47 protein-coding genes, 1 tRNA gene, 2 pseudogenes and 1 riboswitch (1 of these 51 running past the window's edge) are annotated in these 57,671 nt (G+C 61.1%); of the genes and pseudogenes, 19 read left to right on the forward strand and 31 right to left on the reverse strand.

Annotated elements, in window-relative coordinates; all coding sequences use genetic code 11:
• Positions 1–108, forward strand: a 108-nt coding sequence (locus GX444_21155; GenBank protein NLH51093.1) for a transposase, incomplete at its 5' end; no start/stop codon positions are given.
• A 306-nt stretch (positions 109–414) separates the two neighbouring features.
• Here GX444_21155 and GX444_21160 read toward each other — a convergent pair.
• From GX444_21160 to GX444_21185, 6 genes and pseudogenes are all read right to left on the reverse strand, one after another.
• Positions 415–519: pseudogene (locus GX444_21160) on the reverse strand (AAA family ATPase).
• Between the two features lie 404 nt (positions 520–923).
• The gene (locus tag GX444_21165) at positions 924–1,388 is read right to left on the reverse strand and encodes an ASCH domain-containing protein (GenBank protein ID NLH51094.1); all 465 of its coding nucleotides are present in this window, start codon (positions 1,386–1,388) and stop codon (positions 924–926) included.
• Positions 1,385–3,139 (reverse strand): hypothetical protein, encoded by a 1,755-nt coding sequence (locus tag GX444_21170; protein NLH51095.1) that lies wholly within the window; start codon positions 3,137–3,139, stop codon positions 1,385–1,387. The genes GX444_21165 and GX444_21170 overlap by 4 nt, the downstream gene beginning before the upstream one ends.
• Complete coding sequence (locus GX444_21175) at positions 3,136–4,155, reverse strand: hypothetical protein (protein ID NLH51096.1); 1,020 nt, start codon at positions 4,153–4,155, stop codon at positions 3,136–3,138. Before GX444_21175 ends, GX444_21170 begins: the two co-directional genes overlap by 4 nt.
• Positions 4,156–4,157: 2 nt before the next feature.
• Positions 4,158–7,616, reverse strand: coding sequence for a class I SAM-dependent DNA methyltransferase (locus GX444_21180; GenBank protein ID NLH51097.1), 3,459 nt, complete (start codon positions 7,614–7,616; stop codon positions 4,158–4,160).
• A gap of 1 nt (position 7,617) precedes the next feature.
• The gene (locus GX444_21185; protein NLH51098.1) at positions 7,618–9,312 is read right to left on the reverse strand and encodes a hypothetical protein; all 1,695 of its coding nucleotides are present in this window, start codon (positions 9,310–9,312) and stop codon (positions 7,618–7,620) included.
• A 352-nt stretch (positions 9,313–9,664) separates the two neighbouring features.
• On the opposite strand from GX444_21185, the gene GX444_21190 reads away from it, so the two are divergent.
• Complete coding sequence (locus GX444_21190) at positions 9,665–9,907, forward strand: helix-turn-helix domain-containing protein (GenBank protein NLH51099.1); 243 nt, start codon at positions 9,665–9,667, stop codon at positions 9,905–9,907.
• Positions 9,908–10,370: 463 nt separating this feature from the next.
• Positions 10,371–11,618: a site-specific integrase gene (locus tag GX444_21195; protein NLH51100.1), complete on the forward strand. Its 1,248-nt coding sequence runs from the start codon at positions 10,371–10,373 to the stop codon at positions 11,616–11,618.
• A gap of 44 nt (positions 11,619–11,662) precedes the next feature.
• On the opposite strand, the gene GX444_21200 is transcribed toward GX444_21195, so the two are convergent.
• The 9 genes from GX444_21200 to GX444_21240 form a co-directional block, all read right to left on the reverse strand.
• Positions 11,663–11,736, reverse strand: a tRNA-Pro gene (locus GX444_21200).
• Positions 11,737–11,775: 39 nt separating this feature from the next.
• Positions 11,776–13,209, reverse strand: a complete 1,434-nt coding sequence (locus GX444_21205) for a hypothetical protein (protein ID NLH51101.1) — start codon at positions 13,207–13,209, stop codon at positions 11,776–11,778.
• Between the two features lie 114 nt (positions 13,210–13,323).
• Positions 13,324–13,403: riboswitch (cyclic di-GMP riboswitch) on the reverse strand.
• A 251-nt stretch (positions 13,404–13,654) separates the two neighbouring features.
• The gene (locus GX444_21210) at positions 13,655–14,317 is read right to left on the reverse strand and encodes a ribulose-phosphate 3-epimerase (protein ID NLH51102.1); all 663 of its coding nucleotides are present in this window, start codon (positions 14,315–14,317) and stop codon (positions 13,655–13,657) included.
• Position 14,318: 1 nt separating this feature from the next.
• The gene (rsmB, locus tag GX444_21215) at positions 14,319–15,650 is read right to left on the reverse strand and encodes a 16S rRNA (cytosine(967)-C(5))-methyltransferase RsmB (protein ID NLH51103.1); all 1,332 of its coding nucleotides are present in this window, start codon (positions 15,648–15,650) and stop codon (positions 14,319–14,321) included.
• A complete protein-coding gene (locus tag GX444_21220) occupies positions 15,651–16,574 on the reverse strand; it encodes a methionyl-tRNA formyltransferase (protein ID NLH51104.1) in 924 nt (307 codons plus the stop codon).
• A 3-nt stretch (positions 16,575–16,577) separates the two neighbouring features.
• On the reverse strand, positions 16,578–17,102 hold the full coding sequence (gene def, locus GX444_21225; protein ID NLH51105.1) for a peptide deformylase: 525 nt from the start codon (positions 17,100–17,102) through the stop codon (positions 16,578–16,580).
• Positions 17,102–18,736, reverse strand: coding sequence for a PAS domain S-box protein (locus GX444_21230; GenBank protein ID NLH51106.1), 1,635 nt, complete (start codon positions 18,734–18,736; stop codon positions 17,102–17,104). Before GX444_21230 ends, def begins: the two co-directional genes overlap by 1 nt.
• Positions 18,737–18,748: 12 nt before the next feature.
• A complete protein-coding gene (locus GX444_21235; GenBank protein NLH51107.1) occupies positions 18,749–19,918 on the reverse strand; it encodes a diguanylate cyclase in 1,170 nt (389 codons plus the stop codon).
• A 440-nt stretch (positions 19,919–20,358) separates the two neighbouring features.
• Positions 20,359–21,042, reverse strand: coding sequence for a porin family protein (locus GX444_21240; GenBank protein NLH51108.1), 684 nt, complete (start codon positions 21,040–21,042; stop codon positions 20,359–20,361).
• Between the two features lie 224 nt (positions 21,043–21,266).
• Between GX444_21240 and GX444_21245 the strand changes: the two genes are divergently transcribed.
• Complete coding sequence (locus tag GX444_21245; protein ID NLH51109.1) at positions 21,267–21,893, forward strand: hypothetical protein; 627 nt, start codon at positions 21,267–21,269, stop codon at positions 21,891–21,893.
• A 3-nt stretch (positions 21,894–21,896) separates the two neighbouring features.
• Positions 21,897–22,295 carry a YjbQ family protein gene (locus GX444_21250; protein NLH51110.1) on the forward strand — a complete coding sequence of 133 codons (399 nt, stop codon included), beginning with the start codon at positions 21,897–21,899 and terminating at the stop codon, positions 22,293–22,295.
• 11 nt (positions 22,296–22,306) lie between these two features.
• Here GX444_21250 and GX444_21255 read toward each other — a convergent pair whose 3' ends face one another.
• From GX444_21255 to GX444_21270, 4 genes are read right to left on the reverse strand one after another with little or no spacing between them, the layout of a single operon-like run.
• Entirely contained in the window at positions 22,307–24,040 is a 1,734-nt protein-coding gene (locus GX444_21255) for a radical SAM protein (GenBank protein ID NLH51111.1), read from the reverse strand.
• Positions 24,037–25,761 carry a radical SAM protein gene (locus GX444_21260; GenBank protein NLH51112.1) on the reverse strand — a complete coding sequence of 575 codons (1,725 nt, stop codon included), beginning with the start codon at positions 25,759–25,761 and terminating at the stop codon, positions 24,037–24,039. The genes GX444_21255 and GX444_21260 overlap by 4 nt, the downstream gene beginning before the upstream one ends.
• Positions 25,762–25,783: 22 nt before the next feature.
• A complete protein-coding gene (locus GX444_21265; GenBank protein ID NLH51113.1) occupies positions 25,784–27,289 on the reverse strand; it encodes a carboxypeptidase M32 in 1,506 nt (501 codons plus the stop codon).
• Between the two features lie 30 nt (positions 27,290–27,319).
• The gene (locus GX444_21270; protein NLH51114.1) at positions 27,320–28,222 is read right to left on the reverse strand and encodes a glycosyl hydrolase family 43; all 903 of its coding nucleotides are present in this window, start codon (positions 28,220–28,222) and stop codon (positions 27,320–27,322) included.
• 154 nt (positions 28,223–28,376) lie between these two features.
• On the opposite strand from GX444_21270, the gene GX444_21275 reads away from it, so the two are divergent.
• The 5 genes from GX444_21275 (at position 28,377) to GX444_21295 (ending at position 33,479) form a co-directional block, all read left to right on the forward strand.
• A complete protein-coding gene (locus GX444_21275) occupies positions 28,377–29,375 on the forward strand; it encodes a radical SAM protein (protein ID NLH51115.1) in 999 nt (332 codons plus the stop codon).
• Positions 29,368–29,982, forward strand: coding sequence for a hypothetical protein (locus GX444_21280; GenBank protein NLH51116.1), 615 nt, complete (start codon positions 29,368–29,370; stop codon positions 29,980–29,982). The genes GX444_21275 and GX444_21280 overlap by 8 nt, the downstream gene beginning before the upstream one ends.
• A gap of 89 nt (positions 29,983–30,071) precedes the next feature.
• The gene (locus GX444_21285) at positions 30,072–30,446 is read left to right on the forward strand and encodes a hypothetical protein (protein NLH51117.1); all 375 of its coding nucleotides are present in this window, start codon (positions 30,072–30,074) and stop codon (positions 30,444–30,446) included.
• Positions 30,440–32,044: a hypothetical protein gene (locus GX444_21290; GenBank protein NLH51118.1), complete on the forward strand. Its 1,605-nt coding sequence runs from the start codon at positions 30,440–30,442 to the stop codon at positions 32,042–32,044. The genes GX444_21285 and GX444_21290 overlap by 7 nt, the downstream gene beginning before the upstream one ends.
• A 43-nt stretch (positions 32,045–32,087) precedes the next feature.
• Entirely contained in the window at positions 32,088–33,479 is a 1,392-nt protein-coding gene (locus GX444_21295) for a hypothetical protein (GenBank protein NLH51119.1), read from the forward strand.
• 1 nt (position 33,480) lies between these two features.
• Here the strand turns inward: GX444_21295 and GX444_21300 are convergent, their stop codons facing one another.
• Complete coding sequence (locus GX444_21300; GenBank protein ID NLH51120.1) at positions 33,481–35,214, reverse strand: CocE/NonD family hydrolase; 1,734 nt, start codon at positions 35,212–35,214, stop codon at positions 33,481–33,483.
• 233 nt (positions 35,215–35,447) lie between these two features.
• Positions 35,448–35,657, reverse strand: a pseudogene (locus GX444_21305) (hypothetical protein).
• Between the two features lie 1,432 nt (positions 35,658–37,089).
• On the opposite strand from GX444_21305, the gene GX444_21310 reads away from it, so the two are divergent.
• From GX444_21310 to GX444_21325, 4 genes are all read left to right on the forward strand, one after another.
• Positions 37,090–38,439 (forward strand): MATE family efflux transporter, encoded by a 1,350-nt coding sequence (locus GX444_21310; GenBank protein ID NLH51121.1) that lies wholly within the window; start codon positions 37,090–37,092, stop codon positions 38,437–38,439.
• Positions 38,440–38,500: 61 nt separating this feature from the next.
• Positions 38,501–38,806 carry a winged helix-turn-helix transcriptional regulator gene (locus GX444_21315; protein ID NLH51122.1) on the forward strand — a complete coding sequence of 102 codons (306 nt, stop codon included), beginning with the start codon at positions 38,501–38,503 and terminating at the stop codon, positions 38,804–38,806.
• Between the two features lie 230 nt (positions 38,807–39,036).
• Entirely contained in the window at positions 39,037–39,243 is a 207-nt protein-coding gene (locus tag GX444_21320) for a zinc ribbon domain-containing protein (protein NLH51123.1), read from the forward strand.
• Positions 39,244–39,690: 447 nt separating this feature from the next.
• Positions 39,691–40,167, forward strand: coding sequence for a MarR family transcriptional regulator (locus GX444_21325; protein NLH51124.1), 477 nt, complete (start codon positions 39,691–39,693; stop codon positions 40,165–40,167).
• Positions 40,168–40,621: 454 nt separating this feature from the next.
• On the opposite strand, the gene GX444_21330 is transcribed toward GX444_21325, so the two are convergent.
• From GX444_21330 to GX444_21345, 4 genes are read right to left on the reverse strand one after another with little or no spacing between them, the layout of a single operon-like run.
• Positions 40,622–42,094, reverse strand: coding sequence for a hypothetical protein (locus GX444_21330; protein ID NLH51125.1), 1,473 nt, complete (start codon positions 42,092–42,094; stop codon positions 40,622–40,624).
• Positions 42,091–43,587, reverse strand: a complete 1,497-nt coding sequence (locus tag GX444_21335) for a hypothetical protein (GenBank protein NLH51126.1) — start codon at positions 43,585–43,587, stop codon at positions 42,091–42,093. Before GX444_21335 ends, GX444_21330 begins: the two co-directional genes overlap by 4 nt.
• Positions 43,588–43,617: 30 nt before the next feature.
• Positions 43,618–44,364 carry a tetratricopeptide repeat protein gene (locus GX444_21340; GenBank protein NLH51127.1) on the reverse strand — a complete coding sequence of 249 codons (747 nt, stop codon included), beginning with the start codon at positions 44,362–44,364 and terminating at the stop codon, positions 43,618–43,620.
• A gap of 21 nt (positions 44,365–44,385) precedes the next feature.
• Positions 44,386–47,070, reverse strand: coding sequence for a HEAT repeat domain-containing protein (locus GX444_21345; protein NLH51128.1), 2,685 nt, complete (start codon positions 47,068–47,070; stop codon positions 44,386–44,388).
• A 318-nt stretch (positions 47,071–47,388) separates the two neighbouring features.
• On the opposite strand from GX444_21345, the gene pgsB reads away from it, so the two are divergent.
• The 5 genes from pgsB to GX444_21370 all read left to right on the forward strand — a co-directional run bounded on the left by pgsB (position 47,389) and on the right by GX444_21370 (position 52,040).
• Entirely contained in the window at positions 47,389–48,588 is a 1,200-nt protein-coding gene (pgsB, locus tag GX444_21350) for a poly-gamma-glutamate synthase PgsB (GenBank protein ID NLH51129.1), read from the forward strand.
• Entirely contained in the window at positions 48,585–49,031 is a 447-nt protein-coding gene (gene pgsC, locus GX444_21355) for a poly-gamma-glutamate biosynthesis protein PgsC (protein NLH51130.1), read from the forward strand. Before pgsB ends, pgsC begins: the two co-directional genes overlap by 4 nt.
• Complete coding sequence (gene pgsW / locus GX444_21360) at positions 49,028–50,173, forward strand: poly-gamma-glutamate system protein (protein NLH51131.1); 1,146 nt, start codon at positions 49,028–49,030, stop codon at positions 50,171–50,173. Before pgsC ends, pgsW begins: the two co-directional genes overlap by 4 nt.
• 92 nt (positions 50,174–50,265) lie before the next feature.
• Positions 50,266–51,165, forward strand: a complete 900-nt coding sequence (locus GX444_21365; protein ID NLH51132.1) for a hypothetical protein — start codon at positions 50,266–50,268, stop codon at positions 51,163–51,165.
• Between the two features lie 5 nt (positions 51,166–51,170).
• Entirely contained in the window at positions 51,171–52,040 is an 870-nt protein-coding gene (locus tag GX444_21370; GenBank protein NLH51133.1) for a radical SAM protein, read from the forward strand.
• Between the two features lie 25 nt (positions 52,041–52,065).
• On the opposite strand, the gene GX444_21375 is transcribed toward GX444_21370, so the two are convergent.
• The 6 genes from GX444_21375 to GX444_21400 all read right to left on the reverse strand — a co-directional run.
• Positions 52,066–52,392 carry a hypothetical protein gene (locus GX444_21375; GenBank protein ID NLH51134.1) on the reverse strand — a complete coding sequence of 109 codons (327 nt, stop codon included), beginning with the start codon at positions 52,390–52,392 and terminating at the stop codon, positions 52,066–52,068.
• Between the two features lie 450 nt (positions 52,393–52,842).
• Positions 52,843–53,427: a hypothetical protein gene (locus GX444_21380; protein NLH51135.1), complete on the reverse strand. Its 585-nt coding sequence runs from the start codon at positions 53,425–53,427 to the stop codon at positions 52,843–52,845.
• A 1-nt stretch (position 53,428) separates the two neighbouring features.
• Positions 53,429–54,619 (reverse strand): UDP-4-amino-4,6-dideoxy-N-acetyl-beta-L-altrosamine transaminase, encoded by a 1,191-nt coding sequence (gene pseC / locus GX444_21385; GenBank protein NLH51136.1) that lies wholly within the window; start codon positions 54,617–54,619, stop codon positions 53,429–53,431.
• A 76-nt stretch (positions 54,620–54,695) separates the two neighbouring features.
• Positions 54,696–55,433, reverse strand: coding sequence for a pentapeptide repeat-containing protein (locus GX444_21390; GenBank protein ID NLH51137.1), 738 nt, complete (start codon positions 55,431–55,433; stop codon positions 54,696–54,698).
• A complete protein-coding gene (locus tag GX444_21395) occupies positions 55,405–56,934 on the reverse strand; it encodes a DUF342 domain-containing protein (GenBank protein NLH51138.1) in 1,530 nt (509 codons plus the stop codon). The genes GX444_21390 and GX444_21395 overlap by 29 nt, the downstream gene beginning before the upstream one ends.
• Positions 56,935–56,989: 55 nt before the next feature.
• Positions 56,990–57,671 carry the 3' portion of an NAD-dependent epimerase/dehydratase family protein gene (locus tag GX444_21400; GenBank protein NLH51139.1) on the reverse strand. The gene runs 266 nt beyond the window's last position, so only the last 682 of its 948 coding nucleotides appear in the window; its start codon lies beyond the right edge, outside the window; the stop codon is at positions 56,990–56,992.

Here is a 57,671-nt window from a genome sequence, read left to right on the forward strand (position 1 = left end):
ATCGACCAATATGTCCGCTGGTACAATGAAAAACGAATCCACTCGGCGCTCGGTTACCGGACGCCGAACGAGGTCGAAGCGGCTTACCTCACCCTAAAAGCCGCCTAAATCTGTCTTGCTTTCGGGGGGACACTACGCAGTCGTGCCCGCCGCCACATCGAACACGAGGACGGAGGAGTACGGGTCCTCGTCGAAGTGCTGACCGAGGCGTAGCGCGACCTCACCGGTGCCCTCCGGCAGCGTCAGCGTGAAGTACCCGCTCTCGCTCGTGGTAGTCGTCACCGCCGGGGAGAACGACGACAGCGTGACGTTGTCGAGCGCCTCGACCTGAAGGTAGGGGTAGAGGGGGATGGTGGAGCCCGCCGCGTTGCCGACGTACACGAAGACCTTCCCGCCTATCGTATTTGACGTGCTGTCGTCGTCGTCATCGTCGTCGCCCGGCGACGTATCATCGTCATCATCGTCGTCTGATGTGTTGTCGTCGTCATCCCCGCCGGTCGTATCGTCGTCATCGGGGTTCGTGTAGATGTTCGTCGTACTGCCGCCGTCGTCCTTGCCGCAACCCAAGAAGAGGCCGAGGAGCACTAAACTAAGAACCGCTAGCCAATAAGCTGAGATTCTGATCTGCATGACGCCTCCTGCTCTTCGCCCCCAAAAAAAAGGGGCGACAAGTGGCCCGCGTCGCAGCACCACAAGCGCCCCTCCCGTAGAGGCGCTGTGTAGTCAGCACAACGCTTGCAGGCGGCGTTATGCGACGCGGTTGTTGCATCACGATCAGCGCAGGCTCTCGTTCGCGGGTGACTAGACCGCCAGCTCCGAAGAGCAAAAAGCCAACACTTCACGTTGATGCGAAAATATTATCGTCGGGCTGCGACCGACTTGCAAGCTGGAACGCGGAGAGCAGTTCTTACCGTCGGTAAAAGCTAAAGAACAGGATGCGGGAGTCGGCCGTCGAGGTCGCAAAAAACCCGCCGAAGAAGGGTTCGATGATCTACTTGCTCGGTTGACAAGTAACGGAAGGACTGAGGTGGACGGAACCCCGTGAACAGCTTCCGCAAACTCACCAGCGGGATTTCTTTCTTTAGACGTTCGGAATTTCGGATCAAGATTCCATAAGCACTTTTCGAGCCATCGAAGTAGTTCATGAACGTCGCGCGATCCGCCCCAGCGTGCTTACCCCACTTCCTCCACATGTTGGGAGCCGAGGTTTCCACCACACCGCCAACCTCGAACGCTCCGATGAGGGCGCGCTGCGCTCCTGATGCGTAGATAAGGCACAAGTCGCCCGCCTCTACGTTCGGTCGGACCCGGCGAAACTCGATGGACTTCTCGCCGTCAAGAATTTTGTTAGCGTACTCGGGTTTGATCGAGAGAAGCAGAACCTTCACTTCGGGTGCCCTCCGTCTCCGCTCAACGCGCCGTAAAGATTATATGGGATACGAAAAGCGGAGATAGGGTTGAAGCCCTTCACGAACTTCTTGATCCGATCTAAGGTGATCGGACGCTCGAACGCCTCGAACCAAGTGAACCTTACAGCCATAGCATGACCGTCGGCATTGAGGTGGTTGCAGATTTCGGCAACCGTGTAAATGCCAAGGTCGCCGTAGCGGATGAACAACGTCTCCGGGTCCTCAACCTCAACGGACTCCACTAAGGCGCTGCCCACGATGCCGACGGCTGCGCGCGGCGAGTCCGTGACGTAGAAAAGCACCGGCGACCCGCGCCGCAACCGCCCTTCGTGGCGCGGCCGAAAGTAGTACACGTTGTCGACACGGAGGAAGCGCTTATCTGCTTCAGGTCCGAAGAGCGCAAGCTGTGCTTCTCGCCACTCAAACAGGGCTTTCGCCCATCGCATTTTTATTGGGATAATAAAGGCATCCCGGTCCTCAAAGGCCAAGCGCACTGGATACAACCGCGCTTCGATGTCCAGTTCATCCCAGGTTGCCCGTCGTTCCTCATCCCCATTATGCCATATTACTGAAAGGACCGGCCTTCCTTGAGGTGCTTCGGGGGGCCAATCACCAGCCACCGAAATACTAAGAGAACCGAAGCGAACGGGCTCGGGATTTAGAGAGGCCGGGACGACCGGGGTCCCGTCGAGATGTCCCAGCCCGTCATCTGCTACGACCGGGTAACCCAGGACCTTTGCTATCTCTTGCGCCAAGTCAGGCATCTGAGCCAGGCCATACTCGCCATAGAGAAAGTGGCGCGCCAGGATAATCTCCATGGTTGCATCGTCGTATCGACGAGGAGAGACCCCTTCGACGAGGAACCCAAAGGACCGGAAGAACGCCACGAGTTCCGATTCCTTTGACGAAACCGTGACCATGACCTTACGCACACCCCGCTGCGCCCAGGCTCTGATCTCGTGGAACAGTAGATGCTGCCCGACGCCGTTGTCTCGGTTTGCATCCCCGACGAAGAAGGTGCTGAGCTTCACAACCTTACCGTCGGCGCTCTTGGGCTTCGAGATGGAGATGGCGGCGAGTCGGTCGTCGACGGTGGCCACCTTTCGCTGCGCGGCTGGATCACCCCAGATATTCCCGAACCAGTCGTCGAAGGCTGGATAGATTTTTGCGATAGGCTCGACGAGAGCGCGGGCCGCCGTGAACTCATCCCCCTTTGCGAAGCGAATCAGTATGTTCGGGAGGGGAAGCGCACCACTGACGACTGGTCTCTGGGCCACCATCTCGGATAGAACTGACTCTGGCGTCCGGACCCGAAGGCCGTGTTGGCTGGTGAGGCGCTCGCTCGCGTCGAGGATTTCCTGATCCAGGGTCACAAAAATATCCGCCCGTCCCACGATGGCCTCGGCGAGGTGCCGAGCATCTGCCTCGCGGTTCGACCGCGAGCGGGACTCGGGGCTCTTCGTGCCGAAGACGAGGGTGTAAATTTCGGGAACGAGCCGCCCCACCTCAACCGAGGAGCCGTCGAGGATCGGCGGGAAACCTTGGACTTGTCTCATCCGACGTTCGCGCCGGGCGCTATCGTGATCTTCTGCAACCTCCACCGCTGCAACCGATGTAACTCGGAGGTCTATCTGGTGCAGGATGCCGCTCCGGAGCAATCGCACCCAAGCGTCACTTTCACCCTCTAGGGTGCCGATGATCCCGTTCATGTCGAGTACCAAGCGGATCACTTCTGGCAGAACTCCTCAAACGTCGAAAAAAGGCGTCGACCCTGTTTTCGGTAGTTGCGCCCCAGGGCGGTGTCGGCGATCCGATACTGAAGGTAGGCCACGGCGTCCTCGAACCGGTCCAGCGGCGTGTCCTTCACCTTGCACCCAAACTCCCGCAGGTAGGCGTTCCGGATCAAGGCGTACTTCATCGCCTGGCCCGTTCGGTCGCACTCTGCCTTCTTGTACTCGTTGTAACGTCCGACGAGGTGTTCCAGGTAGTTATAGCGGTAGGCGTCGGTGGCCACCGTGCCCGCGATGATGATCGGGGGCGACTTCTTCCCCCGGCCACTCGCGTACTTTATGTTCATGTCGCCAGCCACGTTGATGTCGCCGCCTGCGACAACGTTTCCGCTCCCAACGACCTTCACGCGCTTACCGAGCTTGCTGCCCCGGATGGGGATGACATTGCTCGGAAGTTCCTTCGGTCCCTGCGGGTCGGAAGTGGAATCCTTCAAGTAATGGCGCTCGTCCCACTTCAAGTCGAAGCGCATGTGGGTGGGAATGGTCGGCATTTCCATGTTGGCAACGAGGGCTACCTGGGAGAGGCACCGATACAGATGAGGCCTCAAGATGTTCAGGGCATCGAAGTAGCCTTGGCGTTGAAGTTGCGGTCCTTGCGTTTCCGTGTAGGACAAGAACTGCCGCACGCCTTCCAGCATGAACTCGATGAGCAGATAAAGAGCCGTGTCGGTTTTGTCCTTGAGCTTCACCTCCATGTCCACAAGAAAATTCCGAATCTCTTGGATCGAATCCATCGCGTTTTTGATGCAGCCGTCGCAGCACTCCCATGCGTTCAGGACCCGCTTGTCGGCCAGGCGGATGACGACTTCCCGAGCGACATCTCGCTCGACTCGATCCGGTATTACCTTGATCGAAACCAAGGGGAGAGAGACCGTGACACCCTCCGCCTTGAACGGGAACTTCTTCGCCTTTTCTATCAGGCGACGAAGATTGAACTTGAAGCTGTCCCGGTCCATGTTCAAACCTTTTTTATAGTGTGGCCGAGAACACCCCACCGCATTTCGTCTTTATCCGCGTTGGAGATGAGAACCCCCAGCGCCGCCAGGGTGACCAAGTGCTTTTCGACCGCAGTTTTACGCGCACCCTTGAACGCGGCGGCGACATCGTCGACGGACCATGATCCGGGGCGCGAAGCGAGAAGATCGCGGATCGCCTTGAGTTGGTCCGGAACGGACTTCGGCCAAGGTTGCGGGCCGGTCGGCGTCGCCACCTTCTCGGGTACGGACAGGCCGTCGAGTTGCGGTTGGACGGCTGCGGTCTTGCCGGTCGGGTTCTGGAAGTCCGGCCGGAGCCAACGGACGATCCCGCGCTTCTCCTCTTCGGCGCGTTCATGGTTGAGGGCGACGAGGCGCGCGAGCAGTTCGTCGTCCGGCAGATCAACGGGCCAGCCGTAGGCGTCGGCGACTGCCGCGTCTAGTTCGTCGTGCAACTGCTTGAGCACACCGACGAGCGCCTTCTCGTGGAAGGCGCGCTCCTTCTCAGTCAGCGCCGGGCCGCCCTCGCGTTCGATCTGGCGTAGCCGCTCCAGCGCGTTGTACATACCGGTCAGCGTCGCGTCCGGGTGATCGGCCTGTACGCACTTGCGGAGTGCATCGAGTCGCTCACCGACTTCGCGGATTCGCGCTTTCTGATCGTCGGCGGCGTCGGGGAAAGGGAAAGGATCGAAGCAGCGAGTTTTATTGTAGCGTGGACGATCTTCAAGAGTACCGCCGGAAATCAAAGACCATGTCACGTGAAACCGACTCGAAACGATCCCGAGGAAATAGGCATCGTCGAGGGCGATGTTCACCAACATGTTGTCCGGTAAGATCGAGGTATCGAGAAACTGAAACACGCGGTGCTTGGCCGTCTCAGTCGTGGCGATGTAGCGCCGGAGCCCTGAGAGCGCTTTACGGAGTTCGGGGCGCGGTTTTCCGAACAACCACCAATCCCTCGCGTACTGCTGGGAGTCCTTCGTGCCGCCGTCGGCCTTGGTGTCTCTCTCCGGCTTCACCCGTTCATAGACCCACTGGTAGGCCGAAGGAAACTTGTCTCGGACTTCGTTTGATCCAAGGCCAAAAAGGTCGATGACCATCACCTTGCGGGGCTTCTGCATCACATCCTTGCCATTCAGGTACAAGCGAATATGGCGTTCAAGGCCCGCGACGTTCCCGAGGCCGAGCTTCACCGCTTCTTCCGGCGTGACGATGAAACCGGCTCCGTGGAGTTTGACGCCAGGGTTGCTCAGGTTTTCGTTGCTCCGTAGAGGAACGGCTTGAGTAACATCTGCACCTACGGTCAGATCGGCGTTCAGACCCCCGATCTTCTGATCGAAAATCACGACCACGGCGATGTCGCCGGTCTCTACTTCCTTCTTCACCGTCAAGAGCCTGCCGGTGCGCTTACCCGCTTCGCCGACCGTCATCGCGATCCGCACCGCCGCGCCCTCGGCACTGTCCACCCATGGATGATCCGGGATGGCAAAGGTCAGAGACAACGGCGGATCGCCTTCAAGGTGGCGGGCGAGAACACGACGACTGAAGGTCTGGCGCAGGCTGTTTGTCGTGATGAAGCCGAAGCGCTTGACCTTGCCCTGCCGCGCCAGCACCGCAGCCTTCTCCCACCAGTACATGACGAAGTCGCAGCTTTCAGGCACGTCCGGATAATTCGCACGCACGGTCTCGGCGTAACCATCACCGAGCGCCTGCCTCATCAGCCAGTTGCCGATGAACGGCGGGTTGCTAACGATGAAGTCGGCCTCGGGCCACTCAGCGGGGCGTGCGTTGATGTAGTCGAGCACCGGCACGCGAGCATCCTCGTCGGGTACTTCCTTGCCGGTGATCGGATGCGTCTTGAAGGTGCGTTGATCCCAGGTCGTGATCGGCTTGCTGTTTTCGTCGACGCGCGGGCGGATGTCGTCGTAGACCAGCACGGCGTCGCGGCAGACGATGTTCTTATACTCGCGCAACACCGGCTCCGCCGGTCGCAGATCGCCGTGGACGCGGCGATACCACTGCAAGTAGCCGATCCACAGCACGAGGTCGGCGATCTCGCGGGCGCGCGGGTTGATCTCGATGCCGAGGAATTGGCCGGGGTTCACCATGACGCCTTCCAACTCGAAGGCGGCCTGTGTGACGCCCAAGTCGGCTAATTCGCGCAACACCTCGGCCTCGATCTGCTTGAACAGATCGAGGGTGACGAAGAGGAAGTTTCCGCTGCCGCACGCCGGATCGAGCACGCGGGTCTGAACAAGCTTGTCGTGGAACGCGCGAATTGCGGTCGCCGCCTTTTTACGGTCGTCGGCGGTGGGCTCGGCGTCGCCCTTGTCGACGAGCTGCCGCGCCTGCGCCTGCGCGATCACCCATTCGGCTCGCAGCGGCTCGATGACGGCGGGGCGCACTAGGCGCTCGATATACTCGCGCGGCGTGAAGTGCGCGCCGAGCTTCTGCCGCTCGAAGGGGTCGAGGGCGCGTTCGAGTAGCGTGCCGAAGATCGTCGGCTCGACGTTCGACCAGTCGCACTTCGCGGCGTCGAGTAGAAGCTGAAGCTGCTCGGCGGTCATGGGGATCGACCGGCAGTTCTTGAACAGGCCGCCGTTGAAGCGAAGCAGCTTAGCCTCGAAGCCAAACGGTAAGCCGTCGTTCATCGCCTTCCAGAGCTGCTCGACCTCGTGCTGGAACCGGCGTGGTTCGGGCTGCCACCGCTCCTCGACGGCGCGCGTGAAGAGCTTCTCCGGCAGCAGGCCCACGTCTTCGGCGAACATGGTGAACAGGCAGCGCATGAGGAACTGCGCGACCAGTTCCGGATCGTGCTTTGACTTTTCCAGATCGCGGGCGAGGTCGGCCAGCTTCGCCGCGACCTCGCGGGTAACGCGCTGCGCGTGCCGGGCCGGATCGAGATCAAGAGGATCGACGAAAACCTTGATGAAGAAGTCGCGGACGCTTGCGTCGGCGAGTTGCGACAATTCGATGGTGTGTCGCGCACCGTAGCCTCCATAGTGCCCGGAGAACCCGGACCACACTTCGAAGCAGTTGCCGATGTCGGCCGTCATGAGGACCGGCGGCTTGCCCTCCGGCAGATAAGCCGCGTAGCGCAAGGCCTGGCCGTAGGCCGCGCGCATGGCCTTGTCCCACAACGCCGTACCGCGCCGCGCGGTGCCGAGCACGTCGTCGCCCGCTTCAGAACCTTGCTTCGCTTCCCAGACAAACGAGCCACGCCGATAGAAGTCGATGAACCCGGTCGTCGAGCGGCCGTCGGGCGTGTCGATGGTGACCGCGCGCTCGAAGCAGTAGTCACCCGACTTGTCCGCCGGGTCCGGGCGCGGCACGCCGAGGGCGTCGCAAAGGTCCAGGAAGAAGTGGTCCTTGTGACGGCGCTCGTGCGCGGACGACGCCGTCCAGCGCGCGATGAACTTATCGACCGATCCGCTGATCGTCACGTCACCCCCTTCGTACAGGGTGCTGTCCGAAGTTTACTGATGGTGGAGCACGAGCCGGACGCCGGGTTCTATAGAGCCCGTGCCGCCGATCATCAACATCACCTAGTCGGTTGCAGAACTTATCACGAGGAACCGCGTGCGACAACCAGATAACGAGAGCAGCCAGACGTTGCAGGCGATGCAACCTAGCCAAGTTCCGGGGTGTTTTTCTGATCGCCGGAACTCCGCCTGCCGCATCATGTGCGCGAGGTCGTCGATGGGCCTCGTCGGTGTCGCGCGTAGCGGCCTCTAGGAACGCGAATAGATCATCGTTGGACTTCGGGCTGTCCTGGCGTGAGATCGCCGCCTGGCAGGCCGCATAGGCCGCCCAGTCGGCCGCTACTGACCTCGCCAACGGCAGCAGCATCTTCTTCGCTTTGTGCTCGGTCATATCCATGCCGCAGACGGCACGGCGTACTTCGGCGCTCGGGTTGCCGCCAGTGCTGCCGATCATCCGGAGCCGCGACGCGATGTGCTCCCAGTAGTCAGGGTTGGTCGGCAGAGGCGGAAGGTCGATGTCGGTGCCGATGGCCGACGGCCGCACGGCCTCGAAGACCCACCAGGCGTACCGTATCGCATCAAAGAGCGCGAAAGCCTCATGCCGGTAAACGGTGTAGGGCGTCAAACCCAGAGCGATCAGTTGGTTTATGTCCTCGTTGAGAACGCGCTTGTTGCCCTGGTACATGACCGGGGGCTGCTTCCGAACGGCCGCAACTCCGCGAGCGCGGCAATCGGCGAGCAGAGAACGGAGCCTCGGGACCAACCTCGGGTGCTCGCACAAGTCGAACGCCTCGTCGTCGGTCAGAGCTGCGGGATCGGCGACGTGATCCAGGCCCAGTCGTCGAAGTTGGTTGGAGACAGCGTCGGCGAACCGCAGACCTCCGAGCACATGCGGCAACCGTCGGTCCGGCGCAAACGGCGACATCGCCGCCTCGATCTCCTCGCCGATCAAACGGAACTCGATCTTGCCGACCATCAACGCCATCGCCGCTACGTCCGGCCGGTGCCGATGCCGGAGGTCGATCCGGTATGACGCAACCTTCAGGCCGATGCTCTTGCGGCACATGCCCAGACCGGTCACCGACTTCGGCCGGGAGGGGTCAGGATGACGAAACCGGCGACCACGATACAGGTCGGCAAGGCCGTAGTGATCGCGCAAACCGCCCGCCACGTCGACGAACCGATCCCACTCGTCCTCGTCGGCGATCTGGAACTGGACTGCTAGGTCGAGGCGGGTGACCACGCCCTCGCGCGCCACGTGCTCGATCCCGAGCAGGTCGAGCAGGCGGGCGAGTCGACGAGGGATGTCGGCCAGAGTGGACGGGGGCACCGGTCTGAAGTTCACCCGGCGGCCCAGGACGGTCGCTACCTCGAACTCGACGACGATCAGTCCGTGGAGGTCGCCGCCGATGTAAGCCCGCACCCGGACGGCTTTTCGCTTGATCGCCCCTTGGAAGACGAACTCGTCCCACGCGACCGGCGGATCGCCCAGTTCGTCGCCGGGGCGAGTACATGTTCGGTGGTGGGTCATCTTCCACGGCAGCTTGGCGAACCACCCGACGGACAGGTTCGGATCGCGGTATGCGAGATGAACCGTGTCGACCGAGGCCACGGCCGGGCGCAAGCCGAGATCGCGAAGCACCTCAGCGCCCTTCAACGCCGGGACTAGCCTGGGGCTTCTTCGATTTGGTGGGCCGGTCGTTTTCGTCGTTTTCCCCTTCTAATGCAGAGGCTCGTCGGCCTCTGGCTCTTGACAAACTCTCGTTCTGCCGCGCCGACGCCCCGCGATATGCGCGCCGCCGGTCGTCTGTATCTTCAGCGAGCAGGGGTTGCGGATGAACCCGCGTTCGAGCTGTAAGCCACCCGTGTTGATTTTCGAGAAGCTGTAGGCCCGGACCAACCTTGATCCGTCCGTTTACGGCACGCCGAAGCCAGAACCTACAAAACGCTCACGCCGCCACACTCTCCCAAGAAGATAAGGGCCAGAAGAACCACAAAGTGAGGTGAGCATGAAAGCCACGAAGTTGAAGAACGATCTGGTCAGCGCGGCGAAGGTCGGCAGGCAAACGGGCCTATCCCGCCACACGATCCTGCGGCGAGCCAAGCAAGGGCTGATCCCGAGCTACCGCTTCGGTCGGAACCTGATCCGGTTCGACCCGGACGAGGCCGTGGAAGCCCTGCTCGCGACCGGGCAACAGCAACAAGAAGCCGGTCCCGAAGGCGACCCCACCGTGATCGCAGTCGACCAGTGATTCGCGATCACACGACCCCGGCGCGGCGATGGTCGCGCCGGGGTGAGTTCGGCGATCCCATGATCGCCGCCTGAGCGAGACGGTCGGCGGGCCGACCTAAATCGCCCGCAGAAGTTCTAACGAGCGCGACATGCGCAGCCGTGACGACGTGAGGCAGGTCGTCGTGGTGGGGAGACGGAAGCACTCCCGACCCTGATGAGGGCCGGAGCTATGAACGAGAACAGTACGATCTTCGATCCGACCACCGAGCGGTTCCTCGGGACCGTTGAACTGGGCGAGCTTCTCGGCTTGGACGCCAAGACGGTTGAGCGCCTGGCACGACGAGGGGAGCTGCCGGGCGTCCGTTACGGTCGGACCTGGAAGTTCCTGCTGACCGATGTGCTACGATGGCATCGGCAACATAGCAGTGATGGCTCTCGCAGGAAGGAGGATTCCGATGCGAAGACGAGAGCCAATAGCACGAGTGATGCGCCTGGTAGGCGGCGGATGGCAAGGCCGGTTCTGGTACACGAACCAGACCGGAGACCGAATTCGCTTCCGCCTTCAGATTTCTTCAACGGGGACAAGGCGAGAAGCGGAGACGAAGGCGGCGGAACTGAAGCGACAAGCTGACCGGCTCGGATACGTACCCGGATTCAACGATCCCCCGCCACCGCCGGAGGTAGAGGTTCGCTACACATTCTCCGGTTTCTCGGAGAGGTTCTACAAGCTCTACGCCTTGGTGGAGAACGGTCGGAGCGAGCAGAGGAACAAGGAGAGCCATATAAGAAACCATCTACTGCCTTTCTTCGGTGACATGGACATCCGCGACATCGACGCCGAGAAGGTGGCCGAGTTCAAGGCGGTCATGCAGAAGAAGCTGAAGGCGCTGCCACCGAAGACGAAGACGATGAAAAAAAGGCAAGAGAACGAGGTCGTTTCGCCAAGTACGATCAACAGAAGTCTGGGTACCTTGAGGAAGATGATGAACGTAGCTTGCGACTGGAGGTACATCAGTTCGGTGCCGAAGATCAGAGACCTGCGGCTCGACCCCGTCGAGCAGGACTGTTTCACCATCGAGGAGCGCGACCTCTTCCTTGAAACCTGCCTGAAGTACAGGCCGGAGTGGCACTGCTTCTTCGCGGTTCTGGCCCACACGGGCCTCCGAAGAGGAGAAGCTGCCGCGCTAAGATGGGAGGACATCCAGTTCGCCGACCGAACGATCCGCGTTCGGCGCTCAAGGGATCGAGATGGCACCGAAGGGCCGCCCAAGACTCGCGAGTTCCGAACGGTTGAGATGAACAGCTTCGTGTATGAACTGCTCAAGGCCCATCAGCACCTCAAGGGGCCTTACGTCTTCTACAACTCGGCCGGTGGGAAGCTGGACATCAACGGAGGCGCGAAGGTGCTCAAGTGGGTGTGCCGCATGGCTGGGCTCAGGGCCATACGGATACATGATTTCCGGCACACCTTCGTGACCACCGCTCTCGACAAGACGGGAGACGTTTTTGCGGTCATGAAGATCGCCGGGCACAAGCACCTTTCCACTACCCAAAGGTATGGCCACGAAAACAAGGCGGCGCGGCGGAGAACAGTGGAGAGCATCGTCACCAAGAAGTCCGAAGGTGCGACGGTGGCGACGCCGGATTCTGAAACCCCAGCTTGCGCGCAACTGGCAACGGAGGTGGCAACGGAGCCTCTGAAGCTGAAAATCGTCGGGAGTGAGCAATGAGAAAGGCCCGCAAGATCATCGTCTTGCGGGCCTCACAAAAGAAGTCGGGATGACTGGATTTGAACCAGCGGCCCCCTACTCCCGAAGCAGGTGCTCTACCAGGCTGAGCCACATCCCGATCCTGGGATGCCTCTTATAGTCAAAAATAGGAATGGCGTCAAGAGGTTTCAAAACCGGCCGCATCCAAATCGGCCAACCCGCGCACCAATCGGCCGAAATCGAGAAACGAGGAATAGAGATAAACGCCGTAGCGCAGCATCAGCGGGTCCGCGACCGAGCCACCCCAGGTCGATACGGCCCGTTTGAAGAACAAAGCTTTTTCCAGCGTCACGGTTTGGCCGAGACGAAGACTGTCCATCATTCGGAGCGAGCCGGCCACCAACAAATCGCCATACCCCTGCTGCGGCGATCGATCGGGATCGGTCCAAATCCAGGGATGATCCAGCCGCGCCGCCCGGACATTGAACGACCGATCGGCCGAGTAGGAAAGAATCAGGTAGTCGGTGCCAGGAACCGGTTGCACGGAGAACTCGCCGAAAACCGGCTCCGCGATAATCGGCTTTGCCTCGTCGATCGCCCCACGGGCCCAACACTCGCTCGGATCGCCGGTATAATAATAAATCCGCGCGGCCGATTGGGGGCTCTCCAGATCGTCCAAGCTGAGATAGGCCAGATAAAGCGAGCTCTCGCGGTAATCGAGACTGAAATCGAGCGAGCATGCCGCCCAGGATTCCGCGCTGCCGCCATCCAGGTCGTTGTCGAGGTCCATCCCACTGCCGTAAATCAACAAACCACGCTCCCCCGATTTCGTCCAAGGGATCCCGCACGCGTCATTCGCCGGCGGGAGTCGATCGCGTTCGACCAGGACCGGCGCCGCCTGGATGAATTTCTTCTCGGCGAACAACGACAGATGGCGCCATTCCCCGCTTGCCACATCCATCGCCAAAAGATGCGATTGATCGCATCGCGGGTTGTTGAGATACTTCCCATACCAATAGTAAATGGTTTCCTCATCCACTTGAATCACTCCCGTCGGTACGGAGTAACCAAGTTCCAACCCGCGGGGAGCACCATCGACAAAAATCCGGTTTTGCTCGAATTCGGTCAGTAAGCCGGTTGCCTCGCCGGACGCATCAAAGGCGGCCTGTTCGGTCACCGAAACGTATTGAAGTCCTCCATCCAGGTCGGCCGAGGCCTCCACCCAATCCAGCGTACCGTCGCCGTTGAAATCGTACGTATACGGCACGCCAAGGAGCGAACCACCGACCCAGAGCCGACCCGAAATCCAGCGGCTTTTCGGGATGGAATCGCCGAAGAAATAAAGAGTCGCGTCACCGACCCGGACGCTGTAACCGAGATCGGTGCCCCAGATCAGGTTCTCACTGAAATTAGCCGGCAGACCGGGAGCGGGGAGATCGCCGGGCAATCTGCGTCCCGCCAAGAAGTTCCGTTCGTAATGGCAGATTTCCACCGCCAGCCCATCGCCATCCGCGCTCAAGCAATGTGAGTAATCCACTTCCTCGCTCGGATTGACGAGGGCATTCGTCCCTTCCCACTGGCTGGCGGCGACTGCCGGGCGATGCCAAGCCAACCCGATCGCGATCACAAAAAAGAGGTGGATGAAGGATTGAATCCGGGCTTGGCGATCGATTCGGCCGGACCGGAAAAACAAAGATGTGCAATACAAGTTGTTCATGGTCCCAACTTCGGCAACCCGGCCATCTCGACAAGCGAGATCCGTCGGCTTTGCGTCCCCACCTCGCGGCGGGTTTGCCTTTATCGGTCGGGGAAAACGCGCGACTCATTTCGCGCGGTCCGCAACCGGATGTCTATTAATGGTTTCGACGGCTCCGCGAAAAGACTTTACCTTTTTCCAAAAACATCACCGCTATTTTCACGATCCAACGTCCATTCATGGTTTGATCGTTGTATATTTACACCAGCGGTTGACCTTTTACTCGCCACATAATGGGCTTTAGCCACTACCGATCATATAGATATAATAGAATTCACGCGAAACAAAACGGGGATTTCATTCAAACCTTGATTTGCTCGGCTTGGCGCATGGCGCGAATCGGCACGGCATAGTCGGGTTGCGAGAAGACCGCGTTGCCGGCCACGAAGGCGTCGGCGCCGGCCTGCAACACCTCGCGAATGTTGCCCGGCCCCACCCCGCCGTCGATTTCGAGGATCACGTCGCCCCGTCCGGCCTCGACGAGCAGGCGGCGCATCCGGCGGATCTTCTCCAGTGTGCGCGGGATGAACATCTGGCCGCCGAATCCGGGATTCACGCTCATCAGCAGCACCAGGTCGACGTCGCCCAGCACGTCGGCGATTGCCTCGACCGGCGTCGCCGGATTCAGCGACACGCCCGCTTTTTTGCCGGCAGCCTTGATCTGCTGCAGCACGCGGTGCAGATGCGTGCACGCTTCCTCGTGGACCACGATGTAATCCGCGCCCGCCGCCGCGAATTCCTCGACGTAGCGGCCCGGATCGACAATCATCAGATGCACGTCCAGCGGCAGCTTCGTGACCTGCCGCAACAACCGCACGACCGGCTGGCCGATGGTGATGTTCGGCACGAAAACCCCGTCCATGACATCGACGTGGATCCAGTCGGCCCCGGCGGCTTCCACGGCGCGGATTTCCTCGCCGAGCCGGGTGAAATCGGCGGACAGAATGCTGGGCGCGATAATCATGTCATTTCCTCCGGAAACGGGCGGCAAACATTCCCTCGGCGCCGGTGCGCGGCGGCAGCGAAAGGAAGGTGCCGTCTGCTTGTAGGAACCCATCGTACCGCGAGGCGAAGTCGGGACGCAAATCGTCCCGGACAAAGTCGGCCCGCTCGTTCAGAAACCGCTCTGTCACGCTGGTCGTTTCGGCCGCGGTCAGCGTGCAAACCGAATAGAGCAGGACGCCGCCGGGGCGCAATCCGTCCGCTGCCCGCCGGCAGATTTCCAATTGCAGGTCGGCAAGTCGCGCCGGATCGCCCGCGGTCGCCTGGTATTTGATTTCCGGCTGCTTGGCCAGCGTGCCGAGCGCGGTGCAAGGCGCGTCGATCAGGATCCGATCGAACGGGCCTTGTTCGCGGTAAAAATCACCCGGCGCGGCGGCGTCGAGTTGCCGGACTTCCGCCCAGGTGATTCCCAGTCGCTGAAACGTGGATTGCAGCAACCGCAAGCGGTTCGGATGCAGATCGCCCGCCACCAGTCGGCCTTGGGGACCGACCTTCGTCGCCAGAAACGAGCTTTTACCGCCGGGTGCGGCGCAGAGATCCGCCACCTTTTCGCCGGCGCGCACGTCCAGCAGATCGCCGACGATCTGCGACGCCTCGCCCTGCACCAGGAAAGCTCCCGCGGTCAAAAGCGGATGTTGCAAGGCGGGTTCCAGGCGCGGCAACCGCACGCCCCAGGGAGAATGAGGGGTCGGGCTCGGTTCCAGGTCGGTCAGCGCAACCAGGAGGGCGTCTCGATCCATTTGCAGCGGATTGACGCGCACCACGGCCGGCGGGGTGGCCTGATCGGCCTGCGCGATGGCGACCGCCGTTTCCTCGCCGAACAGGCGCGCCCATTCGCGCAGTATCCAGAGAGGATGCGACCAGCGAATCGCCGCGACGGCCAGCGGATCTTTTCCGGCGGGCACGGGCAGATCGTTTTTGCGTCGTTGCACGGTACGCAACAAGGCGTTGACCAGCCCCGCCGCGCGGCGCGGCGCCAGTTTCACCGATTCGTCCACCGCCGCGTATTCGGGAACCCGATCCAGAGACAACAGTTGGTAGGCACCCAGCCGCAGCGCATCGGCCACGCGGTTTTCCATCCGGCCGATCGGCTGGCGCGAAAAGTTGTCGAGCAACCAGTCGAGGTAGATGCGCTGCCGCAAAACACCGTAGACCAGCTCGGTGACCAGACCGCGATCGTGGTCGGCTAGTTCGTTTTTCTGGAATTCGGCGTTCAAGGCCAGATCGGCGTAGGCGCGGTGCTGACGAATACGGCGCAACACGTTCAACGCGACTTCGCGGGCCGAGGCGGCCACTTATTTCGCCTCCAACCGGTCGCCTTCGCACAGGCGGACGCCGTTGAGAAACGCGGCGGCATCCATCGCCTTCTTGCCCTCCACCTGGACCGACAGCAGCCGGAGCGCGCCCTCGCCAGCGGCGACTATCAAGTCTTTTTTCGCCCGCAGGACGGTGCCCGGAGCGCCGGCGCCGTCGACGCATTCGGCCCGCAGAAGCTTGATCGTCTTCCCCTGCCAGAAGGTATAGGCGCCCGGCCAGGGATTCATTCCGCGCAAGCGGGCGGCGATGATCCGCGCGGGCCGGGTCCAGTCGACGAGGCCGTCTTCCTTTTTCAGCATCGGCGCGTAGGAAGCGCCGTCCGCCGGTTGCGGCCGGGGCTGGATTTTATCGGCCAGCCAGTCGCGCAGGGTTTCGAGCAGCAGCGGTCCGGCGCAAGCGGCCAGTTTTTCGAGCAGCGAGCCGGCGTCGTCCGCGGGATCGATCGGCACTTCACGCTGGGAAAGAATCGGGCCGGTGTCGATGCCCTCGTCCATTTTCATGATCGTCACGCCGGTGACCGTCCGGCCGTCGGCGATCGCCCAGTTGACCGGCGCCGCGCCGCGATAGGCCGGCAACAGGCTGGCGTGCGCGTTAACGCACCCGAAGGGCGGCGCGTCCAGCAAGGCCGGGCGCAAAATCTTACCGAAAGCCGCGACGACGATGACCTCCGGCTCATCGGCCAGAATCCGCTCGCGATCCGCGCGAGTGATTTTTTCGGGTTGCAGGATCGGAAGGCCGGCTTCCAGGGCTACGGTCTTCACGGGGGGCGCGGCCAGACGGCGGTCCCGTCCCGCGCCGCGGTCGGGCTGCGTCACCACCAGGGAAGGACGCTCGCCCATCGTCAGAAAATAGCGAAGGATGGTGGCCGCGTATTGCGGCGTGCCGAGGTAGACAAAGCGCATGGATCAACCGTTGTTGGCGGATTGAAGCTTTTGCTTCTTCAACCGTTTCTTGATGGCGGCGCGCTTCAGCGGGCTGAGGTGATCGATGAACAGAACACCGTTCAGGTGATCGATTTCGTGTTGCAGAACAATGGCCAGATAGCCCTTACCGTCGATTTCCATCAGATGGCCGTCGGGGTCCTGCGCCTCGACCTTGACGTGCGCGAAGCGCGGCACTTCGGCCCGTTCTTCCGGCACCGACAGGCAGCCTTCATCGATCGAGGCTTCGCCCTCGGCGAAAACGATGCGGGGGTTGATCAGCGCGACCAGCCCCGTGTTGATGTTCTCTTCCTGATCGCGGACGTCGATCACGATGACCTGCTGCAACACGCCGACCTGATTGGCGGCCAGACCGACTCCCGGCGCGGCGTAAAGTGTTTCGGCCATGTCGCGCACCAGTTTTTTCAAATCGTCGTTGAACTTCGTGACCGGCTTGGCTTTTTCACGCAAGACTGGGTCGGGGAAGGTATGGATCGGTTTCAGCGCCATTAGTCACCCTTTTGCTTCGTTTTCGGTTCAACCGCCGGGAGTTCAAGGAAAAAAGTGCTGCCGGCGCCTTTTTCGCTCTCCACCCACAGGCGGCCACCGTGACTTTCAATTATACCATAACTAATCGACAATCCCAGTCCAGTGCCCTCCCCCACTTTTTTCGTCGTAAAAAACGGGTCGAAAACATGCGGGATATCCTGGGGATCGATGCCGATGCCGGAATCGCGGATCGCCACTTGCACCAGGCCGTCCCGGGATCGCGTGCTGATCGTGATTTTGCCTTTTGCCGGGATCGCCTGGACGGAATTGTGCAAAATATTCATGAATACCTGATTGAGCTGCCCAGGATTGCCGGAAATGGGCGGCAAGGGCTCGAAATCACGTTCGATTTCGATCCGGTCCTTGTATTGGTAGTACAATAGTTGCAGCGTGGATTCGAGGCCTTCCAACAAATTCACGTCTTCGCGCACGCCCGAATCCAGGCGGGAAAAGACGCGCAGGTTCTGCACGATGGTCTTCATCCGTTCGGCGCCGGTGGCGATGTTTTTGACGATCTTCTGGATATCCTCGGTCAGATACCCGAATTCCGCCTGGGTCTTGAGCCGGTCGATCTCCCGCCGCATTTCCTCCGACAAGGGAAGATTGTCGTATTCCTGGATGATCTCAAAAATGACGCGAAGGTTGTCGGCGAGCAGCTTGGTGGACGCCGAGACGAAATTGAGCGGGTTGTTGATTTCGTGCGCCAGACCGGAAACCAGCACGCCCAACGACGCCATCTTTTCGGAATTGACGAGCTGCATCTGGGCTTCTTTTTGCGCCTCGTAGGCCTTGCGAAGCTGCTCGTTGGTGCGGCGCAATTCGGCATTGGCCGCCGCGAGTTGCCGCGACCGGATTTCGACGCTGCGTTCCAGCTTGATGCGCAAGGTCACATCGCGGGTCAATTCCAAGCCGGCGACGATGTTCCCCTGCTGGTCGCGGATCGGGCTGCCGGTGGCCTCGTAATAGCGCAGGTTGCCGTGCTTGTCGTAAACCCGCCGCAGGCTGCGATGGATTTGCCCGGTTTCCATGGCGATTTTCACCGGACAACCGGTGCACAACTCGCCCTTGTGTTCGTATACCCGGTAGCAATATTCGCCGACCTGGTTGCCGAACACCTCGATCATCGGATCGTTGAGGTAAATGACCCGCATGTCGCGGTCGACGATGCTGATGCCGTCGCCGATGCTCTGCAGGAAGGCTTCGACCTGCTGTTTTTCGCCGGCCAGTTCGGTTTCGACTTCCCGGCGGATTTTCTGCTCGAGCTCGGGGCGACGGGTATCGATCAGTTTGGAAGCCTGATTGATGTTTTGCCACAAGGCCAGCAATTCCGGTTCACCCCGGAAATCGGTCGCGCCTTCGATCGGCCGTCCCGCGACGACCTCCTTGGCCTTGGATTCCAGCAGTCGCAAGCGCCGCACGTGTTGGCGTCCGAAAACGAAGGAAATCAGCAGGGCAACCGTCACTCCGGCCAGCAGCGGTACGAGCAGGGACGTTTGTGGAAAAAGGGTGTGAACGATCAACATGACGACGGCGGGCAAAAGCGAAGCCAGACCAAGCCAGATCGCCATTTTCGTCAGAAAGCCGACGGGTTTCATCTTCCGGCCGACTCAACCGGGAATCACCACGATCCGATCGCGCCCCTGCTCCTTGGCCTGATAAAGAGCTTCATCAACGAGGCTGATCAGGCTTTCGCGATTGGAAGCGCGCGGATGTGGGAAAAAGGCGATACCGATACTGGCCGACAGATGGATCTTATCGTTGTTCGGCGCGACGAAGACATGGCCCTTCAAATCCGCCTGAATCCGCTTGGCCAGAAACATGGCGCGATCGGTTCCGGTGTGCGGCAGGATGATCAGGAATTCGTCGCCGCCGTAACGGGTGGGATAATCCGTTTCGCGAATGTTGTGCCGGATGATGCGCGTCGCGGTGCGCAGCACCGTATCGCCGAACAAGTGGCCGTGCGTGTCGTTGACGATCTTGAAACGGTCCAGGTCGATCATCATCACGGTCAGAAACAGATTGTACCGCCGCGCCCGGCCGATTTCGCCGTCCATCAAAACCAACATCTGCCGGTAATTGAAAAAACCGGTCAGGCCGTCGGTGATGCTCAATTGTTCGAGCTGGCGGTTGATCGTCTCGAGTTTGATGTTTTTCTGTTTGTTTTCTTCCTGCGCCTTGATGAGATCGAGATTGGCGCGCGCGAATTTTTCACTCATTTCGATCGCCAGCTCCCGCTGCTGGCGGTATTCATTGGCCAGTTTCTCAAAGGCCGCTTTTTGCCGTTCCAATTCGGCGTTCATGGCTAGCAATTCCTGGTTCTTGGCGATGAGATCCCGCGTCAGCCGTTCGTTTCCGGTAAGCAAATCGTATCGTTCGAGCTCTTCCGCGACGATTTGTTTGATATCGCCCGGATCCCAGGGTTTCGCGGCGAAACGATGCACGCGGCCTTGGTTGATCGCCTGCACCGCGACGTCCATGTCGCCGTAGCCGGTGACCAGCATGCGGACCACCGCCGGATATTTTTCCTGGAGCCGAATCAACAGTTCGGTGCCGGTCATCCCCGGCATGCGCTGATCGGTGATGACAAGGTGGATTTCTTCCTGCGCCATGATTTCCAAGGCTTGTTCGGCGCTGCGGGCTTTGAAAATCCGGTTGCCGCGCCGCAGCGTGGAGGCCAACAAATCGAGGTTTTCTTCTTCATCGTCGACAATCAGGATGTGATGGATTGTCGGTGACGGATCATCGGCGTTTTTTTTATCGACGACTGGTTGTTCCATTTAAAAACCTTATTTGATTCAGGATAACAGGGTTGGGCATCAGAAGGCAAGCATTGGATTGCCTTTACAAACAAACAGTTATCCCGGTCGCCGGTAGAGAGGTGGCAAAAAAACGTCTCAACCGAGGGATTGCGGCGATGCGTCGCAGCCGTGGCGCGATGCAAGAAAAGTCGCGGTATCCACCGGCATTTGGTTGACAAGATCGGATCCTGCTTTACATTGAATCCCAAGAGAAACCACCGTAACGGAGGGTAACATGAAAAGATTCATGCTTCGCCCGATCGCCCATTGCTCCGAGGGCTGCTGTAGGTAGTCCTGGGCAAGACAGAAAACTGCCCACGGCAAAAAATTGAGAGCGCGTGCCTGGCCACGCGCTCTTGAATTTTAAAAAAGCACGGCCGGCCCGCTTGGGCCGGCCGTTTCGCCATCGACAAAAGTGTTTAGTTGAACAGGCCGAGCAAACCGATCTTCAGGCCGTATTCGGTGCGGGTCAGATCGAAATCGTGATCCGCGTTCCCGTCATCCTGAGAACCGTCACCGGTGTAATAGTCGAGATACAACGCGGCGGACAGGCCGATGTTGTGGCTCAGATGATAAACCACGCCGCCCTTCGGCTGGATCAACCAGCCGCTGCCTTCGGTCTCGGTGTCCTTGGCGCCTTCGGCGTCCGGCTCAACTTTGTCGTCGGTGCTGGCATAGCCGACACCAAACATGCCGAAAATGGAGAATTTGTTCGCGACCGGATAGAAATAACCGATTTGCGGACCAATCGCCCAGGTCGTGGATTTTTCGGTCGCGTCATCGCCTTCGTCACTGGTGTATTCGACGTTCAGGAAGGGGCCGATCTCCAGGCGCGGGATGATGAAATAGCCGCCCAGGCCGCCCATGCTGAATTTGAATTGATCGGTACTTTCCTTGTCGCCTTCGTCCGGTTTGATTTCAGTGCTGCCGCTGGCGATGTTGAAATCGAGGTCGCCCGCGATCAGGATCGTCCCTTGTGAAAAATAACCCGGCGCGCCGCTGTCGCCGCCGCCCTTGCCCTTTTTCGCCGCGAAGGTCGGCGCCGCCGCCAGTAAAAGAATCAGGGTCAGGCAAAACAGCATCCAGAACAGTTTCTTCTTCATGTAAAACTCCCCTTGTTTTTGATAGTTGAAGCTGAATTTGACCGAACTATAGCATCCCGGAAAAAGAAGGGCAACGAAAACCAGCGGCATTTCCGGCCCACATGAAAATTTCCATTTGCAACGCCGGGTTTTAACTTCGCTTTTTGTACGATAGGATTTGACAGCAAAAAATCGATGGCATATTCTGATTCGCCGATAACGTTTATCACAGGATGGAGACAGCCATGCGGATCCGTAGTTTCATGATTGCGGTAGTGTGCCTTTTCATTTTCGCCGGATTAGCCGCATCCGCCCCGGTGGTGGATGAAAAGAAACCGGCCTTGGGCGCGCACTTCATGTACAGTTTCATTCCCGATTCGTTTCTGAGCATGGCCTATCAGGAACACACCTCGATTTCGGCCCTCGGCTACGGTGTCTGGGCTTCCTACGGGTTCACGCAATTCGACGCCCTCTTCCAGGTCAACAACTGGACGCTGATGATGGACGACGGCGCCTGGCGGGCGAACGGCGACAAGAAAAAATATCGCTACTGGATGGAAAACGACAACTTCGGCATGGCTGATTTCACGACTTCCATCCTCTGGAAGTGGCGCGTGCATCCGGCCGTCGAACCCTACGTCGGTCCGTCAATGGGCGTCGGTTTCCTTTACGGCCATTTGAAATCCTGGGACTCCAACGACGCCGGCAAACAGATCGGCGAGCCGACCAACAAAGAACTGCCGCCGGTTCTGCCGCTCGTCGGCTTCCTCGGCGGCTGCCGTTTTTACCCGGTGCCGAATTTCCGCATCTCGGCCGACCTTGGCTTTTACGCCGGGTTCGCCGGCGGTGTCAGCCTCGGTTACGCTTTCTGATCGATGCTGAAAAAGCTAACCGTCCCGACGGCCAGCCGCGAACAATTTCTGGATATCACTCGTCAGGTACAGGAAGTCGTGCGTGAAGCCAGCCTGCAAAGCGGCACCGTCACGGTTTTCGTGCCGCACACCACCGCCGCGGTGACGATCAACGAAAACGCCGATCCCAGCGTGATCCACGATCTGCTGTTCGCGCTGGACCACGCCTTCCCCGACCACCGGCAATTCCGCCACGCCGAGGGCAATTCGGCGGCCCACGCCAAATCCAGCGTCGTCGGATGCAGCCTGACGGTCATCGTGGAAAACGGCCGGTTGGCGTTGGGAACCTGGCAAGGCATCTACTTCTGCGAATTCGACGGACCCCGGCAGCGGTCGTGTTACGTCAAATGCCAGGCCGACTGAGCGGCGGTTCGTCAATCCACGCGCGGTTTCGCCCAGACACCCCAGGCGCCGACCAGATCGCCGGACGGATGCGGATCGGTCGACAACGCCAGGCTCACCGTGCGGCCGGCATACTCGGTCAGATCGACCGCCACCTCGTGCCAGCGGTTTTCCTCCGGGTTCGCCTTGGGATCGAGATACCGCGCGAAGCATTCATGGCCGTCGATTTCCACCTGAAAACGGACGCCTTTGCCGCCCCAACCCAAGCAAAGCGGGTCGAGGGCGATCGCGGCTGAAAAACGCGCGCCGGCGGGCACGAAAACCCGCCAAACGACCCGGCTGCGCGGATGGGCAAAGAGGCACAGCCGCTCGTCGCCGTCGATTTTCACCAGGTTCAGCCGCACCGGCTCATGGGCCAGTTCGCGCCCCACCCGGGCCGCGGGCAACTCGGCCAGCAGATCATACGAACCGAGCCGTTCCTTTTCCGCCTTGAGGCGCAGGGTCTCGCGGCGGAATTCCCAAAAGACTTCCTCCAACCGCTCGCGGCCGACCGCACCGGGTTTGAGGATCGATTTTTCGAAATAGGTCGGCCGGCCCGGTTGGTCGATCAGGTTTTCCGCCACGCAACGTCGATGCAGGCGCGTGCCCGGATAGGGATAGAAAATCGAGCACTGCGCGCCATTGGGCCGCAACTCACGGTGCAGGGCGAACAGGTCGCGGATCGTCTCCTCGGTTTCTCCGGGGAAGCCGACCATGTTGAAAGTCCAGGTCTGCAGGCCGATTTCGTCGCACCAGCGGAAAACCCGGCGCAGGTCGTCGTTGCTCATGCGGCGGTTCAGCACCTCGGCGCGCAGGCGTTCGTTGCCCGCCTCGACGCCCGCCATCACCATGTAACAGCCGGCGTCCTTCAGGGTCTGCAGAATCTCCCGCGTGACGGTCTGCACGTGGATGTAAATCTTGAAGGGGTACGAAAACCGTTCGCGGTACAGCGCGCAGAATCGCCGCACCCAATCGTGATCCAGGGTGAAGATGTCGTCCTCGAAAAAGATTTTGCGAAACGGGAGGTGCGCCGCGAGGTGGGCGACCAGGGCGATCATTTTTTCCGGGCGGCACATCCGCACGTACGGCCCGAGCCCCCGGTAGGCTTCACGGCGCGCGCTGTTGGCGCAATAGGCGCAGTCGAAGGGGCAGCCGCGCCCGCCCATGATGCCGATCTCGCCCAGCGCGTCGCGCAGAATTTCGTCGTGGTCCCACATCGCGCGGTCGTCGATCGGCAAGGCGTCGAGATCCGCGACCAGCGGCCGGCGCGGATTGCGTTCCACCGTTCCGTCGGGGCGGCGTTGCCACAAATTGCCGATACCGCCGGCCGGGCGACCGGCCTCGCGCGCGGCGCACCACTCGACGACGGCCGCCTCGCCCTCGCCGATGCAGACCACGTCGGCGAACGGCTCGCCGATCACGCTTTCCGGATCGAGGATCGCGTGAATGCCGCCGAACACGCAGGGCAGATCCGTCGCTTCCTTGACCCACCGAGCGTAACGCGGTGCGTCCACCCACTGATGAGTGTTGACCGGAAAAAACACGGCGTCCGGCGCGGCGGCGCGCAGCCGCGCGAGAAATTCGTCGCGCGCGAGGTGGTGGCGCAGGTAGAGCAGTTCGCTCGTGTGTCCCGCGCGCCGCAAGCAGGCATCCAGTTGGCCGACGCCGTGATTGTAATGCACGTAATTGCCCGTCCCGGCATCGAGGTAGACCCACCAGATCTTCATCCGTCGCTCCGCGTCAAATGGGGATGGCCCCAAAGCGCCCAAAGCGCCGTCAGGTCGTCACCGCTTTCCGGTGCGGTCAAGAGCCGCAACGATCCCTTTTCGGCGAGGCGAAAATCGGCCGCGACCTCGTGCCAGCCGCGGTCTTCGACCCGGCGCCACGGATTCAACGCGCGGTCCAGGCAAGTCTCGTCACCGGCGCGGACGAGGAATCGCACTCCGTGGCCGTCCCATTCGTAGCAGCGCGGGTCCAGCGCCAGCGCCGCGAAAAAGCGATAACGTCCGGGCGGCAATTCGTAGGCGATCTCGCTGCGTGGATGGGCGAAAAGCGCGAATTTCGTCTCGCGGCCGATCCGCGCGCGCTGTGGGACGACGGGCTCGGCCCCCGTCCGCCGGACCAGCTCCGGCGCCCAGCGTTCGACCAGATCCACTTCGCCGCGCCGCGCCGCCGCCAGGGCCCGCCGTAGCGCCCGCTCTTCCAGCTCCGGTATCGCCGCACAAAAAGCGCGATAGGTTTCGCGTTGTCGATCGCTCGGAAAACCGGGCAGTTCGAGCGCCGGTTCGGCTGAAAAATACGTCGGCCGCGCGACGCCGCGATGCAGTTTTTCCACCCGGCAGCGTTCGGCGAGTTTCGTTCCCGGGTACGGTTCGAACAGGCTGACCTGGATCTGGTCGGGCAGCGTCGCGGCGCAAAGGTCGCGCGTGGCCTGCGCTGTTTCCGGCGTTTCGCCGGGCACGCCGAGAATGTGAAATGCGCGCGTCACGATGCCCAGTTCGCGGCACCAATCAAAAAACTCGGTGATTTGCGCATTGCTCATTTGGCGCCCGAGCACCTCAGCGCGGATGCGCGGGTCGCCGTGTTCCACGCCGACGTTCACCATCCACAGGCCGGCCGCGCGCAGCCGTCGCAGATCGTCCCGCGAAATCGCGCCGATCCGCGCGTAGACGCGAAACGGCAGCGCAAACCGGCTTGGGAACTCACGCAGGAATTCTTCGAGGAATTCACGGTTGAGCGTGAAAATATCGTCCTCGAAGTAAAGCGAATCGACCGCGTAACGACCGCACAAGCAATCCAGTTCCGCCAGCAGGTGCGACACGCTTCGCCACCGCACCCAGGGCTCGCCGGAATAAAGCCGCCGCCAGCCTTCGTTGCAGCAATAGGTGCAGGGATACGGGCAGCCGCGGCCGGCGAGCGCCGTCAGTTCGCCGCCGTTGACCCGCAGGATTTCCGCCATCGGGAAATGCCGCCGGTCGTAAATCGGCAGCGCGTCCAGGTCGGTCAGCAACGGACGAAGCGCCGGGCGGTCGGTTCCCGTTTGGACATTGGCGATCGCGGTCAACGGTTTGCCGCCGGCCAGGTCGAGCAGCGCCCCCTCGCCCTCGCCGACGCAGACGCCGTCGCAGACCGCGGCGGCCAGGATTTCCTCGGGCGCGAAGGTCGCGTGCACGCCGCCCGCGAGCACGGGAACGCCGGCCTCGCGGGCCCAGGCCATCAGTTGCCGGGCGAACGGCCATTGGTGCGAGGAGAAACCGCAGGCGAGCCAATCGGGCGCGGCGGCGCGCAGTTCGAGTCGCCAGGATTCGCGCGTCAGCATTTCCTGCGGCAGGGAAACGACGGGCTCGTGGCCGGCGGCGGCGAGTCCTGCGGCCAGTGCGCCCAGGCCGTGCGGGTAATGAAGGCCGTTGCGGGTCGCGATATTCGGCACGACAAGCAGGATTCGCATCGCGCGGCCCGCTCCGCCCGGCTTACAAGCGATAAAGCGGCGTGTATTTTTCGTCCAGGTAGTTCATGAACGGTTCGGCGCTCGGCTTTTTGCCGGTCACGCGCTCGATCAATTCGTTGCCGGCGTACCGTTTGCCGTGCACGTGGATATTCTTGCGCAGCCACCTGAGAATCGCCGTGAATCGTCCTTTTTCCACCAGCGCCAGGACGTCGGGAATGTCCGCGCGAATCTTTTCCCACAGTTGCGCCGCGTACAGGTTGCCGATGGTGTACGTCGGGAAATACCCCAGCGCGCCCAGCGACCAGTGCACGTCCTGCAACAGGCCGTTGGTGTTGTCGGGCACCGCGATGTCCAGGTACTCCTTCATCTTGGCGTTCCACAGCGCGGGCAGATCGTCGATCGCAACCCCGCCGGCCACCATCGCCCGCTCGATCTCGAAGCGCAGGATGATGTGCAGGTTGTAGGTGACCTCGTCGGCTTCCACGCGGATCAGCGACGGTTCGACGACGTTCACGCAATGGTAGAAGTTCTCCAGCGAGAGATCGCGCAGGGATTTGGCGAAGGTGCGCTGGAATTTCGGATAGAAATATTTCCAGAACGACAGGCTGCGGCCCATGATGTTTTCCCAGAAGCGGCTCTGGCTCTCGTGCACGCCGAGCGACACCGCGTCGCCCAGCGGCGTCCCCAGGTGCGGGTCGGGCAGCCCTTGTTCGTACAGACCATGGCCCGCCTCGTGAATCGTGCCGAACAGGTGCGGCCGCGGATCGTCGACGAAGAACCGCGTGGTCAGGCGGACGTCGCCCTTGTTGCCGCCGCAGAACGGATGCGCCGAAACATCGATGCGGCCGCCCTCGAAATCGAAGCCCATCTTCCGCAGGACCAGCCGGCTGAATTTTTTCTGCTTTTCGATCGGGTAGCGGCGGCCGGCGAGCAGCAGCCGGGCGTCGTAGCGCGGGGCGCTCAGAATGCGCTGCAAAAACGGCACCAGCCGGCCCTTCAGGTCGGTCAGCAGTTCGCGGATCGACCCCTCGGTCGCAAACGGCTCGTGCAGATCCAACATCGCGTCGTAGGGGCGCTCCGCGTAGCCCAGCGCCGCCGCCTCTTCCTTGCGCAGGCGGACGGTCTTGGCGAGAAACGGCGCGAAGCGGGCGTAATTGTTATCCTGCCGGGCCTCGATCCAGGCCATTTGCGCCTGACTGTTGTGGCGGCTGATTTCCTCGACGAGCGCGGTGGGCACCTTGGTGGCGCGGTCAACTTCGCGCTTGATCTCCCGAATGTTGACCTTGCCGTCCGCGGTCAGGGCAGTCGAATGGGCCGCCAGTTCGCCGACCTTGGCCACCATCGCCGGATCGGTCATTTTGCGGTGCACCAGGCCGTCCAGAAAGGCCAGTTGCTCGCTGCGCCGCTCGAGGCCCTTTTTCGGCAGATTGACCTGCAGATCCCAACTCAGCACCTGGTTCATGCTGTTGACCAGCCAGATTTCCTTGTACCAGGCGATGACTTCCGCGTACGTTTCCTTCAGCGACATCGTGCCTCTCCTTCGTTGCTTCGCCGCCGCCTACCACTCCGGCGCGGCGAACCCGATGCACTCGCGACCGCGCAGCCAACCGTCGCGGGCGTTGTAATAAAGACGCAGTTCGTTTCGATAAGCGACCAGGTCGAACGCGTAGACGAACGCGTTTTTCCAGCCGGGTTCGGGAGCGATGATCGGGCGATCGTGAACCGCCTCGAAGTACAGCCCGTCGCCCGAACGCAACAACAGGATCGCCGACCGGCTGCGGCCCTCCGCGTCGCGGTACAGGCCGTTGTTGAAGGCCCAGAAGCCCTTTTTGCCGTCGGCGTACACCTTGAGCGAACCGCCGCCGAAATTGCGGTACGGCTCGGCCGGATCGGGGCCGAGGAGCGGCAACGGATGCCGCTTGTACGGCCCGAGCACGGCATCGGCCTCGGCGTAGCCGACGTAGCGCGGCTCGAAATACAGGCAATCCCACAGCCAGATCCAGGAGGTGCTGTAATAAAGACGGTACCGCCCGTCGATTTTCAGCAGGCAGGGATTGCCGACGAAGCGGATCGCCTGCCCGTCCCAGTCGAAGGTCGGTTCGGCCAGCGTTTGCGGTTCGCTCCAGTGTTCGAGGTCGGCCGATTGCCGCGCGACCACCCGGGAAGTGCGGTAATTGCGCGCGTGCAATTCGTAGAGCAGGTAAAACGTGCCGTTTTCCGGGTAGATGAACGCCCGGAAACCGCGAAACAGCCGCTGGCCGACCTGCTCCCAAGCGATGCCGTCGTCGCTTTTAAAATGCAGGATGAAACCGACGCCGTTGGCGAACAGGTGCCATTTGCCGTCCGGCGACCGGTCGGGCGTCAACACGGTCGGATCGGCCAGCAGCCAATCCGGCTTCCGCGGTTCGATCAGCGGATTCGCCGGGAAATCCCGCCAGGTCGCCTTCGCTAAATCACGCATTAAAATCCTCGTTGAATTTCAGCGGAACCCGGCAAGTCTGCCAAGCCGGCGGCGGCTTGGCAAGCGGGAAGGCGAAATTGGCTGCCGCAACACGATCAGCCTGGCGACACAAGCGCGGATTCCCGCTTTTTTCCGACTCGCGCTATAATAAGGCATGATTCCTCTGCCGCGATTCGTCACTTTTCACGTCACCAACCGCTGCAACTGCCGGTGCCGCCATTGCAACATCTGGCAGTTGCCCGAGCCGCCCGCGCCGGAAACGGAACAGTTTTGCCGCGCCGTAGACGATCTGGCCGACTGGCTCGGCCCGACCGAATTGGTCGTGGCCGGCGGCGAGCCTCTGCTTTGCCGCCACACGCTGCCGGTGCTCGAACGGGCGGCGCGGCGCGGCCTGCGAGCTTCCCTGGCCACCAACGGCCTGCTGCTCGACGAGGACATCGTGCGGCGGCTGGCCGCGCTCGGCCTCGAGGCGGTAAACATCAGCCTGGACGGCTTCGACCACACGCACGACCGGATCCGCAACCAACCGGGAGCGTTCGCGCGAGTGCTGCAAGCCGCCGAGGCGCTGCACCGGGCCGGCATCCGCGTCTGTGCGATCTGCGTGCTCATGGACGACAACCTCGACCAGATCACCGGCCTGGTCGATTTCCTCGCGCGCGGCGACCTGTTCGACGGCATCTTCTTCCAGGCGATGGCGCTGCCGTTCGGCACGCGCGCGGCCATCCCCGGCTGGTGGCGGGAACACCCGCGGTTTCCGCACGACACCGCCCGCGTACGCGCCCTGCTCGACGAATTGCTGGCCATGAAGCGCGGCGGCTGGTTCATCCTCAACGAAGACAACCAATTCCCGGCGATGCAGGCCTACTTCGCCGCGCCCGATCGCTTCACGCTGGAGCGTTGCGCGGTCGGGGAGATCGGTTTCACGGTGAACGCCGGCGGCGACGTGATGCTGTGCAATTACTTGGAACCGATCGGCAACATCGCCCGGGGTTCGCTCCGCGACATCTATTATTCGCCGGAGGCTGAACGACGGCGCCGGGAAATGGCGGCCTGCCGGGACAACTGCCATCTGCTGATCAATTGCTGCTTCGATCCGTCACAACTGGTTTTACCTCCCGCGACGGCGGTCGCCACGGACGGCAGCCATGACTGAGCCGCCGGTGGGGATGCGCCGCCGCACCATTGCCCTGCTGATCGCGATCAATTTCGCCTATCTCTTTTTCTGTTGCTTTTTTCAGCCTCCCTGGCGTTACGAATACCCGTTCGAACTCATGGGCGACGTCATCGCCTTCGTGCTCTTCGTCGCGGGATACATCCTTTATCTGTTCGTATTCTGGCTGCTCGGCCGCCGGATGGCCTTTCGCCCGAAGACCCGGCTCATCGGTCATCTGCTGCCCCTGGCGGTGATGACGGCGTTTTTCTTCCGCGATCTGACCGGCATCGGCGCGTACAACGGCGAACAGGTCATCCCCTCGCCCGATCGGTCACTGACGCTGGAAACCTACATCAATTGGCAGGCGAAGCATCCGACGGCCTGCAAAACCTGCGTCGTCCTGCGTGTTAGGGACAAGGACGGCCGTGTTTTGACCGAAATTGATACCCATGCCAGCGATGTCCAGGGTTGGTCGGTCGATTGGCTGGACAACGAGCAGATCGATTTTCACAGCAGCGATATCGGCGACACGAAATACCGGCGAGTCAGCGAGCGGGAATGGGCGCCGGTCGACCGCCAATCGCCTCGTTCCGATTTCAACGAATAGAATGCTTTTGTCTCCCCGCGTATCCAAATCCGGTTGTCTGCTTCCGGCCGGCAAGGTATATTGATCGCGACATTTTTCAGGAGAATTCGATGCGCGTCGGCCGGATCATCGGTTTTTCGTTCACCGTGCTTTTTATCCTCCTGGGTTTGATCTTTCTGCTGGCCACGGGCAGCGCGCAGAACACCAACAAGAGCCAGGACCTGACGCTCGGCCTGATCCTCCTGGCGATCGGCATCGGCCTGCTGGTGCTGGTCTTGAAATTTCTGCCCGCGACCAAGGTGGAACACACGGTCATTCAGCGGGTGGAACTGACCGGAAAAATCGACCTGAACCAGATCAAGTGCCGCAACTGCGGCGGCAGCCTCGCCGCCGAGAGCCTCAAAATCGCCGGCGACGGAACGGTCGTCGCCTCTTGCCCGTATTGCGGCACCACGTTTCACGTCACGGAGGAACCCAAATGGTAAGCCGACGCGTTTGGCTGCTGGCCTTCCTCCTGCTGCTGGCCTTCGCGCCCGCCGCCGAAGCCGTAACCTACCTGTTCGAAGTGCCGTCGATGACCATCGACCTCCGGCCGCAGACCGACGGCGGTTTGCACGTCCGCTACGACATCGTTTTCAAAAATCTCAGTTCGGACCCGATCGACATCGTCGACATCGGCACCCCCGATAAGAACTTCGCCCTTGGAACGTTCACCGCGACGCTCAACGGCAAGCCGCTCGGCGAGGTCCGCCCCAGTTCCTACGTCACCGGCGTGGAAGTACCGCTGACCGGCCATGAAATCCGCACCGGCAAGACCGGCCGGCTGGTCGTCGAATTCACCCACCCCAAAATGGTCTATGCGGACAGCGACGACGACGCCTACACCAGCGTCGAGTTCGGCAACACCTACTTCGGCGCCGAATACGCCAAGAGCACCATGGACCTGACGGTGAACTGGCATTTCCCGGACGGCGTGACCGGCAACGAGACCAAGTGGCACGGCGACGAGCCGACGAGCAAAAAGGTGAGCGGCGACCACATCGTCTTCACCTACGAAAAACCGGCCGCCTCGCCGAGCCAGATGTACAAGTTCGGCATCGGTTTTCCCGCCCGCGTCATGCAGCCGGGCGCGATCGTCAAGGTGACGTTGCTCGATAGCTGCCTCGGCCTGCTAGCCGCCCTGGTGGGCGCGCTGGCGGGTCTGATGGCGATGATCTTCCCGATCGCCCTGTTCGCCGTGCCGATCATTCTGCGCCTGGTGCTGCATCGCCGCCGCATGAAGCATTACCTGCCGCCCGCCCTGGGCATCGAAGGCGCCGGACCGAAACGCGGCCTGACGGCCCCCGAGGCCGCCGTTGTGCTGGAAATGCCGCCCGACCGGGTATTGATGATGATCCTCTTCAGCCTGATGAAAAAAGGCGCCGTCACCGTTCAATCGACCAAACCGCTGAAGCTCGCCAAGGCCGACGTGATTCCCGACGAACTGCGCCCATACGAAAAAGACTTTATCGGCACGATCCGCAAAGACGGCACCCCCGCCGAGGGCAAGCTGCGCGACCTGTTCGTCGATTTCATCAAGGCCGTGAACGCGAAGCTCAAGGGGTTTTCGCGCAAGGAAACCAAGGCGTTCTATCAAAGCGTCGTCGCCGCGGCCTGGAAACAGGTGGAAGGCGCCGCGACGCCGGAGGTCGGCAACCTCTTCGCCGACCGGGCGGAATGGCTGGCGATGGACGAGGATTTCGGCCGGAAATCCGATCGTATGTTCCGCGAACGCGAGGTGATCTTCCTGCCGGATTGGTGGCATCACGGCTGGGGTTATAGCCGGCCGGTCGCCACGGCTGGCGGCGCGGCGCCCGGGCCGTTCTCCCTGCCCGGCGCGGATTTCGCGCACCAGTTCACTTCGTCCCTGTCGGCTTTTTCCAGCAACATCGTCGAGTCCATCTCCTCGTTTACCAATTCCAACACGTCCAAAACCAATCCGCCGCCGGTCACGACCAGTTCGGGCGGACATAGCGGCGGCGGTTGCGCCTGCGCCTGCGCTTGCGCCGGCTGTGCCTGTGCGTGTGCGGGAGGCGGTCGCTAGCATGGGTTTCCCCAAGGCGGGAAAGCGGTAGGAAATCAAGCGCATGAATTTACGGAAATGGGATCGCGCGGACACGGTCGGCTTGCTCTGCATTGCCGTCGGGTTGGGCGCGAATTTCCTGGTTCTGCAAAAATTGGTCAGCCCCACCGGCCAGATGCATACCCTCGTCTACAAGATTGCCATCACCGCCTTCGATCTGCTGGCGGTGGCGACGGGCGTTTTTCTGTTTCGCCGCGATCGCGTCAAGCTGCGAAAAGACAAGCGGCGCGCACTGGCTTTTTCGCTTTCGCTGGTACTTTCCCTCGTCGCGCTGGAGTTGTTTTTACGGCTCTACGACGACTATTTCCGGCCGCAACCGCCGCACGCCGGCTTCCTGCAAGCGAATCCGCACGGCACGGGCAGCTTTCGATTGATGCCGAACACCGAAAAGGAACTGCTGCTCATGGGCCGTAAAAGCGTGGTGCGAATCAACTCGCTCGGCCTGCACGGCCCCGAGGTCCGGCGCGAGCCCGACCCGGGCCGGCCGCGCGTCGCCTTCGCCGGCGATTCCTTCACCTTCGGTTCGTTCGCCAGCGATTACGAGAAAACCTTCGTCAGCGTGTTCCAGCGAAAAGTGAAGCCGTCGATCGAAGCGTTGAATTTCGGCGTTTTCGGTTACGGCGTGGACGACATCCGGCTTTACCTGTCCGAGGAAATCCTTTCGTTCCACCCGGACTATCTCGTGGTCGTGATCTACGCGGGCAACGACTTTTCCGACACCTATCTCGGCTTGAACAAGCGGATCATCAACCCGGACGGGACGCTCGTCTGGAACGAAGCCTTGCTCGCCGAAAAAATCCCGCCGGAGTGGCGGCACAAGGAAAGCGCCGCCGGTCCGCCGAAGAACAACCGTCTGGGTTTGCGGCTGATCGAGGGCCTGGAATCGCTTCGCGTCGCCAACCTGCTGATGGACCTGACCTTCCGCTGGAACCAGCGGTTCATCGAAAAATCCGACTTTACCAGGTTCCGCGTACACGACGACTTTCAAAGCGCGACGTTCTGGAGCCGCAAGGATTATCCGCCGATCGCCCGGGAAGCCGTCGCGGCCGTTCTGGACGAGCTGGCGCGTATTCAAGCCATTTGCAACGAACACGGCATCGTCCTGGCCCTCGCCGCGTTGCCCAGCAAGGAACAGGTTTACACGAAGCAACCGGTCGGGGCGGATTATGACATCGCCTATCCGCAGAAATTTCTCGCCGACTTCGCCGCCGAACGGCGGATTCCATACCTGGATCTGCAACCGATCCTGCGCCGCGCCTACCACGAGGAAGGGAAGTCGCCGTTCATGAACAACGACTCGCACTTCAACGACACCGGACATCGGCTGGTCGGCAAAGCGCTGGTGCGGTTTTTCCTCGAGGCCGTGCAGCCGTCGCGGCAGCAGCCCCTGCCCTGATTCAGCGGACGCTCAACAGCAGCAGGCTCGGCCGCTCGTCGTCGTGGAAAATCTTGATCCGCGCTTTTTCGTATTGCCGCGCGGCGCCCACCTCGTCGGCGGTGCAGGGATTGGGCGCGAAACGCGGGAAATTGGAGGCCGCGACGTGGACGCGCAACTGGTGGCCCTTTTTCACGATGTGGCTGATGCCCCACAGGTCGACCTCGATTTCCGTCGGCTTGCCGGGTTCGAGCCAGGCGGGCCGGTCGCCGTTGCGATAACGGGCGCGGGCGATGCCGTCGACCAGGATGCGCGCCGCCCCGTCATCGTCCACGTCCAGCAGGCTCACGGCGATGTCGACGTCCGGCGTGCTGGCGCTGAACCAGATTTTCGCGCGGATCGGGCCGGTGATTTCCAGCTCTTCGGTGAACGTCTTGGACGTATAAACCAAAACGTCTTCGCGCCGCCCCTGCTTGGCGACGTCGGCGGGTCCGGCGAAGATGGGCGGATACAGCGCTCCGCCCAGCGTCGGCACCAGTTGCGCGGGATCGTGGACGAATTGATCGCTAATTTCAGTGCCGGGCTTGGTGCGGCCGAGATCGCCGTCGCCGATCCGCTGCGCCTGGCCGCCCGAATGCAGGTACCAGCGCTCGACCCGGGCGTTGGGCGGCGGCCAGTCGCCGAGGTTGCGCCATTCGTTGATGCCCGTGGTGAACACCCGGACGCGCGGCAGGTCGACCTTCCCCTGGCCCATCAGGTAGGCGTCGAACCACTCCAGGTAGATTTTTGAAAACGACAGGAAATCGGCGTCGGAACCGAAATTGACGCCTTGCAATTTGTGGTTGAAGGAGTGCGCCCACGGGCCCATGATCAACCGGCTTTCACGCCGTGCCAGGCGGCCGCCGTTGGCGTTTAATTCCTTCCAATCCGCCAGCATGCTGCCGGCGAACAGATCGTACCAGCCGCCGACCATCAGCACCGGCGCATTGACGTTTTCCCAGCGGCCTTCGCTGCTGGCCGGCCGCCAATAGGCGTCGAACGTATCGTGTTTGATCCAATTCTTGAAGAACGGAATCGATCGGCCGAACCGTTGTTCGGCGTTCATCAGCGGCGGTTCCCAATTCATGAGGCGTTCGAAATCGATGTTCTCGTTGCTGCGGTGGCCGGCGTTGGCGACGCCCCAACCCATGGCCGTCAGGTACGACAAGGCGCCCTGGCGGTAGATAATGTCGTAGATGCGGCTGCCGGTGACGGTCGGCGTCAGGGCTTGGACCGATTTTTCGGAGTAAGAGGCGGCTTGCCATTGCGTGAAGCCGAAGTAGCTCATGCCGAACAAGCCAACCACGTCGTTGTTCCACTTCTGTCGCCTGACCCAGTCGACCGTGTCGGCGCCGTCCGGGCCCTCGTTGCGGAACGGGTCCCACTCTCCCTCGCTGTCGTAGCGGCCGCGCACGTCCTGAACCACCACCGCGTAGCCGCGCTTGGCGTAGATTTTCGCGAGCACCGACTGGCCGGAGCCCTTGCCGTAAGGCGTGCGGATCAGAATGGCGGGGAAAGGCCCCTCGGTTTTCGGCAGATACAGGTCCGTGGCCAGCCGGACGCCGTCGCGCATCGACGCCATGACCGTGCGCACGTCCTGCAGGTCGTACTCGCCGGGCCGCACGCCGTAAGCCTGGCTGAGAATCGCCGCGCACCCGCCGACGATCAAGAGAATCCCCAGTGCGAACGCCCAACGCACCAGCGGCAACCGTCGCATCCCGTTTCTCCTTCGCCGTGATTATCCGTGGCTTCGCTTAAGTATGCTCACTTTTTTCGTTTTGCGAAGGGGCGCCAAGCCTCTTTGAATATTGGTTCAAAACCGATTATATTAAAGGGTCTTGGTTGGTTGCGGATCCCAAATTCAGGAGGTTTCTCATGTCTTGCTGCCGATTCTTTCTTCCCCTGCTCTTGGCCGTGCTCTTGATCGGTTTCGCCCTTACGGCCTGCGGCGACGATGACGACGACAACGACAACGACAACGACAACTCGCCGGTCGACGACGATACCGGCGGCGCGGACGATGACGACGACGATAACGACGACAACGACGATAACGACGATAACGATGACAACGACGATAATGACGACAACGACGACAATGACGACAACGACGACAATGACGACGTGACGCCCGACGACTACCTCGCGCCCTGGCCGCAGGACGCGCTGGAGCCGCGGGACTACGACGAAACGCCGACCGCCGGCGATCTCCGCGTCAAAGCGGAGGAATACGACGCTTGGCATCTGGCCTGGCATCAGCCCGACAAGGGCGGCACCGTCGAAACGACCTTTGCCGACGACACCTGGACCACTCCGGTGGGTTACGGCGGTTGGGGCGACAGCACCATCTGGACCGGCACCTACCTGGGCAGCCAGGCGCTGCGCTACTACGTGACCGGCGACGCCCAGGCCAAGCAAAACGCAATCAACATGGTGCACACGCTTTCCGGCCACCTGCACGTGACCGGCGTGACCGGCTTCATCGCCCGCTATTGGGGCTCGCAAACCTCGCTGATCTATCAGGGCGACGAATGGTGCGACAACCCCGATACCCGCTGCCACCACATCGAGGACGGCGAATTCGCCGGCGACTTCTGGTGGGGCGAAACGAGCCGCGACCAGTACACCGGTTGGTTCTTCGGCATGACGATGGCGTATGACCTGGTCGACGACGAGGACATGCGGCAGATCATCCGCGACGACATCGCCGAGGTGCTGCTCACCCTGCGCGACCAGAACTGGCGCATCCTCAACGAAAACGGCCAGCCGACCGACGCCGCGCCGCAAATCCTGCCGCCTTTCCGGGTGTCCTGGCTGATGGCGGGCTATCACATCACCGGCAACGAGGAAACCAAAACCGAATTGCAGAAATGGCTGCTCGACAGCAGCCGGACCTCGATCCGCCTCGCGACCATCAACTTCATGAACCAATACGCGCAGTATTACGGCAACAATCTCAGCCACACGAACTGGTATACGTTCCTGCGCCTGGCACGCGTCTACCTGAGCGATGACGACTACCTGTGGTACCGCGACTACTTCTCCACCCACGAACATTCCTACACGCGGCTGTCGCACAACGCCTGGTTCGAGGGCATCTACATGAGCCAGGGCGACTACACGCCCGCGGCGAAGGACGATCCCTATTACGACCAGGTGCTGCAGGATTTGACCGAATTCCAGGACGCGCCGAATTTCGGCTTTTACCGCCCCGAGCAAACCGGCGTGACGCTGGATCCGGTTTCGGTCTTCCTCTACAATCTGGAGCAGCAGTTCCCCTTCATCAGCGACCTGATCGGCACCATCAATCCGCAGGCGCTGGAAGCCTTCCCGGTGCCGCTGCAATGCTCGGAGGACTTCCTCTGGCAGCGCAATCCCTTCGTGGTCGGGGCTTGCGGCGCGGACCAGCCGGAACACGTCAATCCGGGCGTCGATTACCTCGTGGCCTATTGGCTGGCGAGCTACCACAAATTCATCACCAAGGACATGTAACGACATCCGCGATGCGCACGGCGGCCGGGCCGGGCCCGGCCGCTTTTTTTTCGCCCGGCGACTCCCCCGGCCTCGGGAAACCGTGTAAGCTCGCCGAACGATGGAACGCCGATACGATCTGACCTCCGGACCGTTGATCCCGAGCATCCTGCGGCTCGCGGGCCCCGCCGTGCTGATGATGCTCTTGCAGGGCGTGTACAATTACATCGACACCTATTTCGTCGGGTACCTGGGCGCCGAAGCGCTGGCCGGGATCAGCACCGGTGCGTTCATTCTCTGGATGACGTTTTCGCTGGCCAATCTGCTGGCAGTGGGCGCGGCGGCCAAGGTGGCGCGCCGCCTGGGCGAACGCAATCGCGTGGAAGCCGACCGGACGGCCTTGCGCGGCATGATCTACGTCGTCGGCTGGGCCGGGTTGATCGGCGTCGTCTTGTATTTCGGCTCACCCCTGCTCTTTCGCCTGATGAACACGCCGGAAAAAGTCACCACGGACGGACTGGCTTTTTTAATGCCGCAAATTTACGCGATGCCGCTGGTCTTTCTTTCCTTTCTGGTCAACGGCATTTTTTCCTCGGCCGGCGACACGCGCAGCCCGTTCTTCATCATGTTTCTGAGCTTGCTGCTCAACGCCTTTCTCGACCCGCTGATGATCTTCGGCTTCGCCGGTTTCCCGGCGATGGGCATCGCCGGCGCCTCCTGGGCGACGGTGATCGCGCGGTTGGTCTGGCTTTACCTGACCTTGCGCAAACTGACGGCGACCGGCGGCGCGATCTCACTGCGGGCGCATCGTCGGCTCGGCGCCGGTTGGCGGGATTTGCTGTCCATCGCCCGGATCGGCGCGCCGAAAACCCTGACCGGCGTCCTGTTCTCGGGCGTTTACATGGCGTTGACCCGCATCGCCGCCGACTACGGAACGCCGCAGATCGCCGCGCTGCGCATCGGCCACATCTACGAAGGCATTACCTTTCTTTCGTCGCTCGGCTTTTCCATGGCCGTCGGCGCGGTGGTCGGGCAGAACCTGGGCGCCGGCGATTCGCGGCGAGCGGCGAAAGCGGCGTGGAGCACCGCCCTGATCGTCGCCCTTTTTGCGGCGGGTGTGGGCGCCGCGTTTCGTTTCGCGGCCGTTCCGCTCGCCGGCGTCTTCAGTCTGGACAGCTCGGTAATCCATGCCGCCGCGGGATACCTCTTGATCCTGGCCTGGAGCCAGCCGTTCATGGCGGTAGAAATGGTCATCGAAGGCTGTTTTTCCGGCGCGGGCGATACGGTGCCGCCGATGGTCATTCAATTGCCGTTGACCGTGCTGCGTTGGCCGGCGGCCTATTTCATGGCCTATCACACCAGTCTGGGCGTGGAGGGCGTTTGGTGGGCGATCAGCGGCTCGTCCATCTTGAAAGCCGTTCTGCTCGCCTGGTGGTTCCGCCAGGGCCGCTGGGTAAAAAAGAAGGTTTGAACTATTTTCGGCAAATCCGCGGTTGACAAATGCATCAATGTAGATATATAGTATATTCACTATGATTGACAAAGAAAAAAGCACTTTATTGAATCCGCAGGTGGCGTACCGGCGTTCCGAAACGCTCAAGGCGCTGGGGCATCCGATCCGCTTGAGCATTGTCGAACTGCTCAATCAGCAGGAACACAATGTCGGCGACCTGGCGCGCGAACTGACTCTGGACAGTGCCATCGTCAGCCAACAATTGAAAATCCTTCGGATGTCGGGGCTCGTGCAATCCGAGCGGCGCGAGGGGCACAGCTTTTACCGGTTGGCGATTCCCCAACTTTCGCGCCTGCTCGAGTGCCTGCGTTCCTGCGATCATTGAAAAATCCGTTTTGACGACGGGATAGAAAAAAATGAAAGACGCATTGCTGCCGATTCTCATTCTCGCCCTGTGGCTGGCCTTGCAGTTGTGGATTCTCCCCGCACTCGGCGTCTCCACCTGACTGCGCTCGACTTGCAATCTCCCGGGCGGAGAGAAAACGAAAGAAAACAACACCGGTTCCCTGCCGGCTGAAAGCCAGACCGAGAAACATGTGCCAGGGGTAAACGATCATGCCGATTTATGAATACACCTGCGATGATTGCGGCCATCGTTTTGAAAAACTGGTCCGTTCCGCCGATCCGGCGGCGCCGGCTTGCCCGAGTTGTCAGTCGGCGAAAACCCACAAGCAACTGAGCGGCTTTGTGTCGCGTTCCGGGAATTCGGTCGGCGGTGGAAGCAGCGCGGCACCGGCGCCTTCATCCTCACGTTTCACCTGAGCGGGCAACTGCTGAAACCCGCGTGACGGGTTGCCGATTGTACTATCCGGCGTGATTCGGCTGTCATTCACCCAAGCTTATGAGTTCGGCGGAAAATGGACAATTCCATTTGGAATCCTCTAAAAAAATGGCAAATTTTTTCAATTTTAATGGTTTCCGGTTCTATATTTTTCCGTTTTGATTGATCCCAACCGCCCTATTTGGGAATAAAATCAAAATAATTAGATCTAAGAGAATTCATGTTTTTTGCCACATTATCAACATGTTAGATCGCTTTTAGCTAGACTTACCCACGATCAATCCTCCAATTAAAAGGCATTTCAATAGAATGCCAAACTGAATAATACAGGCTTTCTTTTTTTTCTTGACAACTCATTCCGAATTATGCATACTCGGATTGTACAGAGTTGGTGAATTCGAAACTAGCTTGTTTGTGAGGGAAGAGAAGTGATTCCGGTAAGTGGCAAAAAAGACGCATTCCAGAACTACCTTCGTTTCGTCAAGGTACGCCACTATCTGGACATTATCTACTACGCGCAAAAAAAGCTGACGAAAGAAATCAAAAAGATCACCGGCATCAGTTTACGCGAAGTCAAGTTCCTGATGCAAATCAAACTCAACCCCGGTTGCAGTTTGGTCAGCGTGCAAAAAAACCAATTCTTGCCGAGTTCCACCGCGGCCTGGCTGGCGGACAACCTGGTTCAAAAAGGTCTGTTGGCCCGCCGGCAAAATCCGAGCAATCGCCGCGAAGTGATCTTGGAACTCTCGCCCGAAGGCGAAAAATTGCTCGACCGAATCGACGTCCACTTCGTTACCCCCGAAGTGGAAAAACGGCTGGCGACGGCCAACGAACGACTGGTCGTCGTCATCGAGGATTCGCTGAAATCGCTGTGCTCCATGTACGGCGTCGAAATTAAAGATTAGCTCTTTCAAATCGAAATAGCAGACCGGATAAACGAAAGTGGCCGAGGACGCTCATGCGACTGTGATTGGTGGTCCTCCTCTACTGATGTGACGGTTGGTTTTCGCGCCGGCCTAAAAGGCCCGCGCAATTTCCCGTGAAACATTCCGATACTCGGCCATTTTCAAAATATACGGCGGTCTCAGAGACATTCCATCGTAGATTCGACATCGATGAGACCGCCAACCATTAAATGGCGGAAGGGTGTGGTTGGCCGAGCCCTATTCAGTCCGACCCTCCCATATACATCCTGCACTACAAAAGGTTGCACCTGGTCGACCTAATCCTTCCGCCGGTCTTTTTCAAACAATCAAGCGAAAAGCTGTTTGATACTCCCCCTCTGATCATCACCGTCGACTTTTGATTTTGGAGTCACGGTGATTTTTTTTGCCCGAAATTCGCGGAATTTACGAGAGATCAGCGAGCCAGCACCGGACGCGGATCCACGATGACAATGCCGCCGGCGGATAGCACCAGAAGACGTCCGTCGCCGTTGGGCGCGATGGAGCGAATCCGCCGGCCGACGAACAGGCGCCCGATTTCCCGCAACGACTCGCCGTCCAAGGCGATCAGGTCGCCGCGGAAATACGAACCGAGCCACAGGACTCGCGCGCTGTCATCCCAATAAAGGTTGCGAATCCCGCGATCGACCGGCACTTCGCCGAGCGGCGCCAGCGTGTCGGTCCGAAACACCTGGATCTTTTTTCCGGCCATGTTGCCGACGAACAAGCGCGCGGTCGCCGGATCGATGGCCAGCAGATGAAACAGTCCCAGCGGCGATAATTCGGCCTGGCCGCGGATCGAATCGCCGGAGTATCGGCGAAGTTTTCCGGTCAGGGTCGAAAGGAAAAATCCACCGGCCGGATCGGCCAGCAGATCGCTGATCGGCCCGTCGTGCCAATCGCGGATCGCCAGCAGCCGCTGCGGTTCGAAAAGGCGCACCTGAGTCCACTCGTCGGCGACATAGATGCCCTCGCCGCCCCGTCGCGCGACCAGCGCGCCGCGCGCCAGTTTCTGCTGCTCGCCCAGGTCCATTTCCGGGGAAGACAACCGAGCGATCCGGCCGTCGCGGGTCGGTAGATACGCGTCCTTGGTTTCCGGATCGACGGCGAAATTATCGGCGGCGGGCCCGACGGGCAGTTGAACCGTTTCAAAAGGACGCGCCAGAAATACGCCGCGATCGCCGCCCACCACCAGATCCCCGTAACCGTTGCGCTGGGCAAATCGCAGGTCGGTGCCGAAACGCCCGACGAAAGCGGCCGCTTTCCGGTTCCAGGCCAGAATCGTCTCCACGCCCGGCCGTTCGCCGATTCGCGACAGGCGGATATCCGTCCCGTGATAGAAGAAGTCGTTGGCTCCCATTGCGGATGCGGCCAGAAAGAACACGAGGAACAGCGGCTTGCCGATCACCGCCAGGCGATCGGCATAGATCGTCAACAGCAGCAGCGTCAGGCCGGCGGCGGTCGCCAGCGCCATGACTTCATCCGAGGAAAGCCGCGCCTCGGTTGCCACGAAAACGAGGGCCGATAAAACCGTGGCCGCGATCAAACCGGCGATCGGCGTCAGATCCCGGCACACCAGCCAGAAAATCGCCAGACAGGCCAAGCCGATCACCAACCACAACCCAATGCTGAAAAAGGCGACCAGCACCCAGCTCAGGAGAGCCGGCACACTCACCGCGATGAAATAGCCGGCGAGGACCGCACGCCGCACGGAACGGCCCGGCAAGTTCAGCCGCCAGGAACGCGCGACACCCACCGCCGCCGCCCCGATGGTCAGCGCGGCCCAGACCGGCCAGCCCGCCAACGGCGCGACGAACAAACACAACAGCCCATGAACCAGCAGCCCGGTCAGACCATCGAGCAGCAACCAGAGCGGATGCGTTTTCATGGCGATATTCTCGCGGCGATCCGCTCGAGGTTCAAGCGAAAGACCCCCGCGGCGCTGACGCCGAGGCAGTGGTCGCCGTCCATCGTCAAATCGCGGACCCGCCGCCCCACCGGCAAGCGCACGGGTTTACCCGGCGCATACGGCCGATAGACCCAAACCTCCCCGGTGAAATAGCTGCCGCCCAAAAGTAATTGCCGTGGCCGATCGTAGGCCAGGCAGCGCACGCCGTAAGGCGCCGTCAACTTCGCCACGAGCGTTAGATCCAGCGGGTCCAGCACCCGAATTACCGCCCCCAACCAATCCGACAAAAACAAGCGCTCATGGTCGGAATCGTAAACCATGGTTCCGCCGACGCTGGTCGGCAAAGCCAGACGGCCGCGCACGGCCAAGGTTCCCGGCTCGAGCATTTCGACGCCTCCGAAGAGGCTGGAGCGATACAACGAATGGGTTTCCGGCACGAACAACAGGTCGATATTGATTCCCGTCCGCCGCTCGACCAGCGGATCGAGGCCGGGCAATCGCAGCACCGTCAGCAAGTCCGTCCGCCCCATGGCAAAAGCGCGGCGCGTCGTCGGGTCGGCCTGCACCTTAAGAATCGGTTGGGGAAGCATCAACCGGCGCGGTTCGCCTTTGGCCGGTCGCCACACCACCTCCCCGTTTCGCAAACCGTAGAACAAAGCCTCCTCGGCGGTGCAGGACACCAATAAATTATCGCCCGCCGGCGCATGCTCCACTTCCAGCGGGGGCTTCGCCAGCCGTTCCAATCCGGGCTGATCGGCGCTGCCCAAGAGCAGTTCGCCGGCGCAATCGCGCACCGCGAAGCGCAGGTCGGCGCCGTTTCGCACCGGCGGCAAGGTCGCGGGATCGGCGGCGGAGTAAAGGAATTCGACGTCCGGATCGGCCTGCAGCGAGGTTTCCGGAAAGCGATAAAAAGCGGTGAGGACGAAAATCGTCGGCGCCAACAGAATCAACACGGTGAAATCGAACCGACGCGCCCGATGGACCTCGCCCGTGGCGAAGAGCCAGGCGATGCTGCCGAGAAAAACGGCCCCGAATAGCAAGCGCGCCGCGTCCGCGGCGAGCAGCGGTTCGCGCCAGACCGCCAGCGCCACCGCCGCCGCGAAGGAACCGTAGGCAACCCATTGCCGCTGATTTTTTTCGAACGCCCAGCAGCCGACTCCCGCGAGCGCGACGACTCCCGCCAGCAGCCAGCGATCAACCAGCAGCGCCAGCAACAGGACGCCGGCGGTGAATCCCAACACCCAGAGGCGGTAGAGCCCCGCGGCCAGGCGGGACAGGATTGGATGGTCGACGCGGATTTCCGTCCGCCGGAAAACCGCGACCAGGACGATCGGCGGGATGAGCAAAGCCAGCGGCGTCCAGATCGCCGCCAATCCCGAATAGGCCAGCGCCAGAGGGAAATGGTAGATCAGGTAAAGGCCGACCGCCGCCGGCGGCCAGCGAAATATTTTTCGCCGCGCGGATGAAGTCATGGGACCTACATTACTCAGGACGCCGTAAATTTATTTGGGAAGGCCGGCCAGCAGTTTCTTCGCCAAAGCCTGGTCGTCGGCCAATTCACGCTCGAAACCGGGCATGGGCTTGAGCGCGATCACCTTTTCGCAAAGTTGTTTCGCCTCGCCGTACTGCTTCTCGGCGATCAGCACCTCCGCCAGACTGACCAGGGTCAGGGAGTAATCGGGCGCGTAGGTCAGGCTCTTGCGCAGCAGCTTGATCGCTTCCTGGTTCGAGGCGACCGGACTCTTGTATAGGATCATGCCCATCGCCCGATCCGGACCGCCGAAAAAGTAGGTCGGATTCAGAACGGCCGCTTTTTTCAGATGGCTCTCGAGATCGTTCTTGCTGCGCATTTTGGTCATCACGCTTTTGTCTTCCAGGCTTTTCGCCAGACAAGCGGAGTACCAATAATGGCTGCCGGCATGGCCGGAATCGGCGTCAAAACCTTTTTTCGCCGCATCCATCCCCTGTTGATAAATCGCTTCCTTTTGCGCGGCCGGCGCAAAGCGGCCCAGGAAATAATAGCCGCGCGCCATGGCGGCGAACGCCTCGGCGAGCTTGGGATCCGCCGCGCCCGCCTGACGGTAATAGTCGATCGCCTGTCGCGCGTGGCTGTCGCCGGACGAACGCAGCAGCCATTCGGCATCGCCCTTTTGCATCCATTCGCCGGCGGTTTGCGCCCACGCCATCGCCGCCAGGCCCAGAACGAGCGCCAGAACCGCCGCGCCGAAACCGCCTTTTACCTTTGCCATCGCCGTCCGTTTCCCCGTCGTTCAAGTCGTTTTTTGGCTTTTCAGGCGGAATTCTATGCGGCTGAGCGATTCGCCGGCCGTCTTGATCCAGTCCTTTTTCTTCTTGCGCATCTGCATCGGCACCAGCAGCGCCCCGAGAACGAAGTTGCCGCCGACCCGGATGAACCGGCGCAGGGCGGCGCGCGATTTTTCGCGCCCGATGGCGCCCGCGGCTTTCAAGGCGGCGACGCGCAGATCGTCGTCCTCGGTGAAAATCTTGCCGATCGTTCCGGTCATGCGGTAATGAGCCGCGCCGCTCAGCAGGTTTTCGGCTTCCTCGCCGCCGATCCGGCCCAGGGCGTTGACCACCGGAATCCGCAGGCGCGGCTCGGCGTAAAACAGGTCGACCAGCGCCGGCAGATCGTCCGGCCCGCCCATCTGGCCGAGAATATTGATCGACGCCTCGGCGACCACCGGATCGCTGTCGTGCAACCGCATCTTGGCCAGCAGCACGCCCTCGTTCTGATCCAGCTTGGCAATGGCTTCGATGACCTCGGCGCGGATGCGCGGATCGTGGTCGTCGGAAATGCTGCGCAGCAATTCCAGATCGCGCTTGCTGCCCAGCCGCGACACCAGTTCGATGCAATTGCGCGCCACGTAGTACGAGTCCTCGGTCAACTCGCCCTCTTCCCGCCGCCGCTGGAACTGCATCGGATCGCCGAGGTGCTTCAGTTTCCAATTGCTGACCAGCAGGGTTTTTTCGCCGAGCGTCGTCAAAATCTGATAGGCGCGGTTGCGCAGGCTGCGTTGCGGGCTCTTGAAAAAGTCGAGCAGTTCGCTGATCACCTTTTCGGTGCCGAGCACCTCGAGAATTTTCATCGCGTTGTCGATCTGGGTCATGTTGTCGCCTTCCATCTCGCGGCCGAGAGCCTGGATGATCTCGGCGGTGGAGACGGCGACTTTCATCATTTCGCCCAGTTCGCATACGGCGCGGGTGTAATCGTCCTTCTTTTCGGCCGGCAGGTTGTCGAGGTAATTGACCATGTTGGACACGGAGCGGACGATTTTCAGCGCCGGCGCGTATTTGCCGTTGAGCACAAGATAGCGCGTCAGGTTGCCAAAGGTGTCGAACAGGCGGCTGAGCACCTCGGTGTCGCGCTCCTTGTTCCGGAGGCGATCGGTGAGGCGGTCGATGATCGCCACCAGGCTCGTTTCCTTGTTGCGGCTGATCGCCAGTTCGGCCATTTTTTCGATATTTTCGAGGGTGCTGATGCGCTGGTCCGGCCCGCCCTTGCCCAGGTCCTCGAGCAGTTGCTCGATCATCTTGCGCGCCGAGGACCAACTCATTTCCTCGCGCAGGCCCGTCTTGGAGAACACCGCCGCCTCGGCCAGGTCCGGATCGAGCGAAAGGATCATTTGCGCCAGGCTGCGGCGCGCGTTCTTGTCTTTCGCCATGGATCCCGACAGCATTTCCTTGATCATCGAACCCAACTCGGCCGGGCTGAGCTTGTCGATATCGCCCGATTGGATTTTATTGATGACCTCGGCGAAGACGACGTTGGAAATCAGTTTTTCGTCGGCGCCCAGGTTGTCGGTTTCTTCGTGGTCGGAGGAAATGATGCCGTAGCGGAACTGGTCGACCATGACGTGGCTGACGCCCTTGCTTTCGAGGATCGCCTTGACGCCGCCTTGTTTTTTGATCTGCGCGTCGGTCTGCGCGAAGATCATCAGGAAGGCGCGCACTTCCTCGAGCGAGATGCCCCGCTTCAGGGTCATGGCGTTGACGTTGCGCTGCTCCAGGGCGGTCAGAAAATCCTCGAGGAATTTTTCCTTTTTCTTGATCTTGATGTCTTCGATCAACAGGTCGCCGCCCAGGCGGGTCAGGGTCAGGCCTTCGCGGCCCTGCATCGCGTTTTCGATGGTCGCCAGCAGGCTTTCCAGCGCCGCCGAGACCGACGGGTGATCGGCGCTCTGGTACATCTGGGTCGTGCGCAAAAGCAGGTTCAACCGCTTGATGATGTTGGTGCCGAAGCGGACCAGGACCGCGTCCGACAGCCGGGCCTCGCCGGCGCCGCCGGAGCCCGAGGAAGCCAGGATCGAGCCGGTCTGGTACTGTTCGACCAGCGAATCGGTCAACAGCATTTCAAAAATGACGCCGTCCTTGCTTTGAAAATCGGCTTCCTTCAACTGCTCGATCAGCATGTTCCAATACGCTTTGCCGTAGACGTTCAGATCGACCTTGATTTTTTTCACGTTCAGCTCGGGGTCGCCGAGCAGCCGCTGGATCAAATCGGTGGCCGAAATCCGTAGGGCGGGCAACCCTTCCTCCTGCACCCGGTCGCGCACGAGGTAGAGCAATTGAAACAGCATCGCCGCCTTGGCCTTGAGCAACTTGACGATCTTGTCGTCCAGGCCGCCGATCTGCTCGGCGATATCGGCCAGTTCCTTGTATTTTTCCGAGCCCTTGAAGGTGAAGAGATATTGGCCGACCGTCTTGCGGCCCATCACCTTGTTGAGCACCGGCAAATCCATAAACAGCAACAGTGCCTTGGCGTAGCCGAGGTCATCGAGCGCCTTTTTGGATATTTCGTGCCAGATTTCCGCTACTTGTCGAACCGAAGTCTTGCTGAACGCGTTGTTGATAATCTCGGCCTGACGTTCCGGTTCCGCGGTTGAGGAGATGGAAGCGATCAATCGTTTGAGATCGAGATTTTCGTCAGCGATCATAGCAGCCTCCCGGATCGGTGTCCGTCGGTTGGTTGGCCCAATGGCGCGTGTTCTCGATGCTAAATAGTAAGGGCTGTTATTGTCAACTTATCGTCATCAAATACTTGGAAAATTTTTTCAGCCGTTTTATTTTTTCAGTATGGCATTTCGGCGGCGTAAATACCAGCGAGCGGGGAAATGAGCCGGGCGAAGGCGATCCCGATCATCCACGAAGGCCGCCGGTTGAGGCTTGTTTACAAAATCCGGTTCTGGTGCTAAATCCAACGTCCTGTTTGATCCCTTCCGCGGGATCAAGAAGAAAACGGGTATTTACCGGAAATGATGAGCCTTTTGATCCTCTGTCTGCTGACCGCCGGGTTTATCGGCTTTGGCGTGGTCGAGCGGGTTTTCCATCAGCGCAGCCTGGCCGCGGTCCCGACCCGCATCCACGTCAGCGGCACGCGCGGCAAATCGAGTGTCACCCGGCTCATCGCCTCGGGATTGCGCGAGGCCGGCATCGTCACCGCCGCCAAGACCACGGGGACGCTGGCCCGGATGATTCTGCCCGACGCGCGCGAAGTACCGATCTTCCGTCCCTCCGGGCCGAACATCATCGAGCAGACGCGCATCATCGCCGCGGCCGCCGATATGGGCTGCCAGGCCCTGGTCATCGAATGCATGGCGCTTCAGCCCGAGTTGCACTGGCTGAGCGAAAACAAACTGATCCACGCCACACACGGCGTGATCACCAACGCCCGCGCCGACCACCTGGACGTCATGGGGCCGACCGAGGTCGACGTCGCCAAGACCCTGGCCAGCATGACGCCGGTCGGCGGCGTCCTCTACACCGCCGAGCAGCGCCACCTGGATATCCTGCGGGAAGCGGCGGCCGACCGCAGTACGCGCCTGGTCGCCGTCGACACGGCGGACATCGCGGCGATCACCGACGAGGAAATCGGCAAATTTTCGTATACCGAGCACAAGGAAAACGTGGCGCTGGCCTGGAAGGTGCTGGCGGACCTGGGCGTCTCGCGCGAGGTCGCCTTCCGGGGAATGTGGAAAACCAATCCCGATCCCGGCGCGCTCAGCGTGTCGACGGTCGATTTTTTCAAGCGCCGCATCGTCTTCGTCAACGGTTTCGCCGCCAACGACCCGGAGTCGACCGAGCGCATCTGGCGGCTGGCGCGGCAACGCTACCCGGAGATCAAACGCGCCGTGGCCGTGTTCAATCTGCGGGCCGACCGCGTTTCACGCACCTCGCAGATGGCGCAGGACACGACGTTCTGGCACGAGGCCGACGCGGTCCTGTTGATGGGCACCGGCGCCTATCACTTCGCGCGGATGGCCGCCAAGACCGATTACGACACCGGCGAATTCATCTTCGCCGATCAATTGGAAGTGGACCAGATCTTCGAAAGCATCGTGGAAGCGTGCACCAGCCCGGTCACCCTGGTGATCGGCATGGGCAACATCGGCGGCCAGGGACTGCCGCTGGTCCGGTATTTTAAAAACCGCGCCTTGCCTGGAGAAATGTCATGACCGACATTCTGTCGCTATCGGTGGGCATCGGCCTGGTCGTGGGCATGCTGTTCACCGAATTGTTCGGGATCGCCTCGGGCGGCCTGATCGTGCCCGGCTACATCGGCCTGTACATGACCAAGCCCTGGGACGTCGCGGTCACGATCGGCGTGAGCTGCCTCACCTTCGCCATCGTCCGCACTCTCTCGTCGTTTCTGATCGTCTACGGGCGGCGGCGTTCGGCGTTGATGATCCTGATCGGCTACATCATCGGCTCGATCATCCGCAGCTTCGCCGATTTGCCGATCGAGCACCTTTCCGTCATCGGCTACGTCATTCCCGGCCTGATCGCGATCTGGATGGACCGCCAGGGCGTGCTGCAAACCATGGCCTCGCTGATCATCGTCTCCACCATCGTGCGACTGATTCTGGTCATTGCCGTCGGGACGGAGTTGCTGCCATGAAGAAGCTTTACTGGCGCCCGCAGCGCGCTTCGCTGCGCGTTTTGTGGCTGGTGGCCCTGCTCGCCATCGGCGGCTTGTTCATGGTCGAGAAATTCCGCATCCAGGAAGAACAGCCGTTTTTCCGCGAAAAGGTGCGCGCCTCGCAATTGGCCGCCGAGTGCTTCAAGGCGATCAAGGACGAACGCCTGAAGCGCGACATTCCGATCGACCCCGAATCCGACCCCACGATGTCCGGCCTGGTCGGCGAACTGCTGACGCCGGTCACCACCAACCCGGGCCACCTGCCCTCCAAGCAGACCGCGATCAACCCCAATTTCGCGGCGGTGGTCGTGCACTTGCTCAAGCGGATCGGCGTCGCGCCGGGCGACGTGGTCGCCCTGGGCATTTCGGGTTCCTTCCCGGCCGAGAACATCGCCGTGCTGGCGGCCATCCAATCCCTGGGGCTGCAGCCGATCCTGATCTCCAGCGTCGGTTCCTCGCAGTGGGGCGCCAACAACCCGAAATTTCTCTGGCCGGAAATGGAACAGCTTCTGTACGACCAGCACCTGATCAACTTCCGGTCGGTGGCGCTCTCCCGCGGCGGCCTGGAAGACAAGGCGCTGGGCATGACCAAGGAAGGCAAGGAAATCATCGACCGGGTCATCGACCGCAGCGGAATCGCGAAAATCGAGGCGAAGAGCTATGCCGAGAGCGTGGAGCGGCGCATGGAAATCTACCTGGCCAGCGCCGGCGACAAGGGCATCAAGGCGTACATCAACGTCGGCGGCGGCACGGCGTCGGTCGGCGCGCGCCTGGGCCGCAAGCTGTTCAAGCCCGGCCTGAACCGCACCATGCCGCAGGGCGCCTCCGAAATCGACTCGGTGATGGCGCGTTTCATCGCCAACGACGTGCCGGTCATTCACATCATGAACATCGACAAGCTCGCGCAACGCTACGGCTTGCCGCTGGAGCCCAAAACCATGCCGGCCGTCGGCCAGGGCAAAATATTCGTCCGCGAGGTGCACAACCGCTGGCTGGCGCTGGGCGCGACGGTCTTCCTGATTCTGGTCCTGATCGCGTTCGTCCGCTTCGACTGGGGCTACCGGATCTTCACCGCCGGCAGCCGGGAACGGACCTCGACCCGCCCGCAAAAAATGGTTTGATCCGGCGCCTGCCGGGGCGGCGCGTTGAACGAAAGTTCCCGTCCCGGTAGAATGGCGGACGGCGATAAACGAGCAACCCCCGGGAAGGACGCATGAGCCCCGCGCGATCCAAGACCAAGGCGCGACTGATGGAAGTCGTCACGCCCCACAAACCGGTCAACGTCCAGTTGACCGACCTGGATCTCGAGGACCAACTGCGCGGCGAAAAAGCTTCCTCGCTGTTTCTCGGGCAATTCGAACTGGAACGGATTCAAGGCGCCCTGGAGCGTTTCGGCATCACCGAACAACTGCACAAGCTGGGTTACGCCGAGATCGAGGCCGAGTTCCACGCCCGCAGCGCGTTCGAGCATTTTCTGCGCATTTTCAGCCGGGAACAGCACGACAAGGTGCTGCTCGGCGAAATCATCCTGAAAGAAGGCCACTACACGCCGCGCGCGCCGGCACTGCCGGATTTCACGCTGCCGCCACTGGACGTGCTGTCGATCGAGTGGATCCTGATGCAGCACGTGCGCGGCCAGTTCACGCCCAATCACCGCCGCCTGCCCGGCCAGAACCATCCGGGCCTCGGCCTGGGCCACAAGGTGGTGGATCTGCTCTTGTGGGTCACGCATCTGATGGAAAAGGAAGCGCTGATCAACATGCCCGAATATTTCCACAACGCGCTGTTCTACGACCGCTGGTTCAAGTTCTACGATCCGCGCGTTCAGGGCACGATGCAGGCCGTGATCCGCGACCTGGCGGCGGCCGGCTACGACCTGGCGGACATGTCGTACGCGGCTTATTTCAATTGCCTGCTCAACAGCAAAACCGGCGAGCGCTTTTGCTGGCAGCCGCAGGAACAACTGCTGGCCATGTCCGAACCGGCCCGGCACTATCTCGAACACCCCGATTACGCGCGGCTGGTGCGCGAAACGAGCGAAGCCCTCTCTTTCACCGTCGATGGCGCCTTGTTCATGGAAAAGATCGCCAAGGCCGATCATCTGGAGTGGTAGGATTCATGGAATACGAAGGCATGGTGATCCGCCCCCCGAGCGAGGCCCGCTCGCTGATTTTGCAGGCGACCTTCGGGTGTAGCCACAACCGCTGCACCTTCTGCCCGACCTACAAAGGCACCCGCTTCCGCATCAAGGACGAAGACCGCCTCTTCGCCGAGATCGACGAGATGGCCGCCCTGCGGCCCTGGCGCCGCGTGTTTCTGGCCGACGGCGACGCGCTGATCATCCCCCAGGCGCGGCTGGTCCGCATCCTGGAAAAACTGCGCGGGACGATCCGCGGCCTGGAACGCGTCGGCATCTACGGCAATGCGAAATCCGTCGAAAAGAAAAGCGTCGAGGAACTGCGCGAACTGCGCCGGCTCGGCCTGGGCATCGTTTACTTCGGCCTGGAATCGGGCGACGACGACACCCTCGCCTTCATCGGCAAAGGGAAAACCGCCGCCGAGATGATCGCCGCCGGCCGGCGGGTGAAGGAATCCGGGATCGAACTGTCGATCACGGTGCTGCTGGGCATCGCGGGCGGGCGTTCGCGGGAACATGCGATTCATACCGGCCAGGTGCTCACGGCGATCGACCCCGATTACGTCGGCGCCTTGACGGTGATGGTCGTCCCCAACACGCCGCTGTGGGATTTGCAGGAAAGCGGCGCCTGGACGCTGCCCGACGAATTCACCTCGCTGGAGGAACTGGCCCTGATGCTGGCCCACACCGAAATGACGCGCGGCCTGTTCATGAGCAACCACGCCAGCAACTATCTGCCGATGCGCATCGCCATGCCGCACGAAAAAGAAGCCGCCCTCGCCGAACTGCGCGACGTGCTCGCCCGCCGCGACCGCTCGGTGCTCAAACCCGAGTGGTGGCGAGCGCTGTAGCGGGTCGGGGCAAGGCCCTCAATGCTCAATCCGCGTACATTTCCCGCCAACCGAGCGGCCGGTCGAAGGGCTCCTGCTTCGATTCGCAGCCGATGAAGGTCGCGTAATCGATTTTGCTGAATACCGGCGTGCAGTGAATGTCCGGCGGAATAAACGAACGGATGCAGGTCCGCAGATCCGTGATTTCCTCGCAAGGCGTGTCGGTGATTTCATGAATCAAGGCGTCTTGAATCGTCTCGGCGGTCCAGGATGCGTCGGTTCCGCCCGCTCCCTGTAATGCCCAACCGGTCACCGTCCAGGCATCGTTCGGATCGGGATCGCAAAGATAGCCGTTTGTTTTCTCCGAGAGCATCCCATATTTCGGTCCCAGCCATAAATAATCGAAATGGTCTCCACCATATTCGTTCATATAATTGATGCAGAAATGGAAATTTACGCTTTCTAAATTTACCCCGGACTCGCATTGGATCGAATACCGCAAATCATCGGTGACCTTCCGAAACCTCAACCTCGTTGCCACGCAATATCGCCCTTCACAACTGGAATCGGCGTTTTTGCATTCGGCCGCCCACTCCTCGATTTGATTCAGTGAACCGGTGGCCTGTTCCGGGCTGTGCTGCCAACAGGTGGGCTCGCAAGGCGGCGACGAATCGTCGTCATCCGTGGCGTTATCATCGTTTTTATCTTGAGCACAGGCAAGAAATGAAATGAAAAGAAGAATCGTTAGTACCGTTAGAAAATACATTCGCATGATCAGCCTCATAATTCCTTACCGCAGGCTGCTGTCTTTGCTTAGAATATCTTAATTTACTTTGTTTACAATCCGCAATGGTTCGACGGCGGCAAGACCGCATTGGCGGCCCCAGGCGGCGGCGGATTCGCGCACGGCGGCTTCGGTCCAAAGATGAGCCGTCGCTCGCGGAAGTTGCCTGAGCGCCATGATTTTTTGTTCAATCGTCGCGGCGATGTCGGAAAACATGTTGGGAACGAACAAGGAACCGGCGGTATCCGCAAGGCCGGTCATCGCCGGATCGATATCCATGGCGATTCTACTGACCGCCTTGCCGCCGCGCCCGGCCAAAAAACATCCATCGACCGCCTCGCCAACGATTCGATGATCCGCATCCGGGTCGCCGTGCCAATGCGAAAAGACCACATCGGGATCGAACGAAGCGACTGCCGCCGCGATGTTCGCCAGGTCCGACTGAAGAATTTCCGCGATTCCCAGCGCGCGGCGGATACCCGCTAAAATGTCGGGGGCGCAGTTTTCACAACCGACAATCAGCCAGCGGGTTTGAATGCCGTCCCGCGACAGGCGGGCAAAGGTTCCCCCGGCGCACAGCACCGCGTCCGTCAGATGAGCCGCGATCAGCAGGGCTTTTTTCATTTCACCGCCGGAAGGCGGCGACGACCTTGTGGACGGCGGTCACCACGTCGTCGCGGTCGGCGGCGGTCAGGCCGACGAACAAGGGGAGGCTGATTTCGCGGGCGAAGAAGGTTTCGGCGCCGGGAGTCAGCGCCGGATCGTAGCCGAGGCCGCGATAAAACGGATGGCGCGGCACCGGAATGTAGTGCACCTGAACGCCGATCCCCTCGGCGCGCAGCGCCGCGAAGAGCGTCCGCTTGTCGCAGGTCAGCGCGTCCATATCGAAGAGCAGCGGATAGAGGTGATAGGCGCAGGTGCGTTTTTCGTCGACCGGCAGGAAAGCCACGCCGGGCAGCGCGGCGAACTCGCGGTCGTACGCGGCGGCGTGCTCGCGCCGGACGCGTAGGAACTCGTCGAGCTTGCCGAGCTGCGACAGGCCGAGCGCGGCCTGAAAATCCGTCAGCCGGTAGTTGAAGCCGAGAAAGCGCATTTCGTAATGCCAGCCGCCCTCGCGCTCCACCGCCGCCGGGTCCTTCGCGATGCCGTGCGTGCGGAAACAACGCAGCCGTTCGGCGTATTCGGGGTTGTCGGTCAGCACCATCCCACCCTCGCCGGTCGTCAGGTGCTTCACCGGATGGAAGCTGAAACAGGCCAGGTGTCCCCAGCGGCCAGCCGGTTTGCCGCGAAACAGCGCGCCGGGCGCATGGCAGGCGTCCTCGATCACGATCAGCCGCCGGCTTTCGGCCAGGGCCATGATCTCGTCCAGGTCGGCCGGCAACCCGGCGTAATGGACCGGCAGCACGGCGCGGGTCCGGGTGCCGAGCGCTTTTTTCAGGGAGGCGACCGAAATCAGGCCCGTGCGCGGATCGACATCGGCGAACGCCGGCCGGGCGCCGACGTAGAGCGCGGCGTTGGCGGTCGCGGCGAAGGTGATGGCGGGAACGACGGCTTCGTCGCCGGGTCCGAGGCCGGCGGCAAAGCAGGCGGCGTGCAAGGCGGCGGTGCCGTTGGCGAAGGCGACGGCGTGGGCCGCGCCGAAGCGGGCGGCGAAGGCATCCTCGAAGCGCGCGATCGCCGGCCCCTGGGTCAGCCAATCGCCGGCGAGCACTTCGTGCACGGCGGCGCGGTCGGCCTCGTCGATCGCCTGCCGGCCGTAGGGAAGAAGTTCACGCCGCACCGGCCGGCCGCCATGGATCGCCAAAGGTTCGTTCACCGGATTCCTCGCGGTAGAGGTTAGTCGAGACGGACTTCGCGGCGAGGCGGCGCGACGGAAAATCGGCGCCCGGCGGTTACTCTTCCTTTTGGAAGGTCGCCGTTTCCTCTTCGCTTTCCTGATAAACCAGCGAGTCCTGATAGGCGTTTTGCAATTTCAGTTGTTTCGGATCGATGCCCGCCAGCACGGTGCCGATGAGCAGCGATTTTTCGAACACCGCTCCGCTCAGATTGGCGTTCGCCAGGTTCGTGGCGAGCAGCCGGGTGCGCGTCAGGTCGGCGAAACTCAGGTCGATGCCTTCCATTTCGGCGCAATCCAGATCGGCGTTGGTGAAGTTGGCGTTTTTCAGCTGGCAATTGCGAAACGCGCAAAGCGACAGGCTGGTCTGGGTAAAATCGGCGCCGTTGAAATTCGCGCCCTGGAAGAGCGAATTCTGCAGATCGCATTCTTTGAACAGCGCCCGCTCGCAATTGACGCGATTGAGGTGGCACAACCGCCACTTCGCGCTTTGCACCTTGACCTCGATCATTTCGCAATCGCGGAAGATGATGCCCTGCGCCGCGGTCTTGGTGAACGAGGCACCGCTCAGGCCGCAGCCCAGGAAAAAAGCGCGGTCGAGGTTGCCGTGGCTGAAATCGACGTCGTTGAAGATGCATTTCTCGAATTGGGTGAGGTTCATCGTCGAGCCGCGTAGGTCGGCGCCGGTAAAATCCACTTCGACCAGATACAACCCGCTCAGGTCGACCTTGGTCAGCTTTTTGTCGCTGGCCAGGCGGGACTGCACGTCATCTTTTGTCAGTTTGAGCAAGGACATGTTCGTGGTCCATGAACGGCAAGACGTCGATGTTGCCGTCGTTGTTGGTCAGCGTGGCGTAGGTGATCGCCTTTTTCACGTTCATCGAAGCCAGTTGGATATTGACCTCCACGTTGGGGAAAAGCTGGTTGACGATGTGCAAATGGCTCTTTTTGTTGATGTAGACGCTTTCGTAAAGCGCCGTCAGCTCGATGGCCTCGTTCATCGCGGTCAGGCGCATTTTCGTCATCGTCAGCAGCAGGCGCTGGTACAATTCCTCGCGGTCCTGGTCCAGCTTGCCGCCCAGCCGTCCTTTTTCGCGCTGGATGAAAAACAGGCTTTTGCGCAACTGGTCGAGCGTGTTGAAGCGCTTTTCCACCACCCCTTCCAACTCGGCGATCCGGTCCAGGTCTTCTTTGGAGACGCCGACCATGATCTTGGTCGGAATTTCCATCTCGCCGCCGATGTTGTTGCAGTGGATTTCCTCGGTCGCGGAGGCGTTGCCGCCCAAGATGCGGCCGCGGTTGGGATTCTCGTTGACGACGTGGATCGATTTTCCGGCGCGCAGCGTGCTGTTGCGCGAATACTCCTCGATGAAGATGTTCTTCGCGGCGCGCAGGTCGGCGTCCTGCGTGAATTTGGCGTAGATGTTGCCTTCCTTGGATTCGACCTTCGCGTGGCCCTTGCCGAAGACGCCGCCGACGATGGCGATCTCGCCCAGTGCCTTGACCTGCGAGGCGCCGACGCTGCCCATGATGCGCACGTCGGCGGTGCTGTCGATGACGAACCCGTCCTCGACGATGCCTTTTACCACCACCGTGCCCTTGAAGCGGATGTTGCCGGTTTCGGAATTGATGTTTTCCAGTTCGATGATGTTTTCGACGCTGATCTGGTCGTTGCGGTAGATCACCTGGCCGGCGATTTCGCTGTACCACTTGAGGCCGGCCTCGTCCATGCGCACGCCCTTGCCGGCCCGGATGCGCAGATCCTTGCCCTTCACCTGACGGATCACCTTGCCGGTGATCGTGCGGCCCGGCGTACCGTCGGTGGGCGGAATTTTTTCCAGCAGCATTTCGTCGGGTTCGGTGTTGATGATCTTGCTCAGTTCCTTGAAATCGACCCGGTTGAAATTGTCGATGCTGGTATCCTGGCGATGGATAAATTTATCGAAATGGTAAACGAGCTGGGCGTCGATGCCGTTCTGGGGTTCGTCGCCGACGGCGACGGTCACCGGCTTCATGTACTGTTTTTCGAGGACGATTTTTTGCAGCGCTTCCTCGTCGATGCCGTGGACGATTTTCTTGTCGGCGATCGACTTTTTCAGCATTTCGACGGTGATGTGATTGCCGGTGCCGGTGGGCGGAATGACCTGAACGGTCGCCCGCATGTCGTTGTTCAGACGTTCGACGATCGCTTCGGCCGGATGGCTGTCGAGGCCGCCGAGCTTGTCTTTTTTTTCGCCCGCCGAAGAAGCCGCGGCTTCCGGCGCCGGCGATTGCTCTTTTTCCGGCTCGTCGCTCAATCGTTCCTCCCACGACGTTTAGTTTTATCGGCACACCGGTATATTAACCAAGTATTTACGCTTTATCAGTTTCGGCGTCGAATGTCCAGTAAAGCCGTAAATCGTCAAGTGTTTTCCGCCAGGAGATTTCCGGCCGCCAGCCGGTCGCCTGCCGCAGGTACTCCGCCGAGCCGCGGAGCGCCGGAATGTCGAGCTGCCGCAGCCGATGCGGGTCGACGCGAACTTCAATATCCTTGCCGCTCAGCCGGATCAGCTCGGCGAGCAGATCGCCGATTTCGCGGGCCTCGCCGCGGCAGATGTTGAACACCGCGCCCGCCGGCAGCGTTTGCAACGCCAGGCGGTAGGCGCGCACCACGTCGCGGACGTCGAGGATGTCGCGCCGGGCTTGCAGGTTGCCGACGTGAATCACCGGCTCCTGCTTGCCCGCGGCGATCGCGGCGATTTGTTGGGCGAAACTGGACAACGCGAACACCGGCCGCTGCCGGGGGCCGACGTGCGTAAACGGCCGAGCGACGAGGATATCCAACCCGAAACGCCCCCTGGCGAAACGGGCGTACTCTTCCGCCAGCCATTTGGTCGTGGCGTAAACGTTGACGGGGCGGACGGAGGAATTTTCCGTGAGCGGCAGCCGCTCGGGTTCCGGAGCGCCGTAAACCTCGGCGGTGCTGATCAGCAGCAAGCGGGCTTGCGGCCGATGCGCCTTGAGCGCGTGCAGCAGGTTCGCCGTGCCGCCGACG

Source organism: Myxococcales bacterium (assembly GCA_012517325.1).
Taxonomy (GTDB): domain Bacteria; phylum Lernaellota; class Lernaellaia; order Lernaellales; family Lernaellaceae; genus JAAYVF01.

What these genes read in the sequence shown, in the direction of transcription:
- GX444_21175 (NLH51096.1), bottom strand. Translation starts at nt 4,155, where the DNA reads ATGGACCGGGACAGCTTCAAGTTCAATCTTCGTCGCCTGATAGAAAAG.
- GX444_21190 (NLH51099.1), top strand. Translation starts at nt 9,665, where the DNA reads ATGAAAGCCACGAAGTTGAAGAACGATCTGGTCAGCGCGGCGAAGGTC.
- GX444_21210 (NLH51102.1), bottom strand. Translation starts at nt 14,317, where the DNA reads ATGATTATCGCGCCCAGCATTCTGTCCGCCGATTTCACCCGGCTCGGC.
- GX444_21220 (NLH51104.1), bottom strand. Translation starts at nt 16,574, where the DNA reads ATGCGCTTTGTCTACCTCGGCACGCCGCAATACGCGGCCACCATCCTT.
- def (NLH51105.1), bottom strand. Translation starts at nt 17,102, where the DNA reads ATGGCGCTGAAACCGATCCATACCTTCCCCGACCCAGTCTTGCGTGAA.
- GX444_21230 (NLH51106.1), bottom strand. Translation starts at nt 18,736, where the DNA reads ATGAAACCCGTCGGCTTTCTGACGAAAATGGCGATCTGGCTTGGTCTG.
- GX444_21235 (NLH51107.1), bottom strand. Translation starts at nt 19,918, where the DNA reads ATGGAACAACCAGTCGTCGATAAAAAAAACGCCGATGATCCGTCACCG.
- GX444_21240 (NLH51108.1), bottom strand. Translation starts at nt 21,042, where the DNA reads ATGAAGAAGAAACTGTTCTGGATGCTGTTTTGCCTGACCCTGATTCTT.
- GX444_21245 (NLH51109.1), top strand. Translation starts at nt 21,267, where the DNA reads ATGCGGATCCGTAGTTTCATGATTGCGGTAGTGTGCCTTTTCATTTTC.
- GX444_21250 (NLH51110.1), top strand. Translation starts at nt 21,897, where the DNA reads ATGCTGAAAAAGCTAACCGTCCCGACGGCCAGCCGCGAACAATTTCTG.
- GX444_21255 (NLH51111.1), bottom strand. Translation starts at nt 24,040, where the DNA reads ATGAAGATCTGGTGGGTCTACCTCGATGCCGGGACGGGCAATTACGTG.
- GX444_21260 (NLH51112.1), bottom strand. Translation starts at nt 25,761, where the DNA reads ATGCGAATCCTGCTTGTCGTGCCGAATATCGCGACCCGCAACGGCCTT.
- GX444_21265 (NLH51113.1), bottom strand. Translation starts at nt 27,289, where the DNA reads ATGTCGCTGAAGGAAACGTACGCGGAAGTCATCGCCTGGTACAAGGAA.
- GX444_21270 (NLH51114.1), bottom strand. Translation starts at nt 28,222, where the DNA reads ATGCGTGATTTAGCGAAGGCGACCTGGCGGGATTTCCCGGCGAATCCG.
- GX444_21275 (NLH51115.1), top strand. Translation starts at nt 28,377, where the DNA reads ATGATTCCTCTGCCGCGATTCGTCACTTTTCACGTCACCAACCGCTGC.
- GX444_21280 (NLH51116.1), top strand. Translation starts at nt 29,368, where the DNA reads ATGACTGAGCCGCCGGTGGGGATGCGCCGCCGCACCATTGCCCTGCTG.
- GX444_21285 (NLH51117.1), top strand. Translation starts at nt 30,072, where the DNA reads ATGCGCGTCGGCCGGATCATCGGTTTTTCGTTCACCGTGCTTTTTATC.
- GX444_21290 (NLH51118.1), top strand. Translation starts at nt 30,440, where the DNA reads ATGGTAAGCCGACGCGTTTGGCTGCTGGCCTTCCTCCTGCTGCTGGCC.
- GX444_21295 (NLH51119.1), top strand. Translation starts at nt 32,088, where the DNA reads ATGAATTTACGGAAATGGGATCGCGCGGACACGGTCGGCTTGCTCTGC.
- GX444_21300 (NLH51120.1), bottom strand. Translation starts at nt 35,214, where the DNA reads ATGCGACGGTTGCCGCTGGTGCGTTGGGCGTTCGCACTGGGGATTCTC.
- GX444_21310 (NLH51121.1), top strand. Translation starts at nt 37,090, where the DNA reads ATGGAACGCCGATACGATCTGACCTCCGGACCGTTGATCCCGAGCATC.
- GX444_21315 (NLH51122.1), top strand. Translation starts at nt 38,501, where the DNA reads ATGATTGACAAAGAAAAAAGCACTTTATTGAATCCGCAGGTGGCGTAC.
- GX444_21320 (NLH51123.1), top strand. Translation starts at nt 39,037, where the DNA reads ATGCCGATTTATGAATACACCTGCGATGATTGCGGCCATCGTTTTGAA.
- GX444_21330 (NLH51125.1), bottom strand. Translation starts at nt 42,094, where the DNA reads ATGAAAACGCATCCGCTCTGGTTGCTGCTCGATGGTCTGACCGGGCTG.
- GX444_21335 (NLH51126.1), bottom strand. Translation starts at nt 43,587, where the DNA reads ATGACTTCATCCGCGCGGCGAAAAATATTTCGCTGGCCGCCGGCGGCG.
- GX444_21340 (NLH51127.1), bottom strand. Translation starts at nt 44,364, where the DNA reads ATGGCAAAGGTAAAAGGCGGTTTCGGCGCGGCGGTTCTGGCGCTCGTT.
- GX444_21345 (NLH51128.1), bottom strand. Translation starts at nt 47,070, where the DNA reads ATGATCGCTGACGAAAATCTCGATCTCAAACGATTGATCGCTTCCATC.
- pgsB (NLH51129.1), top strand. Translation starts at nt 47,389, where the DNA reads ATGATGAGCCTTTTGATCCTCTGTCTGCTGACCGCCGGGTTTATCGGC.
- pgsC (NLH51130.1), top strand. Translation starts at nt 48,585, where the DNA reads ATGACCGACATTCTGTCGCTATCGGTGGGCATCGGCCTGGTCGTGGGC.
- pgsW (NLH51131.1), top strand. Translation starts at nt 49,028, where the DNA reads ATGAAGAAGCTTTACTGGCGCCCGCAGCGCGCTTCGCTGCGCGTTTTG.
- GX444_21365 (NLH51132.1), top strand. Translation starts at nt 50,266, where the DNA reads ATGAGCCCCGCGCGATCCAAGACCAAGGCGCGACTGATGGAAGTCGTC.
- GX444_21370 (NLH51133.1), top strand. Translation starts at nt 51,171, where the DNA reads ATGGAATACGAAGGCATGGTGATCCGCCCCCCGAGCGAGGCCCGCTCG.
- GX444_21375 (NLH51134.1), bottom strand. Translation starts at nt 52,392, where the DNA reads ATGCTCTCGGAGAAAACAAACGGCTATCTTTGCGATCCCGATCCGAAC.
- GX444_21380 (NLH51135.1), bottom strand. Translation starts at nt 53,427, where the DNA reads ATGAAAAAAGCCCTGCTGATCGCGGCTCATCTGACGGACGCGGTGCTG.
- GX444_21390 (NLH51137.1), bottom strand. Translation starts at nt 55,433, where the DNA reads ATGTCCTTGCTCAAACTGACAAAAGATGACGTGCAGTCCCGCCTGGCC.